Genomic DNA, 57,671 nt, shown 5'->3' with positions numbered 1-57,671 from the left:
ATGCTCGGGGTTATTTTTTGGGTGGCCGGCTGGATATTCAGCAAGTCACGTTTCCCCAATGGCCTTAAATACACCCTGATCATCCTGCCCTTTATTGCCATGCTGGTGGATTTCAGTGGTTGGTTCCTGACCCACCAGAACCCGGCTTTCGTCTGGCTGGTGCTGATTGGAGGAGCCCTGTCCTGTCCGATTGCCCTGCTGGAGATGTTCCTGAGCTTGATCCAGATGTGGTTGCTGAAACCCCGACTACAACCTGCCTGAAAAGCTCTGTTCCAGCGGCTTTCATCACCCCCCGCAAGGGGGGTTTTCATATGTTGAGAACCCTTTGGTTTCTGTGGATAACTTTGTGGATATAAATGCCAGGAGGCGGATTTTACTGACCAGTTTCAGAAACGTAACAGTTTTTACCGTTTTTTTAAGCCCTATTATTTTTAATAATCATGTAGTTATAAAGATTACCAAAAGTTGCTTCATAGAAAGTACGCCTAAGCTAAACATCAACAGTTTGTGGAAAACTTATTCTGCTCTCCTTGACAGCCATCGCAGGAAGGTGATTCGACACTCATTCGCTACAGCCGCAAAGAGCATTCCTGCGATCAGGATCTGATGCAGCTTCGGAGTGTCCGGTCTGCCTCAGATCGCAAAGGAAAGCGCGTGTCGTTAATTACGGCAAAAGAGATCAGCAAGATGCTTGAGCAAAGCGGAAACGTTTTCCTGGGTATAGTCCTTATCCAGGGTATCCCGCAGTAATGTGCGCGTAGGATCATCCAGTTTTTCCCGGAGAAGCCCGAGGAAATGCGGAGGAGCGACTATGATCAGATGTTCGAAAACAGCTTTCATGCGTGAATTTTGAAGATAGTCCACTAGCTCGGCAGCAAAATGTTGCATCTCAGTTTCTTTTGGACTGGTCTTCCACTCAATGCCAGGCCTTGCTCCATGACCATAACTTTGCTGAACACGACCCGCACTGCCCGTAACAAAATCCCCCTCGTGCTTGCGGCTATCGGGATGTTCCCAGTCTGTAACCAGACTCATACCTTTTCCACAACCCTCATTCAGAAAAAAACGGGCTGCAGAAGCATTACATACCAGTATTCCCGTGTTAGTCATAATCATTCTCCTTTTAAGGTGATATATATTGTTTCATTATAGACCATAAAAACACATTAGGAAATGTCTCCAAAAAAATTATAATATTTTCTAGGCAACTTAAATTCTTTGATAGCCCAGATATTCTTTTATATTATAGCTTCCATATTTTGAGACGTTTTACTGAGCGCGGAATAAAAATGATTTTCTTCATAGTCACTTTATTTTTCTTGACTTACCCACAACACCTGTAAATATTAGATCATAAAAGAAATTGGGCAAATGCCGCAAAATCATTCCCACCAGCGCCATTTGCCAGGGGATCACGAGCCACGCCTGACCACGATCGATGGCACGGCGCATTTTTCGCGCAGCCTTGTCGGGATCCATCAACCAAGGCATGGGATACTGATTTTCAGCCGTCATGGGTGTGGCAATATAGCCCGGGGCAATACAGCAAACCTTCGTCCCGCGTTTTTTCAATTCCAGGCGCAGGCTTTCCAGATAGGCTATGACGCCAGCCTTGGAAGCTGAGTACGCGGCAGCTCCAGGCAAACCCCGAAAGCCCGCCACACTGGCAATCCCGGCAATTCGCCCATCCAGCGCCAGATAGGGAAGAAAAGCACTGCAGGTATTATCCATTCCCAGCAGATTGGTCCTGATGATTTCTGCAAACACCGGGCGATCTTCCCGCTCCAGAGCCAGGGTTCCATGACTGATCCCTGCGTTGGCAATCACTATCGCGATTTTGCCAAACTCTTCGGCAAAATCCCGGGCTATATCGTCAAGAAGATCGGCATGGCCGATATCTACGCTTATGGCTCGCACCACGGCTCCCCGGGAACGTGCCTGTTCTGCGGTAGCGTCAAGGGGCTGCTGACTTCGCCCGAGCAGGAGCAAGGGGCGGCCTGCTTCGGCATATACCAGTGCCAAGGCCCGGCCAATACCGCTTCCCGCACCGGTAATCACTACTGGACCCGTCATCATTAAAAGTCTTCCTTTGCAAGATCAGAGGGATATCAGCCCTCACTCAGAAATAATCATCCATAAAAATTCGTATTGCATTTTCCATGTCAGAAAATATCAAAAAAATTTACCTTTCATTATTGGTTTATCATTTAAAATATATTTTTTTGTTTGTTAATAAACAATATCATATAATTTTTTTTTAAATAATTTTATTGATCGCGTATAAAGTTAAATATCTTTGCAGATAACGGCTTCATCCTCACACCACTATATACTGGCGCAGATCGCCTCACTTGGCTATACTGCGGCAACAGACTGTCGTGTTCAAACATCACGATTTTACCGCCCAGCTCTCGACCAGGTTACGTATGCGCCGTGATTCAATGATACCCGCCCTGCGCGATGGGGATGCCCTCTGGGATGCGCTTTGTGTGCAGTTGCAGGAGCAAACCACGCCTCAGCAGTTCAATACCTGGCTGAGACCATTGCGGGGTGAACTCCATGGTAACGAATTTCATCTGTTTGCACCGAACCCTTTTGTCATGCAGTGGGTCCGGGAACGGCTTCTGGACTTGCTGGAAGCGGTACTTGCCGAATTGGCGCCGGGAATGCTGCTGCGCTTTGATCTGGATACAGCAGCTGCCGCCGTGCTGTCAGAGCCACAAAATCCCGCCAGCCCGACGCCGGTCAGTACCGATCCACGCAACGGCAATCGCCTCAATCCAGGTTTTTCCTTTCAGTCCTATGTCGAAGGCAAATCCAATCAACTCGCTGTGGCTGCCGCCCGCCAGGTTTCCGAACATCCGGGTAAATCCTACAACCCTTTGTACATTTACGGTGGTGTCGGTCTGGGGAAAACCCACCTCATGCAGGCCGTCGGTAATGCGATTCTCCAGCGCAACAGCGATGCCAAGGTACTGTATGTCAGCGCCGAGGGTTTCATCATGGATATGGTCCGTTCCCTGCAACACAACACCATCAATGAATTCAAGCAGCGCTATCGCAAGCTCGATGCCCTATTGATTGATGACATTCAGTTTTTTGCCGGAAAGGATCGGACCCAGGAAGAGTTTTTCCATACTTTCAACGCCCTTTTTGACGGGGGACGGCAGATCATCATTACTTGCGATCGCTACCCCAAGGAAGTGGAAAATCTGGAAGAACGACTGCAGTCCCGTTTCGGCTGGGGCTTGACCGTCGCCATTCAGCCCCACGATCTCGAAACCCGCATGGCCATTGTCCTTTGCAAGGCCGAAGAAATCGGAATTCAACTCCCTGAAGAAGTGGCTTTTTTTATTGCCGAAAAAATCCGCTCCCATGTGCGGGAACTGGAAGGTGCATTACGGCGGGTGGTCGCGCACGTCAACTTCACTCATAAACCCTATAATCTAGACACCGCCCGGGAAGCACTGCGCGATCTGATCGATGTTCAGAAACGCATGGTCAGTCTAGAGAACATCCAGAAAGTCGTCGCCGAATATTTCCATATCCGGGGCTCTGACATGCAGTCCAAACGCCGCAGTCGCAACATTGCCCGGCCCCGACAGGTGGCCATGTCACTGACCAAGGAACTGACCAATCACAGCCTCCCGGAGATTGGAGAAGCCTTCGGTGGTCGCGATCACACGACGGTTCTGCATGCCTGCCGCCAGATTGAGAAACTCCGTCAGGAAGACTCTCAACTCAATGAAGATTATCATAATTTGCTCAGGATTCTCGGCGCATGAGGCCGATCAAGAGGAAGCTGTGGAAAACCCCAGGGATAAGTCCTGAGCTGATCATGTATGAAAATCACCCCCCTTTTTTATCCCCGGTCATACCCCCTTATCCACAGCTTCACAGACTGCTATGCATCTGGAAAAGTCTGCGCATAACAAACAGATATCTCGGTTTCCCACAGGCTATACGGGCCTTAATAATAATAGCAGTTAAAAAGAAGAAAGCATTTTATTTAATAAAACCAGCAAGGAGCATTTCCTGATGAAACTCACCATGGATCGAGAAGATATCCTGCCGGTACTGGCAAATATGGCCAATATTGCCGACCGTCGGCCAGTACAACCCATACTAGCCCATGTACTCATCGAAGCGGCTGGACAACACTGCCGTTTCATTGCTACAGACCAGGAAGTCCAACTGAGTGTGGATAAGGATCATCCAGTGGATATGCCTGGAAGTTGTGCAGTTCCGGCGCGCAAACTCTACGATATTTGCCGGGCCTTGCCAGAACATACGCCTCTGGAATTTCACAAGGATGGTGACAAACTGCTGCTCAAAGCCGCCAAAAGCCGCTTTACCTTGCATGTACTACCCGCCGAACAATTCCCCTATCTCAGCATTCATAGCAATCGCTGCCAGGGTCATTGTGATGCTGCCCAGTTTCGTGAAGCACTGGCGGTAACGGCCAATACCATGGCACAAAATGATGCCCGCGTTTTTCTGAATGGTGTTCTTCTGGAAATCCAGGGCCAGGAAATGCGGCTGGTCGCTACCGACGGTCATCGTCTGGCCATGATGACACTGCCCTTCGCCAGCAGCCTCGAAGCTGAGAGTTTCCAATGTATTCTGCCCCGCAAGGCAGTCATGGAGTTATTACGCATTGTCTCTACGGGAGATATTCAACTCTCTCTTTCCGACACCAGCTTTGTTTTGGATGATGGTTCTCAGCAATTTGCCTGCAAATTGATTGATGCCAAGTATCCCGATTATCGTCGGGTCATTCCCCAGGGACACCCTTTTTTCGCGGTTATCGACCGCCAGAGTTTCAAAAGTGCCTTGCAGCAAAGTGAAGTGCTGGTCAGTGACCGCAATCCTACCACTCAAGTCCATCTGGCCGATAATCTCATGACCCTGCGCAGTCGCAATGAAGAACAGGAAGAAGGCGAAATCGAACTGACCATTGACTATCAGAATCAGGCCCTGGATATTGCCTTCAATAGCCGCTATCTCACTGACACAATTCAGATTTTCAATCAGGATCAAATCCGGATGCGCGTCAAGGAAGGGAACAGTGCCGCTGTTTTCACCCCCATGGATGTCGATAATCCCCTCTATATTTTGATGCCTGTGCGTTTGTGATCGAATCCAGAATTTTTTGCCATACATGCCTCTGGAGTCGTTACAAATAAGGTCGTTGCGCTGCATTGAGGATCTGCAACTCCAGACCCATGCGCGCTGGAACTGGTTGGTAGGGGCCAACGGTGCCGGGAAAAGTACCGTGCTGGAAGCCCTGCATATTCTCGGTACGGGACAGACCTGGCGGCATGGACCGCGCAATCTGCTCCGCGATGACAAGAGTGAATACCTCCTCAGCGCCCGGATGCCCGATCACTTTCTGGCACTGCGCAGACGTGGCGAAGAGCGGGAAATACGTTATGATGGGGAGTCCATTCGCTCGGCCTGGGAGTTGTTGGACATAATGCCACTGCAAAGTCTGCACAGTGAAAACAGTCATTTTGTGGCAGGCAGTGCAGAAGACCGGCGGCGGATCATGGATTGGGGCATATATTATGTGGATGCTCACTATGGTCAGATTTTCCGGGAATACCGGCGGGCCTTGGCGCAGCGCAACGCCTGGCTGAAACAACCCCATGGTCAAAGTCCCTGGGATACGGCGCTGGCAGAAGCAGGCGAGAGCATCCAGCAACGCCGTCAGGATTATCTGCTCCGGGTGGAAGCACATCTGCACAAACTTTGGGCAGCCTGGTCAGGTTCTGCAGATACATTGAGTCTGCATGTCCAGAACGGCTGGAAAGAGGGCTTGACCTTGCGGGAAAGCTTGTTGCGCGATCTGGGCTCGGATCGGGAAATGGGCTATACCCATAGTGGTCCCCACCGGGCCAATCTGGTTTTCCGGATTCGCCAGAAACTGGCGCTGGATATTCTTTCCCGTGGACAATTACGGGTGTTGGGACTGGCCTATCGCATAGCCCAGTTATGCTTGATCCAGGAATCCGGTTATCAGTTACCGGTGATATTGATAGATGATTTTGCCGCAGAGCTCGATCAATCGGCCCGAATCTGGTGGATGGATCAGTTGAATCGGCTGGGGGTACAGGTTTTTGCAGCGGTTACTGCAACAGATCAGATTCCCGCAGGTGAAGCAGGCAAGCAGTTTTATCTGGCCCATGGCCAGCTTGAAAAGGAAATTGACAGATGACGGATAAGTACGATTCTTCCAGCATTCAGGTTTTGAAAGGACTGGAGGCAGTACGCAAACGCCCGGGCATGTACATCGGCGATACCGATGATGGTAGCGGCTTGCATCATATGGTTTTTGAGGTGGTGGATAATGCCATTGATGAAGCCCTGGCCGGACATTGCGATACTATCGTGGTCACCATTCATGATGACGAATCCGTCAGCGTCAGTGATAACGGACGCGGTATTCCGGTAGACGTACATGCTGAAGAAGGACGCTCCGCCGCCGAGGTCATCATGACCATCCTCCATGCTGGCGGCAAGTTTGATGATAATTCCTACAAGGTCTCGGGGGGCTTGCACGGGGTGGGCGTTTCCGTGGTCAATGCCCTGTCGAGTTCTCTCCAGTTACGCATCTACCGCGATGGTTTTGTCTGGACCCAGTCCTATGCCGATGGGGCTCCCCTCGCTCCCATTGCCCGGGGTGAAGCTTCCAGCCGACATGGTTCTGTGATTCGTTTCAAACCTTCCCCGGAAGTTTTTGCCGATACCCAGTTCCATTTTGAAATTCTCGCCAAGCGTTTGCGTGAACTGGCTTTTTTGAATTCCGGGGTACATATCACCCTGCTCGACGAAAGAGTCAATCGTGAAGAGATTTTTCATTACGATGGGGGGATTCGTGCCTTTGTGGAACATCTTAACCGCAGTAAAACCGCCATTCATCCCCATGTCATCACCCTGGGCGGAGAACGCGACGGCATTGTGGTGGAAGCCGCCTTGCAGTGGAATGAGGGCTATAACGAAACCGTTCTCTGCTATACCAACAATATTCCCCAGAATGATGGAGGTACGCATCTGGCAGGTTTTCGCGCGGCCTTGACCCGGACCCTCAATCAATACATGGAAAGGGAAGGCACCCTGGCCAAGGCCAAGGTGTCGGTCACGGGTGATGATGCTCGGGAAGGATTGACGGCCGTGCTTTCCGTCAAGGTACCGGATCCCAAGTTTTCTTCCCAGACCAAGGACAAACTGGTTTCCAGCGAAGTGAAACCGGTGGTGGAATCCTCCATGGCGGAAGCCCTAACGATTTTTCTGGATGAGCACCCCAAAGAAGCCCAGGCCGTCGCCGCCAAAATTGTCGATGCCGCGCGGGCGCGAGAAGCCGCGCGCAAGGCCCGGGAACTGACCCGACGCAAGGGTGCTCTGGATATTGCCAATCTGCCCGGCAAACTCGCCGATTGCCAGGAAAAAGACCCGGCACTTTGCGAAATTTATCTGGTGGAAGGCGATTCAGCCGGTGGTTCGGCAAAACAGGGGCGGGATCGTCGTCATCAGGCGATTTTGCCCCTCAAGGGAAAAATCCTGAACGTCGAGCGTGCCCGTTTTGACAAAATGCTGTCTTCCGATGAAATCGGTACCCTCATCACGGCCCTGGGCACGGGTATCGGCAAGGAAGATTTTGATCTCGCGAAATTACGCTATCACCGTGTCATCATCATGACTGACGCTGATGTGGATGGCAGTCACATCCGCACCCTGTTGCTGACTTTTTTCTACCGGCAGATGCCCGATCTGGTGGAGCATGGTCATATTTATATTGCCCAACCCCCCCTCTACAAGGTCAAAAAAGGCAAGGACGAGCGCTATATCAAGGATGATACGGAGCTGGCGGCTTATCTGCGGGAAATGGCCATGCAAGGTGCGGAATTTCATCCCGCCGCCGAAACGGAGGCGGTCAGTCCCGAGCAGCTCGCGGGCATGATGCGCCAGTACCAGAACATTGAAGCTTTGGTACAGCGCCTGGAAAGACGTTATCCGTCAACCCTGCTCTGGGCTTTGGCCACTCTCGCCCCGATCCATGGCGAGTCGGCCAGTGAGGAAGACTGGAAGCAGTTTGCCCAGGCGCTGCACGCCGCGCTCAGTGCCACAGCCCTGCCCGCCGAACATTATCAAGTCGAGAAAATAGGTGAGGGAGATGCCTTGCGGCTGGTGATTCGCCGGGAACATCATGGCAGTCAGGAAGTCCGTTTTTTTGACCAGGATTTTTTTGCGGGCGGCGAATATCGCCACCTCGCCGAATATGCGCGGAATATTGAAGGCCAAATGTCTCCGGGCGCGCAGATCAAAAGAGGCGAAAAATCCCGATCCGTGCAGCGCTTTCGCGAGGCCATGGACTGGCTCCTGGCTGATGCCCGCAAGGGTGTGGAAATACAGCGCTATAAAGGTCTGGGCGAAATGAACCCGGAGCAGCTCTGGGAAACTACCATGAACGCCGAAAACCGCCGACTGGTTCGGGTGGATGTGGAGGATGCCATCGCTGCCGATGAAGTCTTTTCCATGTTGATGGGGGATGCCGTAGAGCCACGGCGGCGCTTCATCGAAGAGAACGCCCGTTTTGTATCGCGACTGGACATCTAGTCTAGTACCAGTTTTGATCAGGCAGCTACATCCTGATCAAAACGCAGCACCACCGGCCAGTGGATGATTTCCATCTGGCCGTCCATGTGTTCTACCAACGCCGTACAGCTTTCCACCCAGTCACCATCGTTGTAATACAGGATACCATCTATGGTTTTCTGTTCGGCATGGTGAATATGTCCACAAATGACCCCGGCATAACCCCGCCGGGCTGTTTCTTCGGCCAGCAGGTGTTCGTAGTCATTGATGAATTGCACGGCTTTTTTGACGCGATATTTGATGTAGGCGCTCAGGGACCAGTGCCGGCGCAGACCCAGGCGGCGGAACAGGCCTTGCAGCAAGCGATTTAACCAAAGCAGCAGGGTATAGCCATGATCCCCCAGGTGAATCAGCCAGGTGGCATAGCGCATGGCGGCATCGAACTGATCACCGTGTATGACCCAGAGTTGTTTGCCGTCGGCGGTTTCGTGGACGGTTTCACGGAGAATGGCAATGTCTCCCAGAGATATGCTTTCATCCTGGCGCTGGACATAATCGGAGAGCAGTTCATAGACGGGATCATGGTTACCCCGAATATAGCGGACACTGACCCCGGAACGGGCCAGACGCAGAATTTTCTGCACCACTGTGTTGTGGCTGCGCGGCCAGTACCAGCGAATCTTGAGGCGCCATAAATCAATAATGTCACCCACCAGGTATAAATGCTCACAGGAATTATGGCGCAGAAAGTCCAGCAGACTTTCTGCCTGACAGCCTCGGGTACCGAGGTGGACATCGGACAGGAAAATACTGCGGTATTGAGGCATAAAATCATCCTGAAAACGTGACATGGGTCTATAATGCCAGCAAAATGTGACAGTTTGATGAAAGTGGGCCACCTGTTTGGGCCTACGCGAATGGGAGAATAGGGTGCTGAATCTAGTTGGTTTTGAATATAAAGAACTTTTTACAGATGCGGGGATTGCCCGCCTGGATCAGACGTTTCTGCAGAGTCTCAAGACATCTGACCCGGAGCTGGCTGATGCGCTATGCACCTACCGTGTCCAGGGTGTGCTCCCGGCCAGCAAGGAACAAAGCGAATTCCTGCTGCAGCTCGCCCCCCATCTGGAAAAGTTCATTGCCGGCCTGTTCAGCCTGGAGAAAGAAGTCTCCGAATTGCAGGCGCAAACCCGCAGCCATGATGTGGTCATGGATTTCAAAAAACATTTTGTGCTGCGCCGCGCCCGTCGCTATCGCGGCGAATTTCCCGAAACTTTTGCCGATCTGGATCAGTGGCTGGATCAGCAGATTCGCCAACGGGCATGGCCCGAGGAAGATCGGGAATGGGCGATTTCTCGACTCGGCGAACAATGGCTCCAGGATGAAAGCGCCCATGCCGAGGAAATTCAGCGCCTGACCCAATGGTGTGCCCTGATTTTGCAGGATCCCCAGGCAGCCCTGGCGGTGTCGGGCTGGTCGAGTTTCAGGCTGCCGCAACGGGTGGACCATGAAGCCCTCGTGCCCCTGAAAAAACTGGATCAGGTACCGGGAGCTCCCTACGTGGCGCCGGATGGCACCCTGCGTCGTCGTGACAGCTTTCATCTGACAGACTTGCGCATGGACTCGCGCAGTGTTCAGAGTGAAGTCCATTATTGTCTGTATTGCCACGATCATGATGGTGATTTCTGTTCCCGGGGTTTTCCCGAGAAAAAGGGCGTCCCGGAACTGGGTCTGAAGGTCGATCCCTTGGGCGTGACCCTGACGGGCTGCCCCCTGGAAGAAAAAATCTCGGAAATGCAGATACTCAAGCGCGACGGCCTGAACCTCGCCGCACTGGCCATGGCCATGGTGGACAACCCCATGGTTCCAGCCACCGGTCATCGGATTTGTAATGACTGTATGAAAGCCTGTGTGTATCAGAAGCAGGATCCCGTCAATATTCCCCAGATTGAAACCCGGATTCTTACGGACGTTCTGAATTTGCCCTGGGGCATCGAGATTTATGATTTACTGACCCGCTGGAACCCTCTGCGGGCCGTACAATTTGCTGCCCAACCCTACAATGGCCGCAAAGTGCTGGTGGCAGGTATGGGCCCGGCGGGCTTCACCATGGCCCATCATCTTCTTCAGGAAGGCTGCGCCGTGGTGGGCATTGACGGTCTGAAAATCGAACCCCTGCCCGAGGCCTGGCTGAGCGCACCCATTCGTGACTGGAGCACCTTGCAGGAAGATCTGGATGACCGGATTTTGCTGGGTTTTGGCGGTGTAGCCGAATATGGCATCACGGTGCGCTGGGACAAGAATTTTCTCAAGCTCATTTATCTGACCTTGGCGCGGCGTCCCGGCTTTCAGATCTTCGGTGGCGTGCGTCTGGGCGGTACCATCACCCTGGAAGATGCCTGGTCGCTGGGTTTTGATCATGTGTGTATTGCCACTGGTGCGGGTTTGCCCAGGGTGGTGCCCATGGGGGAAAGTCTGGCGCGAGGCATGCGTCAGGCCAGCGATTTCCTCATGGCTCTGCAACTGACCGGTGCCGGAAAAAAGAGCAGCCTCGCCAATTTGCAGGTGCGTCTGCCCGCCGTGGTCATTGGCGGTGGACTCACCGCAGTGGATACGGCCACGGAAGTGCAGGCCTATTACATCCGTCAGGTGGAAAAGATCCTGGACCGCTATGAACAGATGTCCCAGCGCCTGGGCGAAGAGAAAATCCGCGCCGGACTTTCTGCCGAGGATACGGAAATTCTGGAAGAATTTCTCGCCCATGGGCGTTTGGTCCGTGAAGAACGGGTGCGGGCACAGGCAGCGGGAGAAGCTCCGGATTTTGTGCCGCTGATTCAGTCCTGGGGTGGGGTCACCCTGGCTTATCGCAAGGGTATGCGCCAGTCTCCGGCCTATACCCGCAATCATGAAGAATTGATCAAGGCCATGGAAGAAGGGCTGTATTACGCCGAAGGTCTGGATCCATTGCGGGCGGAGCTGGATGGCTATGGGCACATTGCCCGGATGGTTTTCCGGCAGATGCGCGAGGCCGAAGGTCGTTGGTTGAGCAGTGATCAGGAAGTCCGCTTACCCGCCCGGGCCGTGTTCATTGCGGCAGGGACTGTCCCCAACACCATTTACGAAAGGGAATATCCCGGCACTTTGCAACTGGACGGCGATCACTTCCAGACCCATGTGGCCCACGGCAAGAGCGCCCTGCAAGCGGTGCAGGTGGCCGAACACTGCAAAGCTCCGGAATCCGGACCGTTTACGTCCTATACCGATGCGCAATCCCATCGGGTCAGCTTTATCGGCGATACCCACCCGGTGTTTCATGGCAGTGTCGTCAAGGCTATTGCTTCCGCCAAGGCCAGTTATCCCCAGGTCATGCAAAGCCTAGCTGTCCTTGCTCCGAAGGGTGCAGAAGGACTTGACGCCTTTCAGGAAACCCTCCGGGATCTTCTGAGCATGCGGGTACTGCGCGTTGACCGCAGTAATCCGGCGGTGACGGAAATGTGGATCAAGGCACCCCTGGCCGCACGCAATTTCCGTCCGGGTCAGTTTTTCCGTCTGCAGACTTTTGAAAGTCATAGCCCGGTGCTGCAGGGTACCCGTTTGCAGATACCCGTCTTGACGGTCAGTGGCGCGGGCGTGGAGGGCGATGCCATTCGCCTGATGGTCTTGCAGTGGGGGACGGGCCCGCGTCTGGTGGGCAGTCTGGAGCCGGGAGATCCTTTGATTTTGATGGGCCCCACCGGCGCCCCCACCGATATTCCTCAGGATAAAACCATTCTGGTGGTGGCGGGACGCTGGGGTGCTGCGGTCATGCTGGATATCGGTCCCGCCCTGCGTGCTGCTGGTAATCGGGTTCTGTATGTCGCCGCCCTTGGAAAGGCCAGCGAACTGGATAATCAGGTGGAACTGGAAGCAGCGGCCGATCAGATTATCTGGTGTACGGGCAGCGGTCCTCTCATCGAGAGCCATCGCCCCCAGGACCTGAGTGTAGAAGCCAGTGACATGGTCGAGTTATTACGGGCTTACGGTGCTGGTGAACTACTTGGTCAACAGGCGTTAAGATCCGGGCTTTCCCTCGCGCAGGTGGATCGACTGATGGTCATGGGCTCCACCGGTTTGTTGAAGGGTTTCCAGCAAGCACTGAAGGGAACGCTGGGTCATTTCTTCCGCGCAGACCTGGAAGCCGTAGCGACGGTGGGCAGCCCCATGCAATGTATGCTCAAAGGCGTGTGTGCCCAGTGTTTACAGTGGCAAATCGATCCGGAAACCGGCAAACGCACCAAGGCGGTATTTTCCTGCGCTGGCCAGGACCAGCCCCTGGCCTGGGTCGATCTGGATAATCTTACCGCCAGACAGAGTCAGAATCGCTTGCTGGAAAGAATTTCCAGTCAGTGGCTGGATCATCTGCGCGCTTAGATAGTTATTGCGTTTAAAACCCCGTTGCGCTGACAATGTAGTTCATCCGGCCGGTGAAGAAGGCACAGGCCGGAATATGGTTTGGCGCTGATTCTTTGCGAAAAATGGGCTAGAAGCGATTAAGCCACTGAATCGTGATAAGGACCATATTTTTCACCGCTTGGCTTTGACGGTAAAATTTCCATGATCAGCAAGGCAATGCCGCCTACATAGGGGACCAGTCCGATGAGCAGCCACCATCCGGATATGCCGATATCATGCAATCTTCTGACTTGGGCACCCAGGGTGGGTAGCAATAATGCCAGATAATATATACCAAAAATGATGATACCGATATTCTTCATCTTGAGTAGCATGATAATGGCGATAATTATGCCCAGAGCGACCAAAAAATTCATCAGGGCAAACCACCAGAACTCCGCCCGATGCATCCGTCCTTGAAACTGGAAGTAATTATTCTGGATTACGTTGAGATACGCATCGACCATCCGCATGAGACTCTCTCCTGATACTGGGGGTGTACCATCGTTATCAAAATCAATGCTGGTCAGGAAAGAGTATGTTCAGCTCCAGGACTTCAAAGTCGCCTTTTCTTTCCATGCTGACCTTGATGTTATTTTTATCTACGGGAATGTATTTGGCAATCACGGCCAGTAATTCTTCCTGCAAGTCGGGTAGAAAATCCGGTCCACCCGCCTCGCGTTCATGCGCCAGGATAAGTTTTAGACGATCCTTGGCGACATGGGCCGTTTTTTTACGGGAACCGAGAATATAGTCAAGTATGGACATATTAGCCTCCAAACAGCTTCTTGAAAAACCCCACCTTCGGAGCCTGAATAAATCGGAGGGGTTTTTCTTCACCAAGGAAGCGGGCGACCACATCCTTGTAGGCTTCTGCTACATCGGTATTGCCCATATGGACGGCGGGAATCCCCTGATTGGAGGCTTGTAAAATGACTTCTGATTCCGGAATGACTCCCAGCAGCGGTGTACGTAGCAATTCTTTGACGTCCTCCAACGAGAGCATTTCTCCCTCTTCCACCCGTTTGGGCGAATAGCGGGTCAACAGCAAGTGCTCCTTGACCGGTTCTTCGCCCTGTTCGGCGCGCCGGGAACGTGCGGCCAGAATACCGAGGATACGGTCGGAGTCGCGCACGGAAGAAACTTCGGGGTTGGTAACGACAATGGCTTCATCCGCATGATAGAGGGCCATGAGCGCGCCGGATTCAATACCTGCCGGAGAATCGCATACCACATAGTCAAAGTCCTGGCGCAGTTCGTCCATCACCTTGGTGACGCCTTCCACGGTGAGTGCGTCCTTGTCCCGGGTTTGCGAGGTGGGGAGTACATAGAGGTTTTCGCAGTGCTTGTCCTTGATCAAGGCTTGCTGGAGCTTGGCTTCACCTTGAATGACATTGATGAGATCGTAGACGACCCGGCGCTCGCAACCCATGATCAAATCGAGATTGCGCAAGCCCACATCAAAATCGATGACCACGGTTTTAAAGCCGCGCAAGGCCAGACCGCTGGCAAAAGCTGCGCTGGTGGTGGTTTTACCTACCCCACCTTTGCCGGATGTGATGACAATTATTTTGGCCACGTTTGTTTCTCCCGATCATTATGAATTTAAGGGGGTAATATGCAGTTGCTCATCTCGGCTGTAAATCTGTGCGGCTTTTCCCCAGAGGGGATGATCGCGTTCCAGGGTTCGGTATAAACCGGCAATGGAGACGAGTTCGGCCTCCAGAGACATACAAAAAATACGGGCATTTTCATCGCCATTAACGCCCGCAAGAGCGCGGCCCCGGAGCGGTCCATAGACGTGAATATTGCGGTCGGCAATGATTTCCGCACCGGCATTGACAGTCGCCAGACAAACCAGATCGCCGTTGCGGGCATAATTACGTTGGCCGCTGCGCACGGGATGATCAATCAGCAATCCGCTTCCCGCATCGGGTGGCGACGGGATATTTTGGGCGGGTGCCTCTGCAGATGATGCCTGGGTTTGTCCACGTAATAAGGGTAAATGCAGGGATAGGGCGAGCGCCTGTTGCGTAGCTGAGGCATTGCGTATGCCTACAGGCAACCATCCTGATTCCCGGAGCACGGCGATGATTTCTCTCAGGGCACCAGCTTCGGGAGTGGCGTTAAGGTCCAGCACTAAAGGTGAGGCCTGGTGAAAAGCGGCCGCTGAAGGATGGCGACGATGTTCTTCATCAATGCGTGCCTTCAGCAAGGCAGGATCCTGATGGTCCAGCTCCAGTACCGAGAGCGTAAATACGCCCCCACTTATTCGGAGAGGGGCTAGTTCAGGATTGTCTTGGTCAGGTGTTTTGGCTGACATGTTTCACGTGAAACATTTCATGGGGTCTGTTTACGCCTCTTTCAGAAGGGGTCGTTTGTCGGTCTTCCCGTTCCAGGTTTCAGCATCGGGCAAGGCGTTTTTCTTGCGTAAAATGACAGGCCATTTTTTGGTCAGCTCGGCATTGATGGCGGTGAAGTCCCGTTGGTCTTCGGGCACTTCATCTTCGGCAAAAATGGCATCGGCCGGACACTCGGGAATACATGCGGCACAGTCAATGCATTCGTCCGGATCAATGACCAGAAAATTGGGCCCTTCATGAAAACACTCGACGGGGCACACTTCGGCACAGTCCGTATATTTGCATTGGATACAGTTTTCGGTGACAACGTAAGTCATGCGCTGGCTACTTTCTTGCTGGCGCGCTTTCGTGGCGCGGGATTTGTGGATTTGTCCTTTTCGGCGGTGGCTGTCGTCTTTGCCGATTTTCGCGGCGCCGATTTTTTGGCCCCGGTAGTGCTGCTGGTTTCCTTGGCGGTACTTTTTGTTGTTTTACGGGTGGATTTACCTGCCGGCGCGGCCTTTTTTGCGGGCGCAGCACGTTTTTCCCGAGGGGGAGGAGGGGTGTAATTCACCAGGAGTGCGGCGATTTCGGCTTCGCTCGCCGTGACCTGAAAATGGAATCCACACTCAGGCTGTGGGCAGGCAAGTTGTTCGCCCAGTCGCTTGCCACTTTTTTCGATCATGATGGGCCAGGCACAACGCGGGCAGGCTTTGGCAACGGGCGGCCCCCACACAGCGTAGGTACATTTTGGATAGGTATTACAGGAATAAAATACCTTGCCATAACGACTGCGTTTTTCCACCAGCTCACCTTCACCACACTGGGGGCAGGCAACTCCAGATGATTTGGGTTGGGTCAGCGGTTCAATATGCTTGCATTCAGGGTAACCACTACAGGAAATAAAACGACCATAGCGACCGGTTTTATAAACCAGGGGCTTGCCACAGTCCGGACAGTCGCGACCCACCGGCTCGGGAGCTTCACGAGGCCCGTCTACGGGGCGGGTGTAGTTACAATCGGGATAACCGGAACAGGCCACAAAGCGACCATGCCGTCCAAGTTTCAGGAAAAGGGGCTTACCGCACTGAGGACAAGCTTCATCCAAGGCTTCGCTGGTGGCTTCTGCGCGGCTGACGTTGGCTTTTTCGTCCAGCAATGCGCGAAAAGGCCCCCAAAATTCGTTGAGCACCGGCTGCCATTGCTTTTCGCCACGGGAGATGGCATCCAGCTCGTCTTCCATGCCCGCTGTAAAATTATAATCTACATAGCGTTCAAAATGATTGGCGAGAAAGCGGCCGACTACCCGACCGAGATCGGTGGGTCGAAAACGGCGCTGCTCGGTTTCCACATATTCTCGATTCTGCAAGGTTTGAATAATGCTGGCATAGGTCGAGGGCCGACCAATACCGTGAGCTTCCAGGGTTTTCACTAAAGTAGCATCACTGTAGCGCGGCGGCGGTTCGGTAAAATGCTGTTCCGGATCAATCCCATGTACCTGGGGTTGATCGCCTTTTTGCAGGGGTGGTAAAAGCCGATGGTTATCGTCTTCGTCGCTCTCGTCCTTACCTTCCTGATATACCGCCATAAATCCCGGAAAAGTAACGGTGGAACCATTGGCGCGCAAGGTCCAGTGGGTACCGGCATCCATATCCACAGCGACCATGTCCAGACGGGCGGCGGCCATTTGACAGGCTACGCTACGCTTCCAGATCAGGTCATACAGTCGCCAGAGATCCTTGTCGAGAATGTTTTGCAGTTTGTCGGGGGTGCGGGTGATATCCGTGGGGCGCACGGCTTCATGGGCTTCCTGGGCATTTTTGGTTTTGGTTTTATAACGACGCGGGCTTTCGGGGACAAATTCATCCCCGTATTGACTGCCGATGAATCCGCGAATCTCGGTAATGGCTTCTTCCGAAAGATTGACGGCATCGGTACGCATGTAACTGATGAGACCGACGGTTTCACTACCGATATTGATGCCTTCATACAATTGCTGGGCAACTCGCATGGTCCGGCTGGCATTGAAACCAAGCTTGCGCGAGGCTTCCTGCTGCAGGGTGGAGGTGGTAAATGGCGCCGCAGGCTGACGTTGGCGATTTTTACGCTCGACTTCACGCACCTGCAGGGGTTGCCGCAGGATATCGGCTTCCATCTCCTGGCGCATGCTTTCGGCCTGCTCCTCCCGGGTGATATCAAACTGTTCGAGTTTTTTCTGCTGCCAGTGGGTCAGCCGACCGGAAAAGTCGCTGTCCTGGTGTTGCAGGCGTGCCGCAATGGTCCAGTATTCCTGACTGACAAACGCTTCAATTTCATCTTCCCGTTCGCAGATCAGGCGCAGGGCCGCACTTTGTACACGCCCGGCCGAAAGACCGGGACGAACCTTGCGCCACAGCAACGGAGATAAATTGAAGCCCACCAGATAATCCAGGGCGCGGCGGGCTTGTTGGGCGTTGACCAGATCCATGGCAATTTCGCGGGGATTGGCAATGGCTTCCTGAACGGCCTTTTTGGTAATTTCGTGGAAAACCACGCGCTGCGCCGGCTTTTTACCGAGTTGCTGGCGTTCCCGCAGAAGCTCGACCAGGTGCCAGGAAATGGCCTCACCTTCGCGGTCCGGGTCCGTGGCAAGCCAGAGCTTGTCGGCTTTGCGCAGCGCCTTGATGATGGCTTCTACATGCCGTTCATTGCGTTCAATGGCTTCGTAGCGCATGGCAAAATCATGTTCGGGATCAACAGCCCCTTCTTTGGGGCGCAGATCGCGAACGTGTCCATAGGAAGCCAGCACCTCAAAATCATCCCCCAGATATTTCTGGATGGTTTTGGCTTTGGCGGGAGATTCAACGATGACGAGTTGATGAGCCATAGGTCAGTGCAGTATCCGGGTTCCGTCGGTATCCAACAAGGCATCCACCCAATAGGCTTCAGGGCCTGGATCATTGGCCATGACCATGAAGGCTACCCAGTCGAGGGTTTCCATATCCATATCCTCAAGATCAAGGGCCAGCAAGCGATCAATGATGCGTTCCCGCATGGCGCCATTGATCACGCCTAGGCGCTCCCAGTCGTGCAGTTGCCCCCGCGCCGCTACGGAAAGGTTCTGCAGTTCATAGGGATGATAGGCGCGCAAGGCCCGGGGACTGGTGTCGTCCTGCTCTTCCACGGCAAAACCTTCCATCCAGTCGAGGGCGCGTTGAATATCCGCATCGGGAAAACCCACCGCACGCAGATGATCTTCGATAACGTCGTCATCCTCGTCGTCGAGATGGTCCAGTAGGTAACTGATAATGTCTATAACGTCTTCCATGCCAGAGCCTTCAGGATACCGGAGGGAGGCGACAGAACCGGCCGCCGGGGCTGGCCGTAAGATAACCTGATATTTCCATTTCCAAGAGGATGGCCGAAAGCTCGCCCAGCGTCAATCCACAACGCGCGGCAATTTCCTCTGCACTCAGCGGATCAAAGTCCATAGCGGCCCAGACCCGGGCCTGGCGGGGGTCTTCTGGCGTCCAGTTAGCCGGGGCTGTAACAGGCCGCGCCTGGCGTAACGCTCCATAAAGCGGGCCGAGCTCGCTGAGCACGTCCTCGGCACTTTCCACCAGCTTGGCGCCTTCACGAATCAAGCGATGGGGGCCTCTGGATAAAGGCGAATGGATCGAGCCCGGAACCGCGAACACTTCTCGCCCCTGCTCCATGGCCAGTCGGGCGGTTATCAGCGAACCGCTGTTTTCTGCCGCCTCGACAATGAGGACGCCCAGGCTGAGGCCGCTGATGATGCGATTGCGGCGCGGAAAAAGACCGCTATGGGGACCTGTTTCAGGAGCTTGCTCGCTGATGATCAGACCATGCTCGATGAGGCGATGCGCCAGTTGCAGATTGGCGCGGGGGTAAATCAGATCTGCACCCGTGCCCAGCACCGCCACACTGCCACTAGTCAAAGCACCGCGATGGGCCGCTGCATCAATACCCAGGGCCAGACCACTGGTAATGCACAGGCCGGATTCGCCGAGACTACGGGCGAAAGCCTCCGCCGTGATTGCCCCGCTCGCGCTGGCTGAACGACTACCGACAATGGCGAGCATGGGCTGTCCCAGACAGGAGCGCTGGCCACGGATGAACAGAAGCGGGGGTGGGTCAGGAATTTGCCGCAACAAGGGCGGGTAGTCGCTATCTGTCCAACGACATAAATCCGTATCGGGACTATTCAGCCAGCGACGATCGGCAGTCGTGAGCAGCTCTTCAGGCTCCTTTTGCAGGGCCTGAATTTGTTTTGCCGACAAGCCCAGGTCCTGCAACATACCGGCACCCGTTTGAAAACAGGCGGCGGCCGTGGCGAAACGCGCCAGTAAAGCCTGCTGCCGAACGGGTCCTAAACCGGATATTCGGCAGAGCGCCAGCCAGGCTGCATCAGACATTATTGGGGGGCGGGAACATCAGCCTGACCAGGGCTGTGGATTTCATCACCCACAGTGATGCTTCGCTTGGCGGCGGTGATCACCCCATAAGACACCTCCGGAAATACCCGGAAGACCATGAGGTTACCGATGGTCTGGGCAGGCAGGGCAAAGGGTTTGCCGGTAACCGCATTGCGGGCCACTGCGCCGCCACGCTGGATTTGCAGGATGTTGCCCAACTTAAGGTCATTGGCGCTGCCCTGATCAATAATGACTACCTGACCAACGGTGAGTGCCGGATTCCCCTCCAGTTGCCCGATGATGTGTCCCTCCACAGCTTGCTGCGGTGCGCTGGGAAAATAATGGGGGATAGTGGTTTTGGCCACTGGCACCAGGCGTTCACCTAGATCAATTTCCCGACGGATTTTGGTGAGTTGCACCGCCGCGTGGTGGCCGCTTTGACGGACCGTCACTTCGCCCAGATCTTCCAGTGCAAAACCCAAGGAGCGATGGGTTTTGGCTTGAAACAATTCCGGTCCCAGGGCGACGACATGGAAGCGACTGCCCACAGGGGCTTTGTCCAGTCCGACGGTATAAAGCGTATTGCCGGTTACATAGGTGGGCCTTTGCTTGGCCGCAGCCGCCAGGTAGGGCAATCGGGCGAAGTCCTTTTTACTGTCGATGACGCCGGGACTGCCCAGGAAGGGCATGACTTCGCCGGTAGAAATCGTGGGTACAGGTTCAGTCGACATCTCCGGTCGCAGTTCTACAAAATGGGAGCCACTGCTGAAGGGCGATTCTAGGCTGAGCTCAGGCTCACCATTGGCGCCATAGCGCAGCACGATACGGTCGCCGGGATAAATCAGGTTGGGGTTTTTGATGTAGGGGTTCTTGTGCCATATCTGCGGCCACTGCCAGGGGTGTACCAGAAAATGTCCGGCTATGCCCCACAGGGTATCTCCCGGTTTGACGGTATAAGTTTGTTGGGTACGCCATTGGATAGCGGCTGGCGCTGCCTGGGCTATGACCGGGGTCAGGGCGCTCAGACCAAGGCTAAAAACAAGGTTGCGCCATTTATGTTTGTGCATGTAATGATCTCCACTGGACTTCCGCAAGGGATAGTATTAGTCCAAGATACGTTTTTTGCCGGAAAGTCCTGACAACAAGTGGTGGTAATATGTCCCTTCTGAAAATACTCGAGTTTCCCGATACCCGCCTCAAGGACATGGCTCAGCCCATCGTCCGGGTGGACAAACAGGTCCAGCAGCTCGCCGATGATATGGCGGAAACCATGTATGATGCTCCGGGAATCGGCCTCGCCGCGCCCCAGGTAGCGGCCGGACAGCGACTGATTGTCGTGGATGTCTCGGAAAATCGCAATGATCTGATGGTGCTGGTAAATCCCGAAATTATCGCGCGCAGCGGTGAAGAAGAAATGAAAGAGGGTTGCCTGTCGGTCCCGGGCGTACTGGAAACGGTCCGGCGGGCGGAAAAAATAACCCTGCGGGCTTTGACGGTGCAAGGAAAAACCATTGAACTGGAGGCGGATGGCTTGCTGGCTGTGTGCATACAGCATGAGATCGACCATCTGAACGGCACCCTGTTTGTGGATCATCTCTCGCGCCTGAAACAGAATCTGATCCGCCGCAAAGCGGAAAAGCGAGCGCGGCAAGGTGAGTAAACGTCTCGTTTTTGCGGGAACGCCAGCATTTGCCCGTATGATCCTGGAGGAATTGCTGGCCGGACCGGAAACCCTGGTGGGGGTGTTCACCCAGCCCGATCGACCCGCCGGGCGTGGCCGTCATCTGCAGGAAAGTCCGGTCAAGCAGCTGGCCCGGGAGTCCGGTATCCCGGTATTCCAGCCGGAATCCTGCAAAACTCCGGAATCTCTGGAACTGCTGCGCAGCTTGCAGCCGGATCTGTTGATTGTGGTGGCCTACGGACAGATTCTGCCCCAGGCCATTCTCGATGTTCCCCGTCTCGGTGCTATCAATGTTCACGCCAGTATCCTGCCCGCCTGGCGGGGGGCGGCGCCCATCGCCCGGGCCATTGCCGCCGGGGATACGGAAACTGGCGTGGCGATTATGCAGATGGAGGCCGGACTGGATTCCGGACCAGTGCGGCAGGTGCTGACTTGTCCCATACATCCCGATGACACGGCGACCAGTCTCCATGACCGCTTAGCCGTGCTGGGTAAGACCGCCCTCCGCCAAGCGCTGGATGATCTCTGGGCGGGCCGTTCCGTGGCGGTCCAGCAGGATGAAAGCCGGATGACTTATGCCCGTAAACTCAAAAAAGAAGAAGCTTTGCTGGACTGGCAGTTGCCCGCCACACAACTGGATCGGCACATCCGCGCCTTCAATCCCAGCCCTGTGGCCCACACCCTGTTCCGGGAAAAAAGTCTGCGCGTCTGGCAGGCGCGACCCCTGACCGAGCCGGCAGACCTGCCCCCCGGAAGTATTACTGCCATTCATAAGGAGAGCTTCCGGGTAGCCTGCGGGGAAGGGCAGCTCGAATTATTGCTCTTGCAACCGGCGGGTAAAGGGAAGCTCGCGGCAGGTGATTTCATCCGTGGTTACCATCCCGCCAGGGGAGAATCGTTAGGATGAGCAAAAAAACAACGTCGAAACGAAATACCGGTATGGCCGATGGAACATTGCTGCGACGCACCGCCATTCAGGTCCTGGCGGCTGTGGATGAAGGCGAAAAGGTGGACCAGGCGCTGGCCGGAAGCCCGGTCAGTGGCCCGGAGCGGGCGACCTTGCAGTGGCTGGTATTGGGCACCTTGCGGGAGTATCTGTTACTACAAAAATTATCGGGCTTGTTGCTGCGCAAAAGCTGGCGCGAAGAAGACCGCGATCTGGGATTCCTGCTGCATCTGGCGCTCTTTGAATTGCGCCATGGCCAACGACCCGCTTTTGCCGTGGTGAACGATTGGGTGGAGATGGTCGAAACGCTGCAGAAATCCTGGGCCAAGGGATTGATGAATGCCGTCCTGCGGCGTTTTCTGCGTGAGCGCGAGGCTCTGGAAGAGCAGCTGGCTGATCCGGATCTGGGCCACCCGGCCTGGCTGGCGGCACGTCTGCGCGCGGCCTACCCCGAGGAATGGCCTGAGATTGCCGCCGCCAATAATCAACCGGCTCCGCTCTGGCTGCGGGTAAATACCCTGCGGGTCAGCCCCCAAGATTATCGCGAGGCGCTGCAGGCCCAGGGCTTGTCCTGTCGGGGGGTCGAATGGAGTGAAGCCGCTCTCTGTCTGCCCGAAAGTATTCCGGTAGCCACCCTGCCGGGCTGGGATGCCGGCTGGGTGGCTGTCCAGGATGCGGCGGCGCAGATGGCTGCCCATATTCTGGCACCCCAGAGTGAAGAACGGGTGCTGGATGCCTGCGCGGCCCCTGGCGGAAAAACCGCCCATCTCTGGGCGCTGGGCGCCCGGCGCCTGGATGCCCTGGATCGTTCCGCAGAGCGGTTGCAGAAAGTGCGGGAAGCCCTCTATCGTCAGGGAGCTGTTGCCCATCTACAGGTAGCCGATGCCGGAGAGCCGCAGAGCTGGTGGAATGGCGAGTTCTATGACGCCATTCTTCTGGATGCCCCCTGTACGGGTATCGGCGTAATTCGTCGCCATCCTGATATCCGCCTGCGGCGGCAGGAGGAAGATGTGCTGCAGGCCGTGGCCCAGCAACGCCAGCTCCTCGACGCCTTGTGGGCTTGTCTGCGCCCGGGTGGGCGGCTGCTGTATGCGACCTGTTCGATTCTGCCGGAGGAAAATTTGCTGCAGATTCGCGCTTTTCTGGAGCGCCACGAGGATGCCCGCCAACAGTATCATCCTCTCACTGGTCAGCACTTGCCCGGTCAGCAGGATATGGATGGTTTTTACTATGCACTGCTGGTGAAAGCCGAATGATTTTTTCGCCAGCCACCCCTATGGCTCGGGTAAGGACCACTGCCAGGGGTAACCGAGCTTTCTGGCCAAGCCTTATTCTGGGATTGTTTTTTTGCCTTGCTCCCGGCTGGGCGTTGGCGGACACCGCGTTTCACGTGAAACATTTGCAGGCCGTCCCGGAAATGAATCGGGTCAATATCAGTGCTCAGGTGCAGATCAGCAAGGAAGCCTTGCTGCAGGAAATCCTCGATCAGGGGCAGACCATCATCTGGGTCATCAAAGCACAATGGCGGGAGCCGGAGCCTTTTTCCTTCATTTCCGGGCTGGGTACCCATGCCCAAAAGGAAGAGCGCTGGCAGATACATTACTATCCGCTCACCAATGAATATGCCTTGAGCAATGGAGCGGGTGCGCTCCGCCTCTTCCATCACTGGCAAGATCTGGTCGGTGCCTTAGAGCAGATTCATGATTTCATTCTGCCTTTGCAGCAGGGTGCAGCGCGGGGCCAGGTGGCCCTCCGGGTTTATGTGGATATTCAGGCCTTGCCGCTCCCCCTGCGCCTGCGCGCCCTTCTGGATCATTGGAAACTGGAGTCCCCATGGATCGTCAGCGCCCCCCTTTCAAGCTGAGAAACTGGTTGCGTGCCCTCAATGCCGGGGCTGCGCCGGAAAAACAGCGGGTGGGACCCCGCTGGGGGGCCATTTTACTCCTTCTGGCGATTTTGGGTTTTCTGGCGATCAATTTTTTCACTAGCGCAGGTGGACCCTTAAGCCGTTATTTTGTGCCCATGCTGGTGATTTCTGCAGGAATCGTGCTTTTTTTACTGGTTCTGGTGCTGGTATCGGTGGTGGCGCTGCTGATCCGGCTGCGCCGGGGAGAAGTGGGAAGTCAGCTGGCTACCCGTCTGGTGGTGATTATTACCCTGCTCAGTTTTCTGCCCGCTGCCGTGGTATTTGGGTTTTCCTGGCAGTATCTGAACCGGGGCGTCGATTCCTGGTTCAGTTCCGCTGTGCAAAGTGCCCTGGATCAGGCACTGAATGTGGCCAAGGCGGGCATTGACCGGTATCGCAATTCGACGCTGCTGGCCGCCGAAAGTATTGCCCAGGCGCTGGTGGGTGAGTCAGACAGTAATGCCATTCTCACCGTCATTGCCCTGCGGGATCAATACCATTTGAGCAGCGTGACGCTGTTTTCCAGCGACAACCGGATTATAGCCACCAGCAGTAACAACCTGACTCTGGCACCGCGTTTGCCCCGTCAGGAAATCTGGCCATGGAAGAAGGCCATCCCACCGCCAATATCGAACCCGAGGCGGATGGCAGTTTACTGGTCAAGGCGCTGATTCCGGTGCTCAGTCCCCATCTGGGGCAAAGTAATCGGATGCTCTATGTCGAACAGCCCATTCCAGAGCAGCTCACCAAGGCAGCAGAAGCCGTGCAGGTGGCCTATACCCGCTATCATCAACTGATGCTGATGCGCGAGCCCATGAAAACGGCCTTTCAACTCAGTCTCGCCGTAGCCCTTCTGCTGGCGGTGCTCTCGGCAGTGTGGATGGGCCTGCATCTGGCACGACGCCTGACTGCACCCATTGCCCGGCTGGCGGCGGGCACTCAGGCGGTGGCCCGGGGTGAGTTTATCCCCTTGCAGACCATTGCCAGTCAGGATGAACTGGGCGTGTTGCTGCACTCCTTCAACAATATGACCCGTCAGCTCGCCCGTGCCAAGCAGCAGGCCGCCGCTGCCCAGGAGCAGGCTGAACAGCGCCGTTTGTATCTGGAAACCGTGCTGGGTCAGCTCTCCAGCGGCATTCTTACCTTTGATGGCGAAAACTGCCTGGCTGAGGTGAACGCCGCTGCCGTCCAGATTCTGCAGGAAGATTTAGCCAGGGGTAGCGCTCTGGAGGAACTGCAGGACGGGGCCATTCTCGAACCCCTCTGGAAACTGGTGACGGAGTGGGTAGAACATCCGCGCAGCGCCATGCAGAAGGAGCTGCAGCTGGAGCGTGGTGATGGCCCGCAAACCCTGATTGTGCATGGCGCGCAATTTTCCGATGATGCCGGCAGCAAAGGTTTTGTCGTGGTTTTTGATGACATCAGTACCCTGGTTTCTGCCCAGCGCAGCGCTGCCTGGAGTGAGGTGGCCCGGCGTCTGGCCCATGAAATCAAAAATCCCCTGACACCCATCCAGCTTTCCGCCGAAAGACTGCGGCGCAAATATCTGGAAAAACTGGGCGACGAAGGAGAAACCCTGGATCGGGCGACACGCACCATCATCCATCAGGTGGATGCCCTGAAAGTGCTGGTAGATGCGTTTTCCGAATATGCCCGGCAACCGCAAATCGAAATGCGCCCGTTGGATATCAATCAGTTGATTCTGGATGTCATGGACCTCTATCGTGGCCAGGAGAATGGTATAGAAATCCGTGCCGAACTGGGGGCGGATTTGCCACCGGTCCGGGCTGACGTGCACCGTCTGCGACAGATTCTCAACAATTTGCTGCGCAATGCCCTGGACGCCCTGCAAGGCAGAGAAGAAACCCCGGCGACAGGCAAACATATTGTGATTCGTACCGGCTTGACGGACAGCGGTCCAGCAAAGATGCTAGAGTTGAGCGTGAGTGATGATGGCCCTGGTTTTCCCGCCGATCTGCTGGCAAGAGTTTTTGAGCCCTATGTGACCAGCAAGGTCAAAGGCTCAGGTTTGGGGCTGGCCATTGTCCGCCGTATTGTTGAAGAACATGGTGGCGTGATTGTGGCCGACAATCAGGGCCTCAACGGTGGCGCGCGCATTGTAATGGATTTTCCCCTGGTTTGAGCTGAATTTTCTGGAGGTGGCATGGAAGCGGCAAGATTGAAGATTCTGATCGTCGATGATGAACCCGATATCTGCCAGACCCTGGCAGATATTCTCGAAGATGAGGGCTATCAGGTAGAAACGGCAGGCAGTGCCGCCGCTGCCGAGGCGTTTTTGCGCGACCAGATGGTCGATCTGGTGCTCCTCGATATCTGGATGCCGGGCGAAGATGGCATTACCTTGTTGCGGCGCTGGGCGGACGCAGGTCTGGAGCAGCCGGTGGTCATGATGTCCGGCCACGCCACCATCGAAACGGCGGTGCAGGCCACTAAGCTGGGCGCCTATGATTTTGTTGAAAAACCCCTGTCACTGGACAAAACCCTGCTGACCGTGGCCCATGCCCTGGAGGCGAGCCGTCTGCAGCGGGAAAACCGCGATCTGCGCGCGCAAACCGGCTGGGTGGATCGGCCCAGCGGTGAGAGTCCCGCCATCCGTCAGTTTCGTGAACAACTCACCCGGGTTGCCGCCGTTGATTCCTGGGCCCTGTTACTGGGTGAGGCTGGCAGCGGCAAGGAAGTCGCGGCGCGCTATCTGCACCGGCAAAGTCGCCGGGCCCAGGGGCCTTTTGTGGACCTGCGGGCGGCGGCCATTGCCCGACCCAATGTGGCCATTGAGCTGTTTGGTAACGAAACCCAGGGCAAGCTGATTCGTGGCCGTCTGGAGGTGGCGCACGGCGGCACCTTGTTCATTGACGAAATTGCCGATATGGATCTGGAAACCCAGGCCCGCCTGTTCTCGGCCCTGCAGGAAAAGCGCATCATCCGGGTGGGCGGAACCACCCCGATTCCCGTGGATGTGCGCGTCATTGCCGGCAGTGCCCAGGATTTGTCTCAGGCGGTACAAAACGGCCAGTTTCGCAGTGATCTCTACTACCGCCTCAGCGCCCTGCCCCTGCGCGTCCCGCCACTGGCGGCCAGAACCCCGGACATTCCCGTGCTTATTGAAGAGTTTGTGCATTTTTACGGGGCACGGGATGGCCTGCCCGGGCGGCGCTTCTCTCCTGATTCCATGGATGTCCTCAACCATTACCCCTGGCCCGGTAACATCCGCGAGCTGCAGAACCTGGTCGAGCGTTTGCTGATTCTGGCGGAAGGGCCGGAAATCAGTGCCGAGGAAATCGAGGGTGCCCTCGGTCTGGATAACCGGATGGCCCTCGCCAACAGCAGCTTTGATGAAGACGATTTTGGCGGCACCCTCAAACGCGCCCGGGAACGCTTCGAGCGCGCCTTTCTCGAATATCATCTGGCGCGGAATGACTGGAATATTGCCCGTACCGCCGAAGTGGTCGGCCTGGAGCGCACCCATCTCTACCGCAAGCTGAAAAATCTCAACATTGCCCTGAAGGGCGAGCGGCGGGCGGGAGACGAGGGCGAAGACGAGGATTGATCTGAAGGTTTTTCCAGGCATTGTAAGCTGGCGAGGTGTTTGCGCTTTAGTGGGTTATGAGTGGATTGTCGGGTAGGGGCATAAATGCCACTCTATTGCGGATTCCTTTGATCCTGCTTAGAGTGGGGGCAATTTTTATTGCTACAGGAATGCCGTTATGACCCAGCCACAGGATTTGCCCGCCAACGCCCCCGACTTTTGTGCAGGGATGCTCTACTTTGGTGAAAACTGGCCGGATTTTGACCAGTATGGCAAAGCAACGGCCATTGCTGCGGGTCAGAAAGCCGTTACCAATCCTCAGGCTCGGGAAGCCGTATATCAGTCGCTGCTGCTGGCGGATGCCTTGCGCTACTGTACCCTGCAAGTATGTGCTGCCAAGTCTTCCGGCCATCCGGGAGGCTTTGCTTCCAGTGCCGAGGCTTATGCGGCTATGGTCATGCTCGGGCATACCAACATTGTCACCGAGGTCGGGCATCATGCTCCGGGCTTTTACAGTGCCATGTTCCTCGACAGCTCCCTCGAAGCCATGGGTATTCACAACATGAATGACATGATGGCGCGGTTCCGCGAACAGCATGGCCTGCTCGGTCATCTGTCCGGTGCCATCCCGGGTTTACTGGCGCCAGCCGGTCCGCTGGGACAGGGGCAGCACTTTGCCATGGCCGGGGCCCTGCTGCATCCTGGTACCTTGTTTCCGGTGACCATCGGCGATGGCGGTTTTGGTGAGCCTTACGTGCTGAGTTCTATGAAGCATTTCCACTTTGCCTATCCCCAGGTGACCAACTATCTGCCCATCCTGGTCTGGAATGGCTTCAGTCAGGAACATCATTCCATGGTTTCCCTGATGAGCAATGAAGAAATGGTCGCCTACTGGCGGGCCCATGATTTTGATGAAGTCATCCTGATCGATGCCAAGGACTATGATGATGCTGGGCAGGAAGGCGCTTATGTTGATTCCACCCGCTTTTCCTTCGGACAACGGATGGCTTTCATGGAGGCTGTGCTCAGTGCTGCGGCCAAGGCGGCACAAAGTGCCTTGACGGGTCGGCACACGGCTTTCATTTTGAAACAGTTGAAGGGTGCAGGGGTGCATGTTTCCGGAGCCAAATCCCATAACTTGTATCCCAAGGACACTTTCGAGTCCCCGGAAATCAAAACTGCTCTGGAAAAACGCGCATTGAGTCCGGAAGCCTGGGCTCTGGTCCGCGACAATTTCTCCCGCGCCGGGGGTGGACCTGCGGCACAGACCGCAGTCACAGAGCATGTGTTGGAAATCGCCCGTCTGGGTGAATTTCCCCTGCAGGACTTTGCCGTCGGCGAACAGGCGGTACCCGCCACCGCCATGGGCGCTCTGGTGGCCTGGCTGGGACAGCAGGATCGCCGCTTTGTGGTGAGCAATGCCGATGGTAATGAAGCCTCGGCCATGAAGAACATCAATGACGCCCTGAAAATCCGTCACCCCACCGAAGACCCCCTCTACAACCAGCAGCCGGGCGGGCAGGTTTATGAACCCCTCAACGAAGATGCCTGTGCGGGACTGGCAGCGGGACTGGCACTGTTCGGCAGTCGTTCCCTGTGGTTATCCTATGAGTCCTTTGCCATCAACGGCTGGCCGATCATGCAGACCGTAGGCCAGGCCATGGCGGAACTGCGGCGTAGCACGCCTTCTGCCGTCTGTATGTTCACGGCAGGAGCACTGGAACAGGGGCGCAACGGCTGGACCCATCAACGTCCGGAAATCGAAAACTACTTTGCCGCGCAAATGCGCAATGGCAATGTGTTCCTGCTTTACCCCACGGATGCCAATGTCATCCAGGCTGCCTATGAATATGCGGTGAACAGCGTCAACAAGGTGATGATCCTCATTGCCTCAAAAAGCCCGTTGCCGGTGCATCTGGATATGGCCCAGGCCCGTGTGGCAGTGCGCAAGGGTGCCGCTGTGCTGTACGAAGGACCGGCGGGTACGCGTGGCACAGTGACCATGGCTGTGACCGGTGATATGGTCCTGCTGCCGGTATTTGCGGCTCGGGAAGTGCTGGAGAAAGAAGGTTATGGGGTGCGCATTGTCAGTGTCATCAATCCCCGTCAGCTGTATCGCCCCTCGGATGTGGCCGCTCACACCGTAGCGCAAGCGGACACGGATTTCATGGCAGATGCGGAATTCCAGCAGATCTTTGCCGGCGATATGCTCCTCACTATCGGTGGTGGCAGTTCTGCTGGCCTGGAGCCGGTGCTCCTGCGCAGTCGTGCGGCGCAACGCGACACCCTGGCCTGGCAGCGCGGCGAAACCACGGCTACCGCCGGTGAACTGATGGCTTTCAATGGCATCACGGCCGAGGCCATTCTCCACAAGGTTCGGGGTTTTAGTGGGCAGTAATCCAGCAGCCCTGCCCGGCAAAATCATCGTCATTGACGATGATCCCACCGGCTCGCAGACTGTTCATTCCTGTCTGCTGCTGACTCGCTGGGATCCCGATACCCTGCGGGAGGCTCTGGAGGATGCGGCACCGCTCTTTTTTGTGCTGAGCAACACCCGGGGCATGACGGCGGCGCGTGCCGAACAGGTCACCCGGGAAATCTGCCGGAATCTGCATATTGCCCTGGAGCGACTGGCTCTTACCGGACAGGCGTTGCAACCCTTGCTGGTGAGTCGTTCCGATTCGACCCTGCGCGGTCACTATCCGGTGGAAACCGATGTGATGGCTGAGGAGCTAGGCCCTTTTGATGCCCATTTTCTGGTCCCGGCATTTTTTGAAGGGGGCCGCATTACTCGGGACAGCACCCATTATGTCGTTCAGAACGGCGTGGAAGTCCCGGCCCATGAGACGGAATTTGCCCGGGATTCGGTATTTGCCTTTCAGCACAGTTATCTGCCCGATTATGTGGCCGAGAAAACCCAGGGTCGCATCCCGGCTGGACAGGTGCAGCGCTTCACCCTGGAAGATCTGCGTGCCGGCTGTCTGCCCCGCTTGCTCGCGCTGAACAATAACGTCTGCGTTGTCGTGGACGCGGTAGAACCTGCGGATTTGCAGGCTTTTGCCCGGGATTTGCGGACGGCTGCCGGACAGGGCAAGCGTTTTCTATTCCGCAGCGCCGCCAGTTTGTTGACGGCCCTGGCCGATTTGCCACCCCAGCCGGTGTCTGCCGAAAACATGGCGCAACTGCGACGCGGGGATAAGGCTGGGGCCATTCTGGTGGGTTCCCATGTGCGCAAAAGCACCGAGCAGCTCAAACGCTTGCTGGAGGAACCGGGTCTGGAGGGTTTGGAGGTGGACGTGGATGCCTGTAGTGGTGAGGCCGGCACCAGGCAACTATCACGCTTGCTGGAGCAGGCGGCCAAAATCCATGACCAAGGCCGGGATCTGGTGATATTTACCAGCCGCAGCGAACGTCAGTTTCCCGATCAGGTGACGCGTCTGGCCTTTGGTGAGAGCGTGTCGGCCTTTCTCATGAAGGTGCTGCAGGGACTACCCGAAGATCTCGGCTTTCTCATCAGCAAAGGGGGCATCACCTCCAATGATGTGTTGAGCAGTGGCCTGGCTCTGCTTAAGGCGCGGGTAATGGGGCAGATTCTGCCCGGTTGTTCGGTGGTGCTCTGCCCTCCGGATCATCCCCGTTATCCGAATCTGCCCGTGGTGATTTTTCCCGGCAATGTGGGCGATGTCGAAAGTCTGGCGGTGGCCCGGCAGCGCTTGCGCGGTCGTTGACGGTCGCTGGCCATGGCGGGTGATTTGGCTCCTCAGCATGACGCGTTTATTGCGGCCCTGCGCGCCGTGCTCCCGGATGATGCCTTGCTCATTCACGAAGAAGACCTGCATCCCTATGAGTGCGATGGCCTTTCTGTTCTTAAGGAGTTGGCTCTGGCGGTGGCTTTGCCCCACAACCGGGAGCAAGTACAGGCGGTGCTGAAAGTCTGTCAGCAATACGGGATAGGGGTGGTGCCCCGGGGGGCGGGGACCGGCCTGTCCGGGGGTGCGCGCCCCAGTGCCGGAGCCATCATCCTGTCCCTGGCGCGACTCAAGCAGATGCTCGCGGTGGATACCCATAATCGTACTGCCCAGGTGCAGCCGGGCGTACGCAATCTGGCCATCAGTGAGGCCGTACGCCCCCTGGGTTTGTACTACGCCCCGGACCCCTCCTCCCAGATCGCCTGTAGCATCGGCGGTAATGTGGCGGAAAACTCCGGCGGGGTGCATTGTCTGAAATACGGCTTGACCGTCCACAATGTGCTGGCCCTGGAAGTCCTGGATGCCTCCGGCGAGATCCTGCACATCGGCAGCCAGGCCCCGGACAGTCCCGGCTACGATCTGCTGGCGCTGATGATGGGCTCGGAGGGTTTGTTGGGGGTCGTCACCGAAAGTACGCTGCGCTTGTTGCCGGTTCCGGAAAACACCCTGGTGATCCTGGCCGCTTTTTCCAGCGTGGTGGCTGCGGCAGATGCGGTGAGTGCCATTATTGCGGCAGGGATTATCCCGGCCGGGCTGGAAATGATGGATCAGTTGGCCATTGCGGCGGCCGAGGATTTTGTCCATGCCGGTTATCCCCGCGATGCGGCCGCCATTTTGCTCTGTGAACTGGATGGGAGCGAGGCGGAACTGCAGGTGCGACTAGACGCCGTCGAAAATCTGCTGGAGGAGCATGGGGCTGGCAGTATCCGCATCGCCAGAGATGCGGAAACCCGCTTGCTGCTTTGGAAGGGCCGCAAGGCCGCCTTTCCGGCGGTGGGGCGTCTGGCCCCGGATTACTACTGCATGGATGGGACCATCCCGCGCAAGCGTCTGGCGGAGGTGCTGGAACAAATTGCCGCCTGGTCTGCGGAATATGGCTTGCAGGTGGCCAATGTGTTTCATGCCGGAGATGGCAATTTGCATCCCTTGATTCTCTATGACGCCAATATCGACAGTCAGTTACAGGCGGCGGAAGCCTTTGGTCAGCGTATTCTGGAACTTTGTGTGGCAGTGGGGGGCAGCATTACCGGAGAACACGGCATCGGCGTCGAAAAACTGGACAGCATGTGTGTCCAGTTTACGGCGGCGGAACTGGACCAGTTGCATCGCATCAAGGCGGCCTTTGATCCGGAAGGACGCCTGAACCCCGGCAAGGCCGTCCCTAGCCTGCATCGCTGCGCGGAACTGGGGGCCATGCATGTGCACCACGGCCAGTTGCCCTTTCCCGAATTGGAGCGTTTTTAAGGTGGACCAGAGCGAGATCTTGCAGGAACAGGTTCGGGAGGCCTATGCCCAGTCCCGTGCCCTCCATATTCAAGGATCAGGCAGCAAGAATTTTTACGGCCGCAGCGTTCGTCACGGCGAGCCTCTACGGGTGGGGGCGCATCAGGGGGTGGTGGATTATGAGCCCAGTGAATTGTTCATTACCCTGCGTGCCGGCACCACCCTGCAAAACCTCCAGGAACAGTTAGCTGAAGCCGGACAGATGTTGCCTTTTGAGCCGCCTTTTTTCGGAGCAGAGGCCACCATTGGCGGTACCCTGGCCTGCGGTTTCTCCGGGCCGCGTCGACCTTACGCCGGTTCCGCCCGGGATTATGTGCTGGGAGTACAACTGCTGAACGGACAGGGAGAAATCCTGCGCTTTGGCGGCCAGGTCATGAAAAATGTGGCGGGCTATGATGTTTCCCGCCTGCTGGTAGGTTCCCTGGGAACCCTGGGCGTTCTTCTGGAGGTAACCCTCAAAGTGTTGCCGCGCCCGGAGCAGGAGCTGACCCTGGTGCAGGAACTTCCCATGGCTGCCGCTATTGACCAGATGAATCAATGGGCTGCTCACCCCCTGCCGGTTTCGGCCAGTGCCTGGTATGACAACTATTTATATTTACGCCTTTCGGGAGCGGCCAAGGCAGTGGAGGCCGCAGGCCGCAAAATCGGTGGAGAAGTGCTCACCGCCGCAGACGCTTTCTGGACGGATTTGCGGGAGCAGCGGCATGGCTTTTTTCAGGGCGATGCTCCACTCTGGCGCCTGGCCCTGGCTCCGGCCAGCCCACCGCTGCCCCTGCCGGAACCCACTCTCATTGAATGGGGTGGCGGGCAACGCTGGTTGCGCGGCCATCAGGATGCCGCAGCCTTGCAAGGGTTGGCGGCAAAACACGGCGGACACGCCACCCTGTTTCGTGGCGCGGATGCCAGCGGCGAAGTCTTCCATCCCCTGGCCCCGTCTTTGCTGGCGCTGCAGCAACGCCTGAAAAAAGCCTTTGATCCACGCGGGATTTTGAATCCCGGCCGCCTGTACGCCGCCCTGTAGAGACGCCCATGCAAACCCGTATCGCTCCGCGTTTTGAAAATAACGCCGAAATGGCCGAAGCTGACGCCATTCTCCGCAGTTGTGTGCATTGCGGGTTTTGTACGGCTACCTGTCCGACCTATCAAATACTGGGTGACGAGCTGGATGGTCCGCGCGGGCGTATTTACCTCATCAAGGAGTTTTTGGGCGGCACTCCGGCCAGTCGTGAAAGTCTGAAGCATCTGGATCGCTGTCTGACCTGCCGCGCCTGTGAGAGTACCTGTCCCTCGGGCGTACGCTACGCCCGGCTGGCGGAAATTGGTCGCGAACAACTGGAAAAGGATATTCCCCGCCCGGCTCTGGAGCAACTGCAGCGTTCCGTGCTGCGTGCCGTAATTCCCCATCCAGAGCGCTTTCGGCTGGCCTTGCAGTTGGGCAATCTGTGCAAACCCTTTCTACCCGAAGCGCTGGCCCGTAAGGTCCCGGACTTACCCCGTATGGCTCCGGTTTCTGCCCCGGCTGACGTTTCGGCAGTGTCGGCACGGCAGCCCAGCGTGCTTGCCCTGGCCGGTTGCGTGCAAAGTGTGCTGACGCCGCAAACCGGTGCCGCGCTGGAGCAGATACTCGCCCGACTGGGTTATGTCATGACCACGCCCCCGGAAGCGGGCTGCTGTGGGGCCCTGAGCTTGCACCTCAACGCCCGCGCTGAAGCTCATGATTACATGCGCCGCAATATTGATGCCTGGTGGCCCTATATTGCGGCGGGCGCCGAGGCCATTCTGGTCAGTGCCAGCGGCTGCGGCAGCATAGTCAAGGAATATGGAGAGGCCCTGCAAGATGACCCCGATTATGCCGAAAAAGCCCGGCAGGTGGCGGCGCTGGCGCGGGATCCCAGCGAATGGCTGCTGGAGCATCTGGAGCAGTTGCCCCTGGAGCATCAAGAGCGCGGACCCCTGGCCTTTCATTCTCCCTGTTCCCTCCAGCACGCCCAGCGCGTCCAGGGCCAGGTCGAAAAACTATTGCAACGGGCGGGCTATGCATTGACCGCCGTGGCCGACGCTCATCTCTGCTGTGGCTCGGCGGGCACTTATTCCATTTTACAGCCGGAATTATCCCGGCAACTCCGTCAGCAAAAAATCGATGCTCTGCAAGAGGGTCAGCCCTGCTCCATTGCCACCGCCAATATCGGTTGCAAGCTGCATTTGCAGGGCGGCACCGATTTGCCGGTGCGCCATTGGCTGGAATTACTGGCGGAGGCGTTGCTGCCTGAGAAGTCTTGATGGTAGTAACAGCCGCCCTTTGCTGGCTGATGACAAGGCAATATGGGACAATTTGAGCAAGATTGGGAAAAAGCAAACTTATTGAAGTAGCGCGAACTGCTCGCCGTGCAGGATGTAATCGAAGCCCAGCGCAATGACCTCATCAGCCAGTTGGAGAATCAGCCTCAGAGGCAGGTTGATGAGCGCACGCTGTTCACCGTGGAGTGGGAGTTGAGATGAAGCACATGCCATCCCGACAACAGGATGCTTTGGAGTCCCTGACAGGACGGATTGCCGCGATTGTCAAGCAGGCACGCAGCCAGGTGCGGCAAAGCGTCAATCAGGCCATGGTGGCCTGCTACTGGGAAATTGGCCGTCTGATCGTGGAACACGAACAGCAAGGGCAAGTCCGCGCCGCCTACGGGCAACGGCAACTGGCCGCGCTCTCCGGGCGATTGACGGCGCAGTTCGGGCGTGGCTTTGACGAGCGCAACCTGAGGAACATGCGCCTATTTTTCCAGTGTTTCCCGATTCGGAACGCAGTGCGTACCGAATTGAGCTGGACGCACTACCGCACGCTGCTGCGCGTGGAAAACCCCGCCGCCCGCGACTGGTATCTGCGCGAAGCCATCAGCCAGAACTGGAGCAGCCGCGCACTGGAGCGGCAAATCGGCGTGCTCTATTACGAACGCCTGCTCGCCAGCAAGGAAAAGGCCGTCGTCGAAGCGGAAGCAAGGGAGCAAACCGCGCCCCTGGCCGAAACAGCGAAAGATTTCCTGCGCGATCCCTATGTGCTGGATTTCCTGAACCTGAACGCCAGCCGCTTCCTGGAAGGCGATTTGGAGCAGGCCATCATGGACAACCTGCAAAGCTTCCTGCTGGAGCTGGGCCGGGGATTTGCCTTTGTCGCCCGCCAGCAGCGCGTGAGTTTTGCCGACGAAGACTTTTATCTGGACCTCGTTTTCTACAACTTCAAGCTCAAGTGCTTTTTGCTGGTGGACCTGAAGCTGGGCAAGCTGACCCATCAGGACATGGGGCAGATGGACACCTATGTGCGCCTCTACGACGAGCAAATCAAGGGCGCGGACGACAACCCCACCATCGGCCTGGTGCTGTGCAGCGAAAAGAGCGAGGCCGTGGTGCGCTATTCCGTGCTGGCCGAGCAACAGCAACTGTTCGCCGCCAAATACCTGCCCTATCTGCCGAGCGAGGCCGAGCTGAAACAGGAACTCGAACGCGAGCGCGAACAGGCCCTGCTACGGCTGGCGCAGCAAGAGGAGCAAAAAGCATGAGCAGGCAGAAAAACGAAATCGACCGCGAGATCAAGGATGTGCGCCGCAGCGCCGCGACCTCGCCGACGCTGGAAGAAAAGCTGTCCTGGCAGAAGCGGCAGCGCGAACTGGAAGGCAAGCGCAGCAAACTGCGCCGCGAGCTGTTCGCCCGGCAGGACGAAATCGAAGCCCAGCGCAATGACCTCATCAGTCAGCTTGAAGCGCAGCTCCAGCAACAGGTCGAAGAGCGCACTTTGTTTTCCATCGAATGGGAACTGCTATAGGAAGGTACCGCACATGGCCGCAACCAACTTCAAGACCGAAAACAACACCTTTCGCAAACTGATCGGCAATGGCTTGACCTACTGCATTCCGCGCTTCCAGCGTGACTACAGCTGGACCAGTGACGAGTGGGAAGACCTGTGGGCGGACATTCTTGCCACCTTGAAGCCAGACGGCGAGTCTTCTCATTACATGGGCTATCTCGTTCTGCAATCCGCGGATGACAAGACTTTCGATGTCATCGACGGCCAACAGCGCCTGACCACGCTCAGCCTGATCGTGCTGGCTGTCCTGAAGAATCTCCTGCGTCAGATCGAAGTCGGCAACGAGGGGGATGCTAACACCCAGCGTATCAACCAAATCCGGCAAACCTATATCGGCTATCTCGATCCAGTGACCCTGATCGCCCGGCCAAAGCTCACCCTGAACCGCAACAACAACGCCTATTACCGCGACTACCTCCTGCCGCTCGGGCACCTGCCCAAGCGCAATCTCCGCGCGTCCGAGCATTCCTTGCGCAAGGCGTTCGAGTGGTTCGACAAGCAGGTTGCGACTTACCTCAAGGCGTACAGTGGCAACGAAGGTGCGCGTCTGGCGCAACTTGTCGAGGACATCAGCGACAAGCTTTTTTTCACCGTCATCACGGTCACGGACGAGCTCAACGCCTACAAGGTTTTCGAGACCCTGAATGCGCGTGGCGTGCGTCTGTCTGCCACGGACCTGCTGAAGAACTACCTGTTCTCCGTGCTTGATCGCGGCGGCGAGTCCGACCACGAATTGCACAGTCTGGAAGAGCGCTGGGAAGCGCTCGTCGGGAGCTTGCAATCGGAAAACTTTCCCGACTTTCTGCGCGCGCACTGGAACAGCCGACATGACTTTGCCCGTCAAGCTGATCTGTTCAAAATCATCCGCTCGAAGATCAGTGATCGCGAAGCGGTTTTCGCCCTGTTGCGTGGTATGGAAGAAGATCTCGACACCTATCTGGCATTGACCTCACCGGAGGTTTCGGACTGGTCGCCCGAGGACAAGAACCTTGCCGGTGTGCTCAAGACTTTCCGCGTACGGCAACCCTACCCATTGCTGCTGGCCGCACGGCGACACTTCGACGCCGGTGATTTCTCCGGCTTGCTGCGGGCGACCGTGGTCATTTCGATGCGCTACAACGTCATCGGCGCCTTCGGCACAGCCGAGCAGGAGCGCACCTACAACACCGTCGCCGAGCGCATTGCCAAGGGGGAGCTGCGGGAGCTATCCGGTGCGTTGTCGGCGATGCGGAGCATCTATGTCGAAGACCGGGCGTTTCGCGCGGCGTTTGCCGAAAAGGTCATCCGCACGACCGACTCACGCAACAACCGCGTGATGCGCTTCATTCTGTGTGCGCTGGAACGGCATATTTCCGGCAACGACCACAGCTTCACCAGCGACGCGTTCAACATCGAACACATTCTTCCGCAGCGCGCCCCCGATGGCTGGGGCGGGTTCAGCAACGAAGAGATGGACGGCCTGATGTATCGGCTAGGCAACATGACCCTGATGCAGACGGGTGCCAACCGCGACGCCGGAAATGCCGACTACGCCGCCAAACGACCTGACTATCAACAAAGCGGATTTGTTCTGACGCAGAAAGTCGCGGTGGACAACGCCGAATGGACACCCGAACGAATTGCGGTACGGCAGAACTGGATGGCCGACCAGGCCACCGCCATCTGGCGCATTGCCCAATTGAGTTGATCAGGACGTATTGATGAGCAGCAAACAAAAACTCGAACTCACCTGGATCGGGAAGGAGAAGCGGCCCAAGCTGGAGCCGCGCATCCTGCTCGAAGATCCCGAGAAGTCGTATCACGCCAAGCATCGCGTCACGGACAACGACCTCTTCGACAACCGGCTGATCTTTGGCGACAACCTGCTGGCGTTGAAGGCGCTGGAGGCGGAGTTTTCAGGAAAGGTCAAGTGCGTGTTCATCGACCCGCCGTACAACACCGGCAGCGCGTTCACGCATTACGACGACGGGCTGGAGCATTCGATCTGGCTGGGCTTGATGCGCGACCGGCTGGAAATCATCCGGCGGCTGCTGGCGGAGGACGGGTCGCTCTGGATCACCATTGATGACAACGAGGCGCACTATCTGAAGGTGTTGTGCGATGAGGTATTTGGAAGGGCATGTTTCATCGCAGATATTGCCTGGAAACGCAGAGATGGCGCACCAAATGATCGTAAGATTGGCTCCACATACGACCACGTCCTTGTCTATGCCAGGACTAGGAATGGAGCCGCAAAAAAAACAGTAGCCGAAGATGCTTTTAATCTGATGGAACGCACTGAAAAAGCAGATTCCCAATATCAATTATATGAAGAGCCTTTTGGATTTGACGAGCGCGGCCCCTTTCGAAAAGTTGATTCAACAGGAAATGCAAAAGGCGGCCGGTTCGTTGAAAGCTTGATTTATCCGGTAACAAATCCATTTACTGGTGAGCAGGTGTACCCAAGGAAAGGAAGGTGCTGGGTCTATAAGAAAGAAGAAATGCTCGCAATGGTTGCCGATCGCCGTTTCTTTTGGGGAAAGGACGGAAAGGCAACCACCCCCATGCGCAAGTTATTCAAGACGGAAGCAAAGCCGGGCATGTCTGCGCCAACAATTTGGGATGACGTTGGACTCAATCAACATGCAGCGCGCGAAATTGAGCTGTTGTTTGGCGAAAAAGCCTCGTTTGAGACACCCAAGCCAGAAGGGTTAATGAAACGAATTATCCAGATTGCCACCAACCCCGGCGACCTCATCCTCGACTCCTTCGCCGGCTCCGGCACCACCGGCGCGGTCGCGCACAAAATGGGCCGCCGCTGGATCATGGTGGAGCTGGGCGAGCACTGTCACACCCACATCATCCCGCGCCTGAAAAAGGTCATCGACGGCGAAGACCCCGGCGGCATTACCCAGGCGGTGGGCTGGCAAGGTGGCGGCGGCTTCCGCTATTACCGGCTGGCGCCGACGCTGATCGTCAACGACCGCTGGGGCAACCCGGTCATCAATCCCGAATACAACGCGGCGATGCTGGCCGAGGCGCTGGCCAAGCTGGAGGGCTTCAGCTACGCGCCGTCGGAAACGCACTGGTGGCAGCACGGCCACTCCAGCGAGCGCGATTTCATCTACGTCACCACGCAAAACCTGTCCGCCGATCAGTTGCAGGCGCTGGCCGAGGAAGTGGGTTCCGACCGGAGCTTGCTGGTGTGCTGCTCGGCCTTCCACGGCGTGACCGCCGCCAAGTCAGCCGAACGCTGGCCGAACCTGACGCTGAAGAAGATTCCGAAGATGGTTCTGGCGCGCTGCGAGTGGGGGCACGACGATTACAGCCTGAATGTGGCGTCGCTTCCCATGTTCGAGCAGCCGATGGCGACGCCTGAGGCCAAGCAGCCCTCACCCCGGCCCTCTCCCGCAGGGAGAGGGAGAACGGCGGACAGCGGCACGGCCGATCTGTTTGGCGACGGGGAGGATGGGGCATGAGCCAGAACCTGGCAGGCATTCCGGCGGATTACGCCAATTGGCTGGCCGACATCAAGACGCGCGTGGCGGCCGCCCGCCAGCGGGCCGTGCTGGCAGCCAATGCGGAGCTGATCGGGCTTTACTGGCAGATCGGCCGCGACATCCTGCAGCGGCAGGCGGCGCAGGGTTGGGGCAGCAAGGTGATCGAGCGTCTGGCGCGCGACCTGCGCGCGGCCTTCCCGGAGATGAAGGGGTTTTCCCGCGCCAACCTGCTCTATATGCGGGCCTTTGCCGAGGCCTGGCCGGACGAGCAATTTGTCCAGCAGCTTGCTGGACAATTGCCCTGGTTCCACATCGTCGTGCTGATTACCCGCCTGAAGGACGATCCCACCCGTGAATGGTATGCCCGCAAAGCCATTACCGAGGGCTGGTCGCGCGCCACGCTGGAACGGAATCTCCGCAACCGCCTGCACGAGCGGCAGGGCAACGCGGCGACCAATTTCGAAGCCCGTCTGCCCGCACCACATTCACAACTGGCGCATGAAACGCTGAAAGATCCGTATCTGTTCGACTTTCTGGGGCTGGGCGATGAAGCGCAGGAGCGTGACATCGAAAACGCGCTGCTGCGGCACATCACCCGGTTTCTGCTGGAACTCGGCAGCGGCTTCGCTTTTGTGGGGCAGCAATACCGGTTGGAGGTCAGCGACAAGGAGTTCTTCATCGACTTGTTGTTCTATCACACGCGGCTCAAGTGCTATGTGGTGGTGGAACTCAAGGCCTCCGAGTTCAGGCCGGAACACGCGGGGCAGTTGAACTTCTATCTGACTGCCGTGGACAGGCAGGTGAAAGCGCCAGAAGACAAACCCACCATCGGCCTGCTGCTGTGCAAGACGCAAGACCGGCTGGTGGCCGAATATGCGCTCTCTGGCATCGACAAACCCATTGGCGTGGCGGAATACGAACTGGTGCGCGCGCTGCCGGAACCCCTGGCAACCAGTCTGCCCACGGTGGAGGAACTGGAGAGTGGGTTGGCTGAAGAATCAGTTGTCCAGGATTTTCGGATAACTGATGTTGATGACAAGGAAGATGAAGCATGAGCGCCCGCGTGCAAAACCACATCACGGGCCGCCTGTCGCTGCGCCCGCCGCAGGCGGAATCGCTGGCACGGTTGAAGCAGGCGCTGGATGCCGCGCCGGAACTGCTGGAGCACGGCAAGGACGTGGCGGCGGTGCTGGCCACGTTGAAGGCCGAGTTTCCGACGCTTGAAGATTTCGAGCGCGAGTTCCCTTCGCTGTGCTTTGCCTTGGCCACGGGCGTGGGCAAGACGCGGCTGATGGGGGCGTTCATCGCCTATCTGCATCTGGCACACGGCATCAACAACTTTTTCGTGCTCGCGCCCAACCTCACTATTTACAAGAAACTCATCACGGACTTCACGCCCAATACGCCGAAATATGTGTTCAAGGGCATCGGCGAATTTGCCATCCATTCACCCCGCGTGATTACGGGGGATAACTACGATCAGCAAACCCCTTCTACTGGGGAGTTGTTCAGTGAAGTTCGTATCAATATCTTCAACATCTCCAAGGTCAACTCCGAGGTACGCGGCGGCAAGGAGCCGCGCATCAAGCGGATGAAGGAGGTGCTGGGCGATAGCTACTTCAACTATCTCGCCAATCTGCCCGATCTGGTGCTGCTGATGGATGAATCGCATCGGTACCGTGCCAGCGCGGGCGTGCGCGCCATCAACGAACTCAAGCCGCTGTTTGGACTGGAGCTGACGGCGACGCCCTTCGTGGAATCCAGTCGGGGGCCGGTGCCGTTCAGGAACGTGGTGATGGACTACCCGCTAGCGCGAGCGATGGAAGACGGCTTCGTCAAGGAACCGGCGGTAGTCACCCAGCGCAATTTCAGTGTCAGCGACCACACGCCGGAAGAAATTGAAAAAATCAAGCTGGAAGACGGTGTGCGCCTGCATGAAAGCACTAAAGTGGAGCTACTGACGTATGCCCGTGAGAATGGAGTTCAGCAGGTGAAGCCGTTCATGCTGGTCATCGCGCGCGATACCACCCATGCAGGGCAGCTTTTGACCCTTCTGGAATCACAAGCGTTTTACGAAGGGCGCTATGCCGGCAAGGTAATCCAGGTGGATTCCAGCCGCAGCGGTGCGGAAGAAGAAGCCATGATCACGCGCCTGCTGGCCGTGGAGAGTCTGGAAGAGCCCACGGAAATCGTGATTCACGTCAACATGCTCAAGGAAGGCTGGGACGTGACCAACCTCTACACCATCGTGCCGCTGCGCGCCGCCAATGCCCGTACCCTGATCGAGCAATCCATCGGGCGTGGCCTGCGTCTGCCCTATGGCAAGCGCACGGGCGTCGCAGCGGTGGATCGCCTGAACATCGTCGCCCACGACAAGTTTCAAGAGATCATCGACGAGGCCAATCGGGTTGACTCGCCGCTTCGCTTGCAGCAGGTCATCCTCGATGCGCCGTCCGGCAATGACAGCAAGGTCAGCGTGCAGGTCGATTCGGGCGCAGCATACCGCCTTGGGCTGACGGATGACGCGCCTGCGCTCGATCCGGCATCGGCAGCCGCCAATGGCGGTGCTGTCACGCCAACGCCAGCCCCGGTCTTCACCACCGATGCGGAAAAGCAGGCCGCGCGCATGGTCATGGAAGTCATCGACCAGTATGAAATACAATACGCTATAGCACCCACTCGCCGTGCGCTGCTAAAACCCGAACTGCAATCGGCGCTCCTCGCGGAAGTGACCGAGCGGATGAAGCCGCTGCAGGGCCAATTGCTGGAGGGCGTGGATGAATCCGCACCCGCACTTGATTTGCCCGCCGTGGTGGCGAAGACTACCGAGATCGTGGTGCAGCAGACCATCGACATCCCGCGCATCGCCGTGGTGCCCAAGGGTGAGGTCACGACGGGCTTCCAATCCTTCACGTTGGACGTGAGCCAGCTACGCCTGCAACCAGGCGAGCGCGAGATCGTCGGACAGATGCTGCGCAGCAATGAGCAGTTCACGCTGGGGGCGGAAATCGGCCTGAAGGAGCAGCGTCCGGAGGACTACCTCGTCCACGCGCTGGTGGATTTCGACGATATCGACTACTTCACCCATGCCGACCTGCTTTACGATCTGGCGGGCCAGATGGTGCAGCACCTGCGCGGTTATCTCTCCGAAGCCGATACGCTCAATGTGCTTGATGGTCAGCGCAAGACCATCGCCAGGGAAATCCACGCGCAGATGATGGCCCACTTCTTCGAGAAGGCGACTGAGTACGAGGTGCAGATTAGCCGCGGTTTCACGGAGCTCAAACCCTGTAACTACACGGCTGTGGCAGGGCAAGCCCCGCGTCACTTTCGCGAAACGGTAGAGGACGTAGGCCGCATCAAGCAGATGCTGTTCGGCGGATTCACACGCTGCCTGTACCCGCTGCAGAAGTTTGACTCGGATACCGAACGGCGCTTCGCCGTCATCCTGGAGCGCGACGCGATGAAGTGGTTCAAGCCCGCGAAGGGGCAGTTTCAGATCTACTACAAGCTCGGCACCGAGCAGCCGGAATACATCCCCGACTTCGTCGCTGAGATGGACGCGACACTCTTGATGGTGGAGACCAAGGCGCGGAACGACCTGAAAACCGATGAAGTGAAGGCCAAGGCCGCTGCCGCCTTGCAGTGGTGCCGACACGCCTCAGACTACGCGCTGCGCGTCGGCGGCAAGCCCTGGAAGTACTTGCTGGTGCCCCATGATGAAGTCAATGAATCGCGGCAGCTCGCTGACTTCTCGCGTTTTGAAATTACTGGCTAATCCCTCAATCCAGCCGCAACCAGCCCTTGCGGTAAAAAATCCAGGCGATGAGTGCTTCCACCACAATCAGCCCGCCAGTGACGGCAACAAAACCGTAGCGCCAATGGGGAAGCGGACCCAACGGGACGTTCATGGCCGCCGCGCCGGGAATAAACAGCGGGATGGTGACCAGAATAATCAGGGCTGCCATGAATTTGAACAAGTGATTCACGTTGTTGTGCACCACATAGGCGTAGGATTCCAGCAGTTCATTGATGGTTTCCTGATCGCTATCCACTTGATCCCGGACCTGGGACAGTTCAATGCGGGTGTCTTCATGAATTTCCAGCAGATCAAGGTCTTCCTTGGGAAGCAGAAGAGCGATTTCGCTGACCACATATTCCAGTTGCAGTAAGCCCAGATCCAGCGCCAGCAACCGGTCGTGAATATCCAGACCTCTATACACCACATCATGGCGCTGGGCCTGACGTAGATCCCGCTCCACCATCGCCATTTCCCGGGCGACGGCGCGGGCGGTGGGCAAGTACAGACGGGTGACTTCGGCAATGATGCGCAGCACGAGCTCCCAGCGCTTGCGCGGTTTTTCCGGATCAATCAGCTGATTGAGAAAGGGAATTTCCTGGTCGGCCAGGGTCACGAAGTAACCCGGCGCAAAATACACGCTGAGGGGCACCAGGGAAAACTGTCCGATGCGCCCGTCTTCCGGTATGGGTACCTGAAATTGCAGGGAAATCAGGCGCTCTTCCTTGATCAGGGGGCGCGAGGCCTCGCCTTCCAGACGCTTGCGCAAAAAACTTTCCGGGATGTCGAGGGTCATGGCGGCCTGACTCAATTCCAGCGCCGTAGGATTGACCAACGCCATCCAGCTACGCCGGTTGGCGTTGCCGGAAAGCAGGCAGTCGCGAGTAATTCGTAGCATCTGTCGACCCTCCCTACATGGCAAAAAACCCGTGTTTTCGGGCCCAGACAGCAAATAGCAGGGTGGCACCAAAAACATAGGCCAGCAGGCCGAACCACAGGTAATGCCAGTGTTCCAGCGGGAGAATGGTCATCATGTGAAAAGGCATGATGAAAGCAATGGGCATCATCAGCAGGGCCAGCCATACGGTCATGACCTTCATGACGGTGTGGGCATTATTCTGGATGATGCCATTGTAGGCATTAGTGACGGTCAGATAACGCTCATAAACCAGATTGACCACATCTTCCATACGCCGTTGCTCGCGCAAAGCGATTTCCAGCACGGCATAAGCGGGTGCTTCCCCGGGGGTGGCGCGCAAGGCGTCGCGCAAAATCAGTCCGGTTTCCCGCAAAGCGATGACCAGTTCTCCCAGATCCCGGTTGAGGACCACAATTTCTCTGAGCTCGCGATTGCCCATGGCCGTTTTCAGAGCCAGGCGCAGCTCCTGCAAACGGTCTACTAACACGCGGGCGACCCGTTCATGGCTGTAGATGCTGTTGAGCAGAGATCTTTGCAGGTAATCACTGCCCTGACTCTGCTGGAGGGTGCTGAGCCAGTCCTGTTTGAGCATGGACAGTAAAGTTTCTTCGCCGAGCAGAACCAGATGATCGGGGTGTTCATGATGCAGGGTCAGGGTGCTGATACGAGCCACCGTTCCGAAGCGGGCGTCTTCTTCCAGCATGGCTACGGGCAGACGCAGAGAGATTTCTTCACCTGCACAATAAAGCCGCTGATCTTCACTCTGGCGCAGCCAGCTGCCCAAGTTGTTGCAGGACAAGGCCTGTTCAGGGCTCAGCAAAAATAGCCCGGGTCCGCTGCAGCTGTCGCAGGCAGTCCAGGTTCCGGTCTGGGGGTCGTAGTACTGGGCGGTCATGAGCGCATCAGATCCAGTCTTTTTTGCGGAAAAAAACGAAGAGTAATCCGGAAATGAGAAAGCCGCCGCCCATCAGAACCGGCCAGGCATAAGTCCAGTCCTGCAGGGGGAGAGGAACGTTCATGCCATAAATGCTGGCCACCGTGGCCGGAGAGGCGACCACCACCGTCCATGCCGTAATGATCTTCAGGGTATTGCTGATGTTGTTTTGCAGCACCCCGACATAAGCATCCATCATGTTGGTAATGGTGGACGCGTAAATTTCGGTCATGTCCCGGGCCTGTTGCAGGTCAATCAGGGCATCGGCGATGTCTTCGAGATCATCGGCATCCTGCCCCAGCATGGGCAGGCGCAAGGTTTGTTGAGCCACCGAGATATTGCCCTTGAGCGCCGCAGAAAACAGGATCAGGCTTTTGTTCAGGGCCAGGAGCCGGAAAAATTCGTTGTTGTTCTGGGAGTGACGGAGAATTTTTTCCGTGGCGGCAATTTCGGCGTTGATGATGCGCAGCGCCCGCAAAAAGTCCCGGGCAATGGCCTGAAAAATTTCCGCCAGCAAACCTTGGACACCCAAAATTTTACCGCGTTGCCGCTGACTGCGTAATTCATCCCATAGTGCCAGGGGGTGGGCGCTTGCGGTGACCATTTGCTGGGGTAGTAGCCAGAGGCCTACCGGCAGGGTGCGGAAGCGTAATTCGGCATCTCCCTGCATGGGTGCCGGAACCTTGAGAATGATCAGGGCGACTTCGCCGTCCCGTTCCAGACGCGGGCGTTCGTCTTCATCGGACACGTCCTGGAATAGATAATCCGGCACCTGCAGATGTTTGGCGACAAATTCCAGTTCGGCATGGCTGGGCGCGACGACCTGAATCCAGGTGGCACGGGGCGGCCATTGAAAATCACTGGTGATTTCCAGTTGGGCATCGGTTTTGTCGTCAAACCAGTGCAGCATGCTGTCGCTCCTTAGTAAATTCCCACCCGTTCATATCCACCCCTTGCGCTTGAAAAAAGCCGCCAAACCCCCGGCAATGCTTAAACCCAGTAATAATATCACCCAGAAAATCCAGTGGGTTTTCTGAAAAGGCAAGGTGGTATTCACGCCGTACAGGGTGGCGAACATGCTCGGCACATAAAACACCATGGCCAGCACGGTGACCACTTTCAGACCATGGTTGATGTTGTTTTGCACCATCCCGGCATAAGCGTCCATCATCGAGGTACTGGTACCGGCATACACCCGGGCGCGCTCATGGGCCACCTGCAATTCCAGGAGTGCCGTGTCCACCTGCCGGGTGGCGGGCAGATCATCGCGAATTTCCGCCAGCCGTGAAATCTTGAAGGCGGTGGCAATATTGCCGACCAGGGCCACTTCAAAGCGGGTCAGACTTTTACTGATTTCCAGCAGGGTGAAAAAATCGCCATTACTTTGAGTCCAGTCCAGTTGTTGTTCATTGTCGTGAATGGCCTGGTTGAGCTGCTGTAGCGCTTCTTCATAACTCCGCGCCAGAATTTTCAAGATGGCGGCCAGTATTTCGATACTTTCCGGAGGGCTGGAAAGATGCTCCATCTGCGCAAAAAAAGGCGAGAGGGTGGGTAGTTCTTCCGCCAGCACCGTAGTCAGATTCTGCTGGTGCAGAACCACGCCCAAAGGGCGCAAGGTCCAGACATCTTCCCCCGGACCGCTGACTGGAAACTGCAAGGTCAGGAAGACCCTTCCCTGCTCTCTGCGCAGCCAGGAGCGTTCATCGGGATCGAGAATATCCTGGGCAAAATCCCAGTCATCGGCGAGCTGTCCCGCCGCCACCCAGTCTGCCGGTCGGGGTGCGGTCAGATGTTGCCAGCTTTTTACGCGCTCCGGGGTGCGCGCCGCTGCCACTTGTGCGGTGCTGTCGGTTTCTGCTGGGGGAAACACATCCATGGATGCTCTCCAGTTCAGAGTCGGGCGTGAGAGGCACCAGTGCCCGGCAGCTGCCCGATACGGGGACTTCGGCCGGTACAATTTGGAGCGCAGGACGGAGGCTTTTATACTGGACTTCCTTGTTGCCTGTAAAGGAAATTCCGCTGTGAGCTCCGTGCACTCTGCATCTGATAGTAAAGCCTTTATCCCCCTCGCCCTCGCTATCCTTACTGTGTCCGATACCCGGACCCCGGAAACCGACAAATCCGGCGACAAAATTGCGGAGCTGGCTCAGGCTGCAGGGCACCATATAGCGGCGCGTTGCATATTGCCCGACACGATTGAAACACTGCGCCAGCAGATGCAAGGCTGGATAACCGACCCGGCCATCGATGTCATTGTCGCGACCGGCGGCACCGGGGTCACCGGTCGCGACGTAACCCCTGAGGCCCTTGCGCCCCTCATCAGCAAGCCGATCCCCGGCTTTGGGGAGTTATTCCGCATGTTGTCCTACGAAGAAATCGGTACCAGCACCATGCAGTCCCGGGCCGAAGCCGCCATTTGTGCGGGTACCATCGTCTTTTTACTGCCGGGTTCTACGGGAGGCGTCCGTCTGGGGATGGAGGCCATTATCATTCCCCAGCTGGATAACCGCCATCGTCCCTGCAATTTGAGTGAGTTGTTGCCGCGTATTCGGCATGAACACTGATGGCGGCCATGCCTGAAGACGAAGTGCAACGCCAGCAGCGCTGGAACACCTGTTATGCGGACAGAGCAGCGCAGGTAGCCGCACCTTTGCCCCTGCTCAAGGCGCAGGCGGGAATATTGCCGACCACCGGGTTGGCTCTGGACCTGGCCTGCGGCCGGGGCGGAAATGCCCTTTTTCTGGCGAGTCAGGGACTGGAAACCTGGGCCTGGGATTATGCCGAAGCGGCCATCCTGGCGCTTCAGCAGCAGGCTGTGATTCAGCCCGGGCTGCACCCGGAATATCGGGATGTACTGACCCAGCCGCCGCCAGCGGCCTCTTTTGACGTGATTGTCGTCGCGCATTTTCTGCATCGCCCGCTTTTTCCCATCTTGGCCCGGGCGTTAAAGCCCGAGGGATTATTGTTTTACGAGACCTGGGCTGGTGCTTATGCCGGGCGCGGTCCTCAAAACCCGGACTTTCGACTGCTGCCGGGAGAGTTGGAAAAGGCTTTTGCAGGTTTGCAGCTCCTGGCTTATCAGGAAGATGAGGATCGTGCCGGTGGCGTTTGGAAGGCCTAAAAAAGCCGGGGATATTGCAAAACCTGTCGCTTGGCGTGGATAATTAGCGGATGCAAAACGAATTTGATGTCATCGTGGTCGGTGGTGGACATGCCGGTACCGAGGCTGCGGCAGCCGCAGCCCGCTTGGGAGTGCGCACCCTGCTCCTCACTCAGAATCTGGACACCATTGGCCAGATGTCCTGCAATCCGGCCATTGGCGGCATCGGTAAAGGGCATCTGGTCAAGGAAATCGACGCTCTGGGGGGTATCATGGCGCTGGCCATCGATCAGGCGGGTATCCAGTTTCGCACCCTGAATGCCAGCAAGGGCCCGGCAGTGCGCGCCACCCGGGCCCAGGCCGACCGTAGCCTCTACAAACGGGCGGTACGGCGCCTGCTCGAAAACATCCCCAACCTGCATCTGTTTCAGGGCATGGCCGGAGATTTGCTGATGGAGCAGGGCCGCCTTGTCGGGGTACGGACGGAAACCGGTCTGGAATTGCGGGCCGGGCAGGTGATTCTGACTACCGGCACCTTTCTGGGTGGGCGGGTACACATGGGCGACCAGAATTATGCGGCAGGCCGAGCCGGTGACCCCCCTTCCAATGCCCTCTCTCAGCGTCTGCGGGAAATGGCCTTTCCCGTGGCCCGTCTGAAAACCGGCACCCCGCCGCGTATTGATGGACGCAGCATCGACTATTCAGTGCTCGAAGCGCAGCCCGGTGATGACCCCATCCCGGCCTTTTCCTTCATGACCCGGCAGGTGAATATCCCTCAGCTTGCCTGCTACATCACCCACACCAATGCCCGCACCCATGAAATCATTGCTGCCAATTTGCACCAGTCAGCCATGTATGGCGGGCATATCCAGTCCGTGGGGCCGCGTTACTGTCCGTCCATTGAAGACAAGGTGGTGCGTTTTGCCGAAAAGACCTCCCACCAGATTTTCCTGGAGCCGGAAGGACTGGATACCCACGAGGTCTATCCCAACGGCATTTCCACCAGCCTGCCCTTCCCGGTGCAGGTGGATCTGGTGCGCAGCATGCGCGGGTTGGAAAATGCGGTTCTGCTGCGCCCCGGTTATGCCATCGAATATGATTTTCTCGACCCGCGCGATTTGTACCCCAGCCTCGAAAGCCAACGTCTGCCGGGACTGTTTTGTGCCGGCCAGATCAACGGTACTACCGGCTACGAAGAGGCGGCAGCCCAGGGTCTGCTGGCCGGTCTGAATGCGGCGCGGCGGGCCCGGTGTCAATCCGCCTGGGTGCCGGGACGCCATGAAGCTTACCTGGGCGTGATGGTAGATGATCTGGTTACCCGGGGGCTGGATGAGCCCTATCGCATGTTTACCAGTCGGGCCGAGTATCGCCTGCAGTTGCGTGAAGACAATGCGGATTTGCGTCTGACGCCTCAAGGTCGGGAACTGGGCTTGGTGGACGAGGTCCGCTGGACGGCCTTCAGCCGCAAGCAGGACGACCTGGAAAGTGAACGCGAGCGTTTCCGCAGTCTGCGTATTCGTCCCGAAGACCCATCGGCAGCGCGCATTGCTGCACATCTGGGTCAGCCCCTGACCCGGGATGTGACCGCTCTGGAACTGCTGCGCCGCCCCGACTGGGATTATGTCAGTCTGACAACCGTTCTGGCCTTGTCGGGCTGTGCGGATTCCCGGGTGAGCGAGCAGTTGGAGATTGAGTGCAAATATTCGGGTTATATCGCCAGACAGCAGGATGAAATTGAGCGTGCGGCCCGCTGGGAGGGAATGAGCATTCCCGAGGATATGGATTACAGCGCCGTGCGTGGTTTGTCCACCGAAGTGATGCAACGCCTGAGTCGACAACGCCCCCGGACCATCGGCCTCGCCAGTCGCATCCCGGGGGTGACCCCCGCCGCCATATCCCTGTTGCTGATTCACGTGAAACGTCGCAGCCTCTTACAGGCAGGATAATGCCGCCGGTTTCTGCGGCACTGCTCGCCCAGATCCTCGCTACGGGGCTTGCAGGCATGTCGCTGGAAGGTATTACGCCCGAGCAGCGTGCTTCGCTGCTGAATTATGTGCTCCTCCTGCAGCGCTGGAATGCGACCCACAACCTGACGGCGGTGCGCGATCCCCGTGACATGATTCCCCGCCATATTCTCGACAGTCTGGCCGTTTTACCTTTTCTGGAACCGGGTTCGGTGGTCGACATTGGTAGTGGTGCTGGTTTGCCGGGAATTCCACTGGCTATCTGCCGACCGGCACAGGATTTTACGCTGGTGGAGCCAGCGGCCAAGAGGGTGGCCTTTTTGCGCAGCGTCGTCGCCGAGCTCGGTCTGACCAATGTACAGATTGCACCGCTGACCAGTGAGCATTATCAGCCAGAAATTTTGCCCGACCGGATTATCAGCCGCGCTACCGCCCCTCTGGTGCGCCTGGACCAGATGACCAGCCATCTCCAGGGGCCGCATAACCAGGTATTGGCCTTGAAAGGCCCCGGGTTTGAAGAGGAGTTGGCCGACTGGCCGCGCGCCGCTTCCCTGGATATTCGCTGTCATGATCTGCAGATTCCCGATCAGCCCTCACGTAAGCTTTTGATTTGGAGAAGTCCGGTGCAAATGCCCTAGCCCCCCGCGAGTGGACAGGGTATTCTTGGCAAATTGCAGGCTGCACCGGAAATCATCCCCAGAAAATGCGTACAGTTGCCGTTGCCAATCAAAAAGGTGGCGTGGGAAAAACCACGACTGCTGTCAATCTGGCCGCCGGACTTGCCCAGAATGGCAAGCGGGTGTTGCTGGTGGACCTCGATCCCCAGGCGAATGCCAGTACCGGCCTCGGCCAGGTGGGCAATGCGGCGGCCAGTATTTATCACGTTCTGCTCGGGGAGCTGCCCCTCTCTGCGGTCCTGCAGGCGGTGTCTCCTGCCGGACTGTTCCTGGCCCCTTCCAGCCCGGATCTGGCGGGCGCTGAAGTGGAAATCTATCCGCGACCGGATCGGGAGCAGCACCTGAAAAGGGCTTTGACCGAAGCCGCAGATTTTGATTACGTGCTGATTGACTGCCCGCCCGCTCTGAATATGTTGACTATCAATGCCCTGGTCGCAGCGGATAGCGTGCTGATTCCCATGCAATGTGAATATTATGCCCTGGAGGGCCTCACCCAGTTGCTGAATACGGTCCGGCGTGTACGTGCCCAGCTCAATCCGCGCCTGCAGGTGGATGGCCTGTTGCGGACCATGTTTGATAATCGCAATCGTCTGTCTTCGGAGGTCGGGCAAGAGCTGGAACGGCATTTTCCCGACAAGCTCTACCAGATGGTCATTCCGCGCAATATTCGCCTGGCCGAAGCCCCCAGTTTCGGGCGGGCTGCTCTGGAATATGATCCTTCCTGTGCCGGGGCCGTCGCTTATCAGGGGTTGGCCAGAGAATTCCTGCAACGTGAGGGAAATCCATGAAACGGGTAGGTTTGGGCCGGGGCTTGGATGCGCTGTTTGCCAATGAAGATTCTGCTGCCGGAACGATGCGCGAGATTCCCGTGGATTTGCTGCAAAGGGGGCGTTATCAGCCGCGTGGGCTTATTGCCGAGGATTCCCTGCAAGAGTTGGCCGATTCCATTCGTCATCAGGGCGTTGTGCAGCCCATTGTGGTGCGTGGAGTAGGGGGCGGACGTTATGAAATTATCGCCGGAGAACGGCGCTGGCGGGCGGCACAAATTGCGGGGCTGACCCAGATTCCGGCGGTAGTCCGCGACTGTGGTGATGAACAGGCATTGGCCATCGGTATCATTGAAAATATACAGCGCCAGGACCTGAACCCCTTCGAAGAAGCCCAGGCATTACAGCGCCTGCTCGATGAATTTGGCCTCAGCCATGAAGCCTTGGCAGCCACTCTGGGCCGCTCCCGGGCGGCCATCAGTAATCAGCTGCGTCTGCTGCGCCTTTCTGCTGCGCTGCACCCCTATGTGGAAAATGGCACCTTGAGTGCCGGCCATGCCCGCGCTTTGCTGACCCTGAACGAGCCGCAACAGCAGACTGTGGCGGAGCGGGTGGTACGGCAGAATCTCAGTGTCCGTGCCACCGAAAAACTTGTCCAGAAAGTGCAGAATCCCCCCCCGCAGCACCCGCAACCCGATCCTGACAGTGCGGCACTTGCGGCGCTCATCCAAGCCAGCCTCGGCCTCGGTATTGATCTGCGTCCCCATGGTCAGGGTGGAGAGCTGCGGATCCGCTGGGAAAATCCCGAACAGGAAGCCATGCTCCTGCAACGCCTCGGCGTGAACCTGAATGACAATGAAATCTGATGGAAAGCGGTGGGAATGCTCTTGACGCTGAGCATCTGCGTGTTTAGACTCCGCCTGTATTTGAGTTTTGCCCATTGAAAGAGCAAGAAAAACAAGTGGGCATGGTGAACTTCTCGTCTTATGTCGGGCGAGTCACTGCGACAGTGTTGACGTTAGCCCTGTTTCTGGCAGCCTTGACGGCATGGCGCTGGGGGCGACAAGAAGCCTACGCACTGCTGTTTGCGGCATTTTTGAGCGTTATCAACATGCTCATCCTGGGTGGTCGCCTGATCGCGCTCCCCGCTTCTACGCATCTTGCCGCACGGCGGCTGGGTGGAGCGGTGTTGCAGCGCTGGATCATCACCATACTGGGTCTCATCTTGGCAATTTTCTGGCTGCATCTTCCCGTTATAGGGCTGGTTGCAGGGTTTTTGCTGGCCCATTTCGTATTTTTGGCATTTCTGATGCGGGAACGTATCAGGCAAAGGAGTTAAGCGTGGCATCAGGCGATATCGCCCATCACCTTGTCAACTGGACCGTCGGTTCCGGTTTCTGGACCTTTGATCTGGACACCATTGTCATGGGTTGGATCATGGCTGCCATTCTGGTCATTACCGGAATGGTGGTTGGCGCAAAACTGCAGACGAGCACCCCCAGCGGGATGCAAAACTGGCTGGAGGGGGTCGTGGATTTCATTGATGATCTGGTCCAGGGCAGTTTCCCGGTCAAAGATCCGCTGATAGCGCCCATGGCCATCACGGTTTTTTTATGGATCCTGCTGATGAACAGTATGGACGTGATTCCGGCTTATCTGCCGGGCATTATTGCCCACTGGTTTGGTATCCCTGAATTTCGGGTGACACCTACCGTCAATCTGAATACCACGCTGGGTGTTTCCATCACCGTATTTCTGGTGATGATTGCCACTAATCTGCGGGTGAAAGGCTTCAGCTACTTCAAGACCTACCTGACCCACCCCTTCGGTATCTGGCTGTTCCCGATGAACATCATCATGTCCGTGATCGAAGAAATTACCAAGCCCCTGAGCCTGGGTTTGCGACTGTTTGGGAACATGTTCGCCGGAGAGTTGGTATTCCTCCTCCTGGCGCTGTTGCCCTGGTGGGGCGAGCTGGTGATGGGTACGGTCTGGTCCCTGTTTGAAAGTTTGATCATCATCCTGCAGGCGTTTATTTTCACTGTGCTGACCGTGGTTTATCTCGGCATGGCGAACATGCAGGATCATTAAAGGTTTACATTATTTCACTTTTGCGACACTTGTAAGGAGTTATCATGGACGCACATACCATTATCGTAGCTGCCACAGCCATTGCTGTCGGTATCATTTTTGGCGCCGCTGGACTGGGTTCCGCCATTGGCTGGGGTCTGATCACTTCCAAGACCATCGAAGGTATTACCCGTCAGCCCGAAATGCGCCCGCAGCTGCTGGTGAACACCTTTATTTTCGCTGGTTTGATGGAGTCCTTCCCCTTCATCATTCTGGCCTTCGGTTTCTGGTTCCTCTTCGCCAACCCGTTCCTGGGCTGATGCGGGCCCGGTTGATCCGGCCCACTTGCAAGTGAGGTAGTCATGAATCCAGTAGGTATCAATGGAACACTGATCATACAGCTGATCACCTTCGTCATTTTGGTGGCGTTGTTGTACAAGTATATGTATGGTCCCCTGCGCAAGGTCATGGACGCGCGTCGTGCGAAAATTGCCGACGGACTTGCTGCCGCCGAGCGTGGTAAAGAAGAAATGGCCCTGGCACAAAAGCGCGCAGCAGAAATGTTGCGGGAAGCCAAGGATAAGGCGGCAGAAATTATCGCCAATGCCGAGCGCCGTGGTGTGGAACTGCGTGAAGAAGCCCAGAGCAAGGCCCGTGAAGAAGCGGATCGGATTATTGCCGGAGCTCGGGCGGAAATCGATGTGGAAACCAATCGGGCGCGTGAGGTTCTACGTGGCCAAGTGGTTGAACTGGTAGTTGATGGCACCCAGCGCATATTGCATCGGGAAATTGACCAGAATGCCCATCGTGACATTATCGACCGTATGGTCGGTCAATTGTGAGGATCTGAAATGGCAGATCTGATCACGGTGGCGCGGCCCTACGCGGAAGCACTTTACGGTCTGGCCAAACAATCCGGCCAACAGCAGGCCTGGGCAGAATCGCTGCAAGTGCTGACCGCCATGGTTGCGGATAAGCAGGCCCAGGCCTTCCTGAATGATCCTGAACGACCGGAGGCTGACAAGGTTGCCTTGCTGGCCGCTGCCCCGGTGACGGTTGAGCAGGGCGCGTGGCAGTCTTTTCTTGGGCTTCTGATACACAACGATCGCTGGGCTGCAGCAGCAGAAATCGCGCAACTTTTTGACGAAGCCATGCGCCATGACGAAGGGATTGTTGACGTACTGGTAACCACTGCGGTGGCGATGGACGCGCAGCAGAAAGGCGCTGTCCAGGCTGCCCTCGAACAGCGTTTCAGCGGTCGCCAAGTCGCTTTTCGTGAGTCGGTAGATGCTTCCCTGATTGGCGGTCTCGTAATTCATACGGGTGATCTCACCATAGATGCTTCCGTGCGTGGACAAGTGCAGCAGCTTGCCCGAACCCTTCGCAGCTAAAGTCTTGAGGAACATAGTATGCAACAACTGAATCCATCGGAAATCAGTGACCTGATCCGCGCACGCATCGCCGGCTTTGAAGGCCGCGTTGAAACGCGCTCACAGGGCACCATCATCAGCCTGAGCGACGGCATCCTGCGCATTCACGGTCTGGAAGACGTCATGTACGGCGAGATGCTCGAACTCCCCGGCGGCCGCTACGCGCTGGCCATGAATCTGGAACAGGACAATGTCGGCGCCGTGGTGCTGGGAGAGTTCTCCGGCCTCGAAGAGGGCGGTATCGTCAAATGCACCGGAAAGGTCATGCAGATTCCCATCGGCAAGGAACTGCTGGGGCGGGTCGTCAATGCCCTGGGTCAACCCATTGACGGCAAAGGCCCGATTGATGCCAAAGAATTTGACGTCCTCGAAAAAATTGCTCCCGGCGTCGTCGATCGTCAGAGTGTGGACGAACCCATGCAGACCGGCGTCAAGTCCATTGATGCCATGGTTCCAGTGGGCCGTGGCCAGCGCGAACTGATCATCGGTGACCGCCAGACCGGCAAGACGGCGGTCGCGGTGGATGCCATCATCAACCAGAAGGGCAAGGGTGTTTACTGCATCTATGTCGCAGTCGGCCAGAAGGCTTCCACCGTAGCAGCGGTAGTCCGCAAGCTCGAAGAATACGGCGCCATGGAATACACCACGGTCATCGCCGCCAACGCTTCCGAGTCAGCGGCCATGCAATACCTGGCACCTTATTCCGGTTGCACCATGGGCGAATTCTTCCGGGATCGCGGTATGGACGCCCTGATTGTGTATGACGATCTGACCAAGCAGGCTTGGGCCTACCGGCAGATTTCCCTGTTGCTGCGCCGTCCTCCTGGCCGTGAAGCTTATCCGGGCGACGTGTTCTACCTGCACTCCCGTTTGCTGGAGCGCGCCGCGCGGGTCAACGCCGACTTCGTCGAAAAATTCACCAATGGCGCAGTGAAAGGCAAGACCGGTTCATTGACCGCTCTGCCGATCATTGAAACCCAGGCGGGTGACGTTTCCGCCTTCGTGCCCACCAACGTGATTTCCATCACCGACGGCCAGATTTATCTGGAAACCGATTTGTTCAACTCGGGTATTCGGCCAGCCATCAACGCCGGTCTGTCGGTGTCCCGCGTGGGTGGTGCCGCCCAGACCAAAATCATCAAGAAGCTGGGTGGTGGTATTCGTTTGGATCTGGCGCAGTATCGTGAACTGGCGGCTTTCGCCCAGTTTGCTTCGGATCTGGACGAAATCACCCGCAAGCAGATTGAACGCGGCAAGCGGGTCACCGAACTGCTGAAGCAGGATCAGTTTGCGCCGATGTCGGTAGCCGAACAGGCGGTATCCCTGTTTGCAGCCAGCAGTGGTGCTCTGGATGATGTGGAAGTGGCCAAGGTGCGGCCTTTCGAGAAAGCTCTGCTGGCCTACCTGCACAGCAACAATAAGGACTTGATGGCCGGGCTCGAAGAGAAAAAAGAGCTCACCGACGACTTCAAAAAGCAGCTCGACGCAGCAGTCAAGCAGTTCAAGTCCAGTTCGACGTACTAGGAGAGCAGCATGGCCAATGCCAAGGAAATTCGCGGTC

Annotated in this window: 52 protein-coding genes (1 of these 52 running past the window's edge); 36 read left to right on the top strand and 16 right to left on the bottom strand. The window is 56.9% G+C overall.

All coding sequences use genetic code 11. The features are described 5' to 3' along the window. On the top strand, window positions 1-261 hold the 3' end of the coding sequence (locus tag AC2VLR_RS11505) for a hypothetical protein (RefSeq protein WP_215842827.1). Its footprint begins 474 nt before the window's first position; 261 of the gene's 735 nt are visible here — the last part of the coding sequence; the start codon falls outside the window, past its left edge; its stop codon occupies window positions 259-261. Between the two features lie 399 nt (window positions 262-660). Here the strand turns inward: AC2VLR_RS11505 and AC2VLR_RS11500 are convergent, their stop codons facing one another. Further along, on the bottom strand, window positions 661-1,110 hold the full coding sequence (locus AC2VLR_RS11500) for a host attachment protein (protein ID WP_486882237.1): 450 nt from the start codon (window positions 1,108-1,110) through the stop codon (window positions 661-663). Window positions 1,111-1,305: 195 nt separating this feature from the next. Then, a complete protein-coding gene (locus AC2VLR_RS11495; RefSeq protein WP_486882236.1) occupies window positions 1,306-2,076 on the bottom strand; it encodes an SDR family oxidoreductase in 771 nt (256 codons plus the stop codon). Window positions 2,077-2,426: 350 nt separating this feature from the next. Between AC2VLR_RS11495 and dnaA the strand changes: the two genes are divergently transcribed. The 4 genes from dnaA (at window position 2,427) to gyrB (ending at window position 8,616) form a co-directional block, all read left to right on the top strand. After that, entirely contained in the window at window positions 2,427-3,785 is a 1,359-nt protein-coding gene (dnaA, locus tag AC2VLR_RS11490; protein ID WP_486882235.1) for a chromosomal replication initiator protein DnaA, read from the top strand. 253 nt (window positions 3,786-4,038) lie between these two features. Then, complete coding sequence (gene dnaN / locus AC2VLR_RS11485) at window positions 4,039-5,136, top strand: DNA polymerase III subunit beta (protein ID WP_486882234.1); 1,098 nt, start codon at window positions 4,039-4,041, stop codon at window positions 5,134-5,136. A 25-nt stretch (window positions 5,137-5,161) separates the two neighbouring features. Continuing rightward, window positions 5,162-6,217 carry a DNA replication/repair protein RecF gene (recF, locus tag AC2VLR_RS11480; RefSeq protein ID WP_486882233.1) on the top strand — a complete coding sequence of 352 codons (1,056 nt, stop codon included), beginning with the start codon at window positions 5,162-5,164 and terminating at the stop codon, window positions 6,215-6,217. Next, window positions 6,214-8,616: a DNA topoisomerase (ATP-hydrolyzing) subunit B gene (gyrB, locus tag AC2VLR_RS11475; protein WP_486882232.1), complete on the top strand. Its 2,403-nt coding sequence runs from the start codon at window positions 6,214-6,216 to the stop codon at window positions 8,614-8,616. The genes recF and gyrB overlap by 4 nt, the downstream gene beginning before the upstream one ends. 17 nt (window positions 8,617-8,633) lie before the next feature. On the opposite strand, the gene AC2VLR_RS11470 is transcribed toward gyrB, so the two are convergent. After that, window positions 8,634-9,422 carry a UDP-2,3-diacylglucosamine diphosphatase gene (locus AC2VLR_RS11470; RefSeq protein WP_486882231.1) on the bottom strand — a complete coding sequence of 263 codons (789 nt, stop codon included), beginning with the start codon at window positions 9,420-9,422 and terminating at the stop codon, window positions 8,634-8,636. Between the two features lie 103 nt (window positions 9,423-9,525). Here AC2VLR_RS11470 and AC2VLR_RS11465 point away from each other — a divergent pair, with 103 nt between their 5' ends. Next, window positions 9,526-13,005 carry an FAD-dependent oxidoreductase gene (locus tag AC2VLR_RS11465; protein WP_486882230.1) on the top strand — a complete coding sequence of 1,160 codons (3,480 nt, stop codon included), beginning with the start codon at window positions 9,526-9,528 and terminating at the stop codon, window positions 13,003-13,005. 119 nt (window positions 13,006-13,124) lie between these two features. Here the strand turns inward: AC2VLR_RS11465 and AC2VLR_RS11460 are convergent, their stop codons facing one another. The 9 genes from AC2VLR_RS11460 to AC2VLR_RS11420 are packed head-to-tail and all read right to left on the bottom strand — an operon-like array spanning window position 13,125 to window position 20,850. Then, window positions 13,125-13,499 (bottom strand): DUF805 domain-containing protein, encoded by a 375-nt coding sequence (locus tag AC2VLR_RS11460; RefSeq protein ID WP_486882229.1) that lies wholly within the window; start codon window positions 13,497-13,499, stop codon window positions 13,125-13,127. Window positions 13,500-13,542: 43 nt separating this feature from the next. Next, on the bottom strand, window positions 13,543-13,794 hold the full coding sequence (minE, locus tag AC2VLR_RS11455; RefSeq protein ID WP_215842835.1) for a cell division topological specificity factor MinE: 252 nt from the start codon (window positions 13,792-13,794) through the stop codon (window positions 13,543-13,545). A 1-nt stretch (window position 13,795) separates the two neighbouring features. Then, a complete protein-coding gene (minD, locus tag AC2VLR_RS11450) occupies window positions 13,796-14,605 on the bottom strand; it encodes a septum site-determining protein MinD (RefSeq protein ID WP_101538975.1) in 810 nt (269 codons plus the stop codon). Window positions 14,606-14,623: 18 nt separating this feature from the next. Beyond that, the gene (minC, locus tag AC2VLR_RS11445; RefSeq protein ID WP_486882228.1) at window positions 14,624-15,349 is read right to left on the bottom strand and encodes a septum site-determining protein MinC; all 726 of its coding nucleotides are present in this window, start codon (window positions 15,347-15,349) and stop codon (window positions 14,624-14,626) included. Between the two features lie 30 nt (window positions 15,350-15,379). After that, window positions 15,380-15,706, bottom strand: a complete 327-nt coding sequence (gene fdxA, locus AC2VLR_RS11440; RefSeq protein WP_215842837.1) for a ferredoxin FdxA — start codon at window positions 15,704-15,706, stop codon at window positions 15,380-15,382. After that, entirely contained in the window at window positions 15,703-18,234 is a 2,532-nt protein-coding gene (topA, locus tag AC2VLR_RS11435) for a type I DNA topoisomerase (RefSeq protein WP_486882227.1), read from the bottom strand. The genes fdxA and topA overlap by 4 nt, the downstream gene beginning before the upstream one ends. A 3-nt stretch (window positions 18,235-18,237) precedes the next feature. After that, the gene (locus AC2VLR_RS11430) at window positions 18,238-18,675 is read right to left on the bottom strand and encodes a Smg family protein (RefSeq protein WP_101538979.1); all 438 of its coding nucleotides are present in this window, start codon (window positions 18,673-18,675) and stop codon (window positions 18,238-18,240) included. Between the two features lie 10 nt (window positions 18,676-18,685). Then, window positions 18,686-19,783, bottom strand: coding sequence for a DNA-processing protein DprA (dprA, locus tag AC2VLR_RS11425; protein ID WP_486882226.1), 1,098 nt, complete (start codon window positions 19,781-19,783; stop codon window positions 18,686-18,688). Beyond that, window positions 19,783-20,850 (bottom strand): LysM peptidoglycan-binding domain-containing protein, encoded by a 1,068-nt coding sequence (locus AC2VLR_RS11420; protein WP_486882225.1) that lies wholly within the window; start codon window positions 20,848-20,850, stop codon window positions 19,783-19,785. Before AC2VLR_RS11420 ends, dprA begins: the two co-directional genes overlap by 1 nt. An 89-nt stretch (window positions 20,851-20,939) precedes the next feature. On the opposite strand from AC2VLR_RS11420, the gene def reads away from it, so the two are divergent. The 18 genes from def (at window position 20,940) to AC2VLR_RS11330 (ending at window position 44,228) form a co-directional block, all read left to right on the top strand. Continuing rightward, on the top strand, window positions 20,940-21,443 hold the full coding sequence (def, locus tag AC2VLR_RS11415; RefSeq protein ID WP_215842841.1) for a peptide deformylase: 504 nt from the start codon (window positions 20,940-20,942) through the stop codon (window positions 21,441-21,443). Continuing rightward, window positions 21,436-22,371 (top strand): methionyl-tRNA formyltransferase, encoded by a 936-nt coding sequence (gene fmt, locus AC2VLR_RS11410; protein ID WP_486882224.1) that lies wholly within the window; start codon window positions 21,436-21,438, stop codon window positions 22,369-22,371. The genes def and fmt overlap by 8 nt, the downstream gene beginning before the upstream one ends. Then, window positions 22,368-23,666: a 16S rRNA (cytosine(967)-C(5))-methyltransferase RsmB gene (gene rsmB / locus AC2VLR_RS11405; RefSeq protein WP_486882223.1), complete on the top strand. Its 1,299-nt coding sequence runs from the start codon at window positions 22,368-22,370 to the stop codon at window positions 23,664-23,666. The genes fmt and rsmB overlap by 4 nt, the downstream gene beginning before the upstream one ends. Before the next feature lie 134 nt (window positions 23,667-23,800). Next, window positions 23,801-24,274 carry a DUF4390 domain-containing protein gene (locus AC2VLR_RS11400; protein ID WP_486882222.1) on the top strand — a complete coding sequence of 158 codons (474 nt, stop codon included), beginning with the start codon at window positions 23,801-23,803 and terminating at the stop codon, window positions 24,272-24,274. Next, the gene (locus tag AC2VLR_RS11395) at window positions 24,244-24,987 is read left to right on the top strand and encodes a hypothetical protein (protein ID WP_486882221.1); all 744 of its coding nucleotides are present in this window, start codon (window positions 24,244-24,246) and stop codon (window positions 24,985-24,987) included. The genes AC2VLR_RS11400 and AC2VLR_RS11395 overlap by 31 nt, the downstream gene beginning before the upstream one ends. Continuing rightward, window positions 24,918-26,459 carry a sensor histidine kinase gene (locus tag AC2VLR_RS11390; protein ID WP_486882220.1) on the top strand — a complete coding sequence of 514 codons (1,542 nt, stop codon included), beginning with the start codon at window positions 24,918-24,920 and terminating at the stop codon, window positions 26,457-26,459. Before AC2VLR_RS11395 ends, AC2VLR_RS11390 begins: the two co-directional genes overlap by 70 nt. 21 nt (window positions 26,460-26,480) lie before the next feature. Continuing rightward, window positions 26,481-27,884 (top strand): sigma-54-dependent transcriptional regulator, encoded by a 1,404-nt coding sequence (locus AC2VLR_RS11385; protein ID WP_486882219.1) that lies wholly within the window; start codon window positions 26,481-26,483, stop codon window positions 27,882-27,884. Between the two features lie 157 nt (window positions 27,885-28,041). Further along, window positions 28,042-30,261 carry a phosphoketolase family protein gene (locus AC2VLR_RS11380; protein WP_486882218.1) on the top strand — a complete coding sequence of 740 codons (2,220 nt, stop codon included), beginning with the start codon at window positions 28,042-28,044 and terminating at the stop codon, window positions 30,259-30,261. Next, a complete protein-coding gene (locus AC2VLR_RS11375) occupies window positions 30,251-31,591 on the top strand; it encodes a four-carbon acid sugar kinase family protein (RefSeq protein ID WP_486882217.1) in 1,341 nt (446 codons plus the stop codon). Before AC2VLR_RS11380 ends, AC2VLR_RS11375 begins: the two co-directional genes overlap by 11 nt. A 12-nt stretch (window positions 31,592-31,603) precedes the next feature. After that, window positions 31,604-33,076: an FAD-linked oxidase C-terminal domain-containing protein gene (locus AC2VLR_RS11370; protein WP_486882216.1), complete on the top strand. Its 1,473-nt coding sequence runs from the start codon at window positions 31,604-31,606 to the stop codon at window positions 33,074-33,076. A 1-nt stretch (window position 33,077) separates the two neighbouring features. Further along, window positions 33,078-34,136, top strand: coding sequence for a glycolate oxidase subunit GlcE (gene glcE, locus AC2VLR_RS11365; protein WP_486882215.1), 1,059 nt, complete (start codon window positions 33,078-33,080; stop codon window positions 34,134-34,136). Window positions 34,137-34,144: 8 nt separating this feature from the next. Further along, complete coding sequence (glcF, locus tag AC2VLR_RS11360) at window positions 34,145-35,395, top strand: glycolate oxidase subunit GlcF (RefSeq protein WP_486882214.1); 1,251 nt, start codon at window positions 34,145-34,147, stop codon at window positions 35,393-35,395. Window positions 35,396-35,610: 215 nt separating this feature from the next. Beyond that, complete coding sequence (locus AC2VLR_RS11355) at window positions 35,611-36,666, top strand: PDDEXK nuclease domain-containing protein (protein WP_486882213.1); 1,056 nt, start codon at window positions 35,611-35,613, stop codon at window positions 36,664-36,666. Next, window positions 36,663-36,929, top strand: a complete 267-nt coding sequence (locus AC2VLR_RS11350; RefSeq protein WP_486882212.1) for a hypothetical protein — start codon at window positions 36,663-36,665, stop codon at window positions 36,927-36,929. The genes AC2VLR_RS11355 and AC2VLR_RS11350 overlap by 4 nt, the downstream gene beginning before the upstream one ends. 13 nt (window positions 36,930-36,942) lie before the next feature. Next, window positions 36,943-38,658: a DUF262 domain-containing protein gene (locus AC2VLR_RS11345; RefSeq protein ID WP_486882211.1), complete on the top strand. Its 1,716-nt coding sequence runs from the start codon at window positions 36,943-36,945 to the stop codon at window positions 38,656-38,658. Between the two features lie 13 nt (window positions 38,659-38,671). Continuing rightward, window positions 38,672-40,429: a site-specific DNA-methyltransferase gene (locus AC2VLR_RS11340; protein ID WP_486882210.1), complete on the top strand. Its 1,758-nt coding sequence runs from the start codon at window positions 38,672-38,674 to the stop codon at window positions 40,427-40,429. Continuing rightward, window positions 40,426-41,505, top strand: coding sequence for a PDDEXK nuclease domain-containing protein (locus AC2VLR_RS11335; protein ID WP_486882209.1), 1,080 nt, complete (start codon window positions 40,426-40,428; stop codon window positions 41,503-41,505). The genes AC2VLR_RS11340 and AC2VLR_RS11335 overlap by 4 nt, the downstream gene beginning before the upstream one ends. Next, window positions 41,502-44,228, top strand: a complete 2,727-nt coding sequence (locus AC2VLR_RS11330) for a DEAD/DEAH box helicase family protein (protein WP_486882207.1) — start codon at window positions 41,502-41,504, stop codon at window positions 44,226-44,228. Before AC2VLR_RS11335 ends, AC2VLR_RS11330 begins: the two co-directional genes overlap by 4 nt. A 4-nt stretch (window positions 44,229-44,232) precedes the next feature. On the opposite strand, the gene AC2VLR_RS11325 is transcribed toward AC2VLR_RS11330, so the two are convergent. The 4 genes from AC2VLR_RS11325 to AC2VLR_RS11310 are packed head-to-tail and all read right to left on the bottom strand — an operon-like array spanning window position 44,233 to window position 47,978. Further along, the gene (locus AC2VLR_RS11325; protein WP_486882206.1) at window positions 44,233-45,147 is read right to left on the bottom strand and encodes a CorA family divalent cation transporter; all 915 of its coding nucleotides are present in this window, start codon (window positions 45,145-45,147) and stop codon (window positions 44,233-44,235) included. A gap of 13 nt (window positions 45,148-45,160) precedes the next feature. Next, window positions 45,161-46,063 (bottom strand): CorA family divalent cation transporter, encoded by a 903-nt coding sequence (locus AC2VLR_RS11320; RefSeq protein WP_486882205.1) that lies wholly within the window; start codon window positions 46,061-46,063, stop codon window positions 45,161-45,163. Between the two features lie 7 nt (window positions 46,064-46,070). Then, the gene (locus AC2VLR_RS11315; protein WP_215844258.1) at window positions 46,071-47,012 is read right to left on the bottom strand and encodes a magnesium transporter CorA family protein; all 942 of its coding nucleotides are present in this window, start codon (window positions 47,010-47,012) and stop codon (window positions 46,071-46,073) included. Window positions 47,013-47,042: 30 nt separating this feature from the next. Further along, the gene (locus AC2VLR_RS11310; RefSeq protein WP_486882204.1) at window positions 47,043-47,978 is read right to left on the bottom strand and encodes a magnesium transporter CorA family protein; all 936 of its coding nucleotides are present in this window, start codon (window positions 47,976-47,978) and stop codon (window positions 47,043-47,045) included. Window positions 47,979-48,123: 145 nt separating this feature from the next. Here AC2VLR_RS11310 and moaB point away from each other — a divergent pair, with 145 nt between their 5' ends. From moaB to atpA, 12 genes are all read left to right on the top strand, one after another. After that, window positions 48,124-48,666, top strand: coding sequence for a molybdenum cofactor biosynthesis protein B (gene moaB, locus AC2VLR_RS11305; protein ID WP_486882203.1), 543 nt, complete (start codon window positions 48,124-48,126; stop codon window positions 48,664-48,666). Next, a complete protein-coding gene (locus AC2VLR_RS11300) occupies window positions 48,666-49,223 on the top strand; it encodes a class I SAM-dependent methyltransferase (RefSeq protein ID WP_486882202.1) in 558 nt (185 codons plus the stop codon). Before moaB ends, AC2VLR_RS11300 begins: the two co-directional genes overlap by 1 nt. 50 nt (window positions 49,224-49,273) lie before the next feature. Continuing rightward, window positions 49,274-51,148: a tRNA uridine-5-carboxymethylaminomethyl(34) synthesis enzyme MnmG gene (gene mnmG, locus AC2VLR_RS11295; protein WP_486882201.1), complete on the top strand. Its 1,875-nt coding sequence runs from the start codon at window positions 49,274-49,276 to the stop codon at window positions 51,146-51,148. Continuing rightward, a complete protein-coding gene (gene rsmG, locus AC2VLR_RS11290; RefSeq protein ID WP_486882200.1) occupies window positions 51,148-51,804 on the top strand; it encodes a 16S rRNA (guanine(527)-N(7))-methyltransferase RsmG in 657 nt (218 codons plus the stop codon). The genes mnmG and rsmG overlap by 1 nt, the downstream gene beginning before the upstream one ends. 65 nt (window positions 51,805-51,869) lie before the next feature. After that, the gene (locus AC2VLR_RS11285; RefSeq protein ID WP_215844263.1) at window positions 51,870-52,631 is read left to right on the top strand and encodes a ParA family protein; all 762 of its coding nucleotides are present in this window, start codon (window positions 51,870-51,872) and stop codon (window positions 52,629-52,631) included. Beyond that, on the top strand, window positions 52,628-53,476 hold the full coding sequence (locus AC2VLR_RS11280) for a ParB/RepB/Spo0J family partition protein (RefSeq protein ID WP_486882199.1): 849 nt from the start codon (window positions 52,628-52,630) through the stop codon (window positions 53,474-53,476). Before AC2VLR_RS11285 ends, AC2VLR_RS11280 begins: the two co-directional genes overlap by 4 nt. 74 nt (window positions 53,477-53,550) lie before the next feature. After that, window positions 53,551-53,949 (top strand): hypothetical protein, encoded by a 399-nt coding sequence (locus AC2VLR_RS11275; protein ID WP_486882198.1) that lies wholly within the window; start codon window positions 53,551-53,553, stop codon window positions 53,947-53,949. 2 nt (window positions 53,950-53,951) lie between these two features. Continuing rightward, window positions 53,952-54,701, top strand: coding sequence for a F0F1 ATP synthase subunit A (gene atpB / locus AC2VLR_RS11270; protein WP_101539006.1), 750 nt, complete (start codon window positions 53,952-53,954; stop codon window positions 54,699-54,701). A 44-nt stretch (window positions 54,702-54,745) separates the two neighbouring features. Further along, on the top strand, window positions 54,746-55,000 hold the full coding sequence (atpE, locus tag AC2VLR_RS11265) for a F0F1 ATP synthase subunit C (protein WP_009561114.1): 255 nt from the start codon (window positions 54,746-54,748) through the stop codon (window positions 54,998-55,000). Window positions 55,001-55,042: 42 nt separating this feature from the next. Next, window positions 55,043-55,522 carry a F0F1 ATP synthase subunit B gene (gene atpF, locus AC2VLR_RS11260; protein WP_215844265.1) on the top strand — a complete coding sequence of 160 codons (480 nt, stop codon included), beginning with the start codon at window positions 55,043-55,045 and terminating at the stop codon, window positions 55,520-55,522. A gap of 9 nt (window positions 55,523-55,531) precedes the next feature. Further along, complete coding sequence (locus tag AC2VLR_RS11255) at window positions 55,532-56,071, top strand: F0F1 ATP synthase subunit delta (protein WP_486882197.1); 540 nt, start codon at window positions 55,532-55,534, stop codon at window positions 56,069-56,071. Window positions 56,072-56,089: 18 nt separating this feature from the next. Further along, window positions 56,090-57,634 carry a F0F1 ATP synthase subunit alpha gene (gene atpA / locus AC2VLR_RS11250; RefSeq protein ID WP_215844267.1) on the top strand — a complete coding sequence of 515 codons (1,545 nt, stop codon included), beginning with the start codon at window positions 56,090-56,092 and terminating at the stop codon, window positions 57,632-57,634. The last annotated feature ends 37 nt before the right edge of the window (window positions 57,635-57,671 follow it).

Source organism: Acidithiobacillus sp. TH-A117 (assembly GCF_057473465.1).
This window is presented reverse-complemented; position numbering and strand designations above follow the sequence as displayed.

Coding starts and splice junctions, on each gene's coding strand:
- AC2VLR_RS11500 (WP_486882237.1), bottom strand. CDS start 1,110: ATGACTAACACGGGAATACTGGTATGTAATGCTTCTGCAGCCCGTTTT.
- AC2VLR_RS11495 (WP_486882236.1), bottom strand. CDS start 2,076: ATGATGACGGGTCCAGTAGTGATTACCGGTGCGGGAAGCGGTATTGGC.
- dnaA (WP_486882235.1), top strand. CDS start 2,427: ATGCGCCGTGATTCAATGATACCCGCCCTGCGCGATGGGGATGCCCTC.
- dnaN (WP_486882234.1), top strand. CDS start 4,039: ATGAAACTCACCATGGATCGAGAAGATATCCTGCCGGTACTGGCAAAT.
- recF (WP_486882233.1), top strand. CDS start 5,162: ATGCCTCTGGAGTCGTTACAAATAAGGTCGTTGCGCTGCATTGAGGAT.
- gyrB (WP_486882232.1), top strand. CDS start 6,214: ATGACGGATAAGTACGATTCTTCCAGCATTCAGGTTTTGAAAGGACTG.
- AC2VLR_RS11470 (WP_486882231.1), bottom strand. CDS start 9,422: ATGCCTCAATACCGCAGTATTTTCCTGTCCGATGTCCACCTCGGTACC.
- AC2VLR_RS11460 (WP_486882229.1), bottom strand. CDS start 13,499: ATGCGGATGGTCGATGCGTATCTCAACGTAATCCAGAATAATTACTTC.
- minE (WP_215842835.1), bottom strand. CDS start 13,794: ATGTCCATACTTGACTATATTCTCGGTTCCCGTAAAAAAACGGCCCAT.
- minC (WP_486882228.1), bottom strand. CDS start 15,349: ATGTCAGCCAAAACACCTGACCAAGACAATCCTGAACTAGCCCCTCTC.
- fdxA (WP_215842837.1), bottom strand. CDS start 15,706: ATGACTTACGTTGTCACCGAAAACTGTATCCAATGCAAATATACGGAC.
- topA (WP_486882227.1), bottom strand. CDS start 18,234: ATGGCTCATCAACTCGTCATCGTTGAATCTCCCGCCAAAGCCAAAACC.
- AC2VLR_RS11430 (WP_101538979.1), bottom strand. CDS start 18,675: ATGGAAGACGTTATAGACATTATCAGTTACCTACTGGACCATCTCGAC.
- dprA (WP_486882226.1), bottom strand. CDS start 19,783: ATGTCTGATGCAGCCTGGCTGGCGCTCTGCCGAATATCCGGTTTAGGA.
- AC2VLR_RS11420 (WP_486882225.1), bottom strand. CDS start 20,850: ATGCACAAACATAAATGGCGCAACCTTGTTTTTAGCCTTGGTCTGAGC.
- def (WP_215842841.1), top strand. CDS start 20,940: ATGTCCCTTCTGAAAATACTCGAGTTTCCCGATACCCGCCTCAAGGAC.
- rsmB (WP_486882223.1), top strand. CDS start 22,368: ATGAGCAAAAAAACAACGTCGAAACGAAATACCGGTATGGCCGATGGA.
- AC2VLR_RS11395 (WP_486882221.1), top strand. CDS start 24,244: ATGGATCGTCAGCGCCCCCCTTTCAAGCTGAGAAACTGGTTGCGTGCC.
- AC2VLR_RS11390 (WP_486882220.1), top strand. CDS start 24,918: ATGGAAGAAGGCCATCCCACCGCCAATATCGAACCCGAGGCGGATGGC.
- AC2VLR_RS11385 (WP_486882219.1), top strand. CDS start 26,481: ATGGAAGCGGCAAGATTGAAGATTCTGATCGTCGATGATGAACCCGAT.
- AC2VLR_RS11380 (WP_486882218.1), top strand. CDS start 28,042: ATGACCCAGCCACAGGATTTGCCCGCCAACGCCCCCGACTTTTGTGCA.
- AC2VLR_RS11370 (WP_486882216.1), top strand. CDS start 31,604: ATGGCGGGTGATTTGGCTCCTCAGCATGACGCGTTTATTGCGGCCCTG.
- glcF (WP_486882214.1), top strand. CDS start 34,145: ATGCAAACCCGTATCGCTCCGCGTTTTGAAAATAACGCCGAAATGGCC.
- AC2VLR_RS11355 (WP_486882213.1), top strand. CDS start 35,611: ATGAAGCACATGCCATCCCGACAACAGGATGCTTTGGAGTCCCTGACA.
- AC2VLR_RS11350 (WP_486882212.1), top strand. CDS start 36,663: ATGAGCAGGCAGAAAAACGAAATCGACCGCGAGATCAAGGATGTGCGC.
- AC2VLR_RS11345 (WP_486882211.1), top strand. CDS start 36,943: ATGGCCGCAACCAACTTCAAGACCGAAAACAACACCTTTCGCAAACTG.
- AC2VLR_RS11340 (WP_486882210.1), top strand. CDS start 38,672: ATGAGCAGCAAACAAAAACTCGAACTCACCTGGATCGGGAAGGAGAAG.
- AC2VLR_RS11335 (WP_486882209.1), top strand. CDS start 40,426: ATGAGCCAGAACCTGGCAGGCATTCCGGCGGATTACGCCAATTGGCTG.
- AC2VLR_RS11330 (WP_486882207.1), top strand. CDS start 41,502: ATGAGCGCCCGCGTGCAAAACCACATCACGGGCCGCCTGTCGCTGCGC.
- AC2VLR_RS11325 (WP_486882206.1), bottom strand. CDS start 45,147: ATGCTACGAATTACTCGCGACTGCCTGCTTTCCGGCAACGCCAACCGG.
- AC2VLR_RS11320 (WP_486882205.1), bottom strand. CDS start 46,063: ATGACCGCCCAGTACTACGACCCCCAGACCGGAACCTGGACTGCCTGC.
- AC2VLR_RS11315 (WP_215844258.1), bottom strand. CDS start 47,012: ATGCTGCACTGGTTTGACGACAAAACCGATGCCCAACTGGAAATCACC.
- AC2VLR_RS11310 (WP_486882204.1), bottom strand. CDS start 47,978: ATGGATGTGTTTCCCCCAGCAGAAACCGACAGCACCGCACAAGTGGCA.
- AC2VLR_RS11300 (WP_486882202.1), top strand. CDS start 48,666: ATGGCGGCCATGCCTGAAGACGAAGTGCAACGCCAGCAGCGCTGGAAC.
- mnmG (WP_486882201.1), top strand. CDS start 49,274: ATGCAAAACGAATTTGATGTCATCGTGGTCGGTGGTGGACATGCCGGT.
- rsmG (WP_486882200.1), top strand. CDS start 51,148: ATGCCGCCGGTTTCTGCGGCACTGCTCGCCCAGATCCTCGCTACGGGG.
- AC2VLR_RS11285 (WP_215844263.1), top strand. CDS start 51,870: ATGCGTACAGTTGCCGTTGCCAATCAAAAAGGTGGCGTGGGAAAAACC.
- AC2VLR_RS11280 (WP_486882199.1), top strand. CDS start 52,628: ATGAAACGGGTAGGTTTGGGCCGGGGCTTGGATGCGCTGTTTGCCAAT.
- atpE (WP_009561114.1), top strand. CDS start 54,746: ATGGACGCACATACCATTATCGTAGCTGCCACAGCCATTGCTGTCGGT.
- atpF (WP_215844265.1), top strand. CDS start 55,043: ATGAATCCAGTAGGTATCAATGGAACACTGATCATACAGCTGATCACC.
- AC2VLR_RS11255 (WP_486882197.1), top strand. CDS start 55,532: ATGGCAGATCTGATCACGGTGGCGCGGCCCTACGCGGAAGCACTTTAC.
- atpA (WP_215844267.1), top strand. CDS start 56,090: ATGCAACAACTGAATCCATCGGAAATCAGTGACCTGATCCGCGCACGC.